Source organism: Streptomyces sp. NPDC038200 (genome assembly GCF_055600785.1).
In genome coordinates this window covers 458649-514161 of record NZ_JBVJYH010000002.1, presented here as the reverse complement: position 1 = coordinate 514161, position 55513 = coordinate 458649, and the positions used below count along the sequence as shown (strand labels likewise).

The window sequence follows — 55513 nt, the reverse complement described above, 5'->3', positions numbered from 1 at the left end:
GGCTGGACCCCCTGGCTCTACCTCGCTCCCGCCCTCGTCTGCCTCGGCGGACTGCTGGTCTACCCCGTCTACCAGCTCGGGTTGATCTCGTTCCTGGAGTACACGCAGGCCCAGGTCAGCGGTGGCGAACCGGCCCGTTTCCGGGGCCTGGCGAACTACACCGAGCTGTTCGCCGACGACCAGTTCTGGCACGTGCTGCTGGCGACGGTCGGCTTCGCGGCGGCCTGTGTGCTCTGCACGCTGGCGGTGGGTTGCGCGCTCGCGGTCCTGCTCACCCGGGTCCGTGCGATCCCGCGCCTCGCTCTGCTGCTGGCGGCGCTGGGGGCGTGGGCGACACCGTCGATCACCGGCTCGACGGTCTGGCTGTTCCTCTTCGACCCCGACTTCGGTCCGGTCAACCGCCTCCTGGGGATCGGCGACTTCTCCTGGACGTACGGCCGTTACAGCGCCTTCCTCCTGGTCCTGCTCGAAGTGGTGTGGTGCTCCTTCCCGTTCGTGATGGTCACCGTCTACGCCGGTATCCGCGCCGTGCCCGGCGAGATCCTGGAGGCCGCCGCCCTGGACGGCGCCTCGCAGTGGCGGATCTGGCGCTCGGTGCTGACGCCGGTCCTGCGGCCGATCCTCGTCATCGTCACCGTCCAGTCCGTGATCTGGGACTTCAAGGTCTTCACCCAGATCTACGTGATCACCAACGGCGGCGGCATCGCCGGCCAGAACCTGGTCCTGAACGTCTACGCCTACCAGAAGGCCTTCGCGTCCTCGCAGTACAGCCTCGGCTCGGCGATCGGCGTCGTGATGCTGCTGATCCTGCTCGCCGTCACGCTCGGGTATCTGCGGCTGCTGCGCCGCCGAGGGGAGGAACTGTGAGTTCCGTACGAGGTCCGGCGGTTCGGGGTGCGCGGGTACGTGGTGCGGGGGTACGTGGTCTGGTGCGGCGCCCCTGGCGGCTGGCCGCCGAGGTGACCGCGCTGCTGGTCGCCGCGGTCGTCGCCTTCCCCCTCTACTGGATGCTGCTGAGCGCCTTCAAACCGGCCGGGGAGATCGAGTCCACGGACCCGCGCCCCTGGACCTCCTCCCCCAGCCTGGACTCCTTCCGGCGCGTCCTCGAACAGCACGAATTCGGCCGGTACTTCGTCAACAGCCTGATCGTCGCGGTGAGTGTCGTGATCGCCTCCGCGCTGATCGCCTTTCTCGCCGCGACCGCCGTGACGCGCTTCCGGTTCCGCTTCCGGACCACCCTGCTGATCATGTTCCTGGTGGCCCAGATGGTGCCGGTGGAGGCGCTCACCATCCCCTTGTTCTTCCTCATGCGGGACTTCGGTCAGCTGAACACCCTGGGTTCACTGATCCTGCCGCACCTCGCCTTCTCGCTGCCGTTCGCGGTCTGGATGCTGCGGGGATTCGTGAAAGCCGTACCGGAGTCCCTGGAAGAGGCCGCCTATCTGGACGGGGCGAGCCGCGCTCGCTTCCTGTGGCAGATCCTCTTCCCGCTCGTCCTGCCGGGCCTGGTGGCCACGAGCGTGTTCTCCTTCATCTCGGCCTGGAACGACTTCCTGTTCGCCAAGTCCTTCATCATCAGCGACACCTCGCAGTCGACACTGCCGATGGCGTTGCTGGTCTTCTACAAGCCCGACGATCCGGACTGGGGAGGGGTCATGGCGGCGTCCACGGTGATGACGGTTCCGGTGCTGGTGTTCTTCGTGCTCGTCCAGCGGCGGCTGGTGTCCGGGCTGGGCGGCGCGGTGAAGGACTGACGTGCCGCGGACGCCGGCCCTCGGCGCGACGCGCACGCGGCCTCAGGTGTCGAACCGGCCGCGAGCGGTCTCGATGTGCCCGAGGTACCGGCGGGTCCACTCGCACATGCCGTTGACCGTCGCCTGCAGGGCTCGGCCCGGCTCGGTGAGGGTGTAGTCGACCCGGGGCGGCACGGTGGGGTGCACGTGCCGCTCGACCAGGCCGTTGCGCTCCAGCATGCGCAGGTTCTGGGTGAGCATCTTGTGGCTGATGCCGTCGATCTGTTTGCGCAGCTCCGTGAAGCGCCGGGTGTCCTCGCCCAAGGCTTCGATGATCAGGAGCGCCCACTTGTTGGCGACGTCCGAGAAGATCTCCCGCGCGAGCGAGTCCGCGCGGGTCAGGTCCGCTTCGTCCGTGGGCGATCCGTCGAACGGCTTGGTCACCATGAGGTCCCCCAGTCACCGGAAGGTGCGTTCTTCCGTGTCAGCGATCACTCTCCTACGGTTTCCCAGTAACCACAAGAGAGCACGGGCGGGCATGGAAGAGGCAGGCGGCGCGGCCGTCTGCTGGGTGGACCCGCAGAGGTTGCCCCGGCGCGACGTCTGTCGCCGGGGACGCTCGCGTCGGGGCCGTCTGCGACCATGGCCGTGTGAACGGGAATCCGGCTTACGGTGGGGCCGAACCGGTCGACGCGCTCGACGTGACGCCGACGCCCCGGACGGCGGTGGCCTGGCTGCCGCCTCGGGAACTCTGGCCGGCGATCCAGGACATCCGCTGGGAGCACGACCCGCAGGTGCGTCGATGGCCGCCGCATGTGAACCTGCTGTTCGGCTTCGTACCGGAGGAGGAGTTCGCGCGGGCGCTGCCGCTGCTCTCCGCCGGGGCGGCAGACACCCCGCCGTTCACCGCGCACCTGGCCGGGGTCCGCTATTTCCGGCACCGGCACCACGCCACCGTGTGGCTCGATCCCGCCGCGGCGGACCCTGCGCCATGGGCGCGTCTGCACGGGGAGCTGGCGCTGCGGTTTCCGCGCTGCCACGGTCGCGGCGGGCGCTTCACCCCTCATATGTCGCTCGGCCGCACCCAGGACCCGAAGCTGCTGACCGCCGAGTGTGCCGGGCGGCTCGGTGCGCTGTCGGCACCGGTCGAGGAGGTGGTCCTGCTCTCCCGGCGCGACGACGAGCCCATGCGGCCCCGGGCCTTGATCGCTCTGGGCACGGGCGAGGTCCGCCGGCTTCGGGACAGCTGAGAGCCCCCGGACGGGCGCCGGTGCACCGGACCGCCGGCCGGTCCGGTGCACCGCCGCACCTCACCCCGCGGCGCAGCACGCTCCCCGGCCCCAGCGGGCGCGGCGGGAAGGCGATGGGCGGGGCGGGAACGCGGTGGGTGCGGGGCGCCCCGGCGGGGGCGCCCCGCGCGTGATCCTCGCGGTCAGAACACTCCCTTGTAGCCGCCCCAGCCGGTGGCGATCTTCGTCCGGGCGCCGAACGAGCCCTTGCCGTTGCCGTTGCTGCGCCACAGCGCGCCGGAGCTGTCGCGCGCGACCAGGTCGGCCTTTCCGTCACCGGTGAGGTCCCCCGCGCCGACGACGACGTCGTAGGAGGACCCCCAGGCGGCGGCGACCTTCGCCCGGGCGGTGAAGGTGCCCGACCCGGTGCCGTTGTAGCGCCACAGGGTGTGGGACCGGTCCTGGACCAGCAGGTCGCCGCGGCCGTCGCCGTTCAGGTCTCCCGCGCCGACGACCTTCTTGTAGCCCCGCCAGTCCGCGTACAGCTTGACCCGCGCGGACAGCTTGCCCGCGCCGGTCGCCCTGTACAGGTACACCGTGCCGGTCCGGGCGTTCCGCGCGACCAGGTCGGGCCGCCCGTCGCCGGTGACGTCTCCCGGCGAGGTCAGGACGTCGTACTGGCCGAAGCCGGTGCCCAGCGCGGTGTACCGGGTCGACGGTGTGAGGGCCTTGCCGCAGCCGGGCCGGTACGCACGCAGGGTGCCGTCGGAGAAGCGGACCAGGACGTCGTTGCAGCGGTCCCCGTCGAAGTCGCCGACCGGGACGGCCTTGACGGAGGCCGGCCAGCCGGAGGCGGAGAGCTTGCCGGAGAGACCGCCCTTGCCGTCGCCCTTCTGGATGGCGAGGGTGCCGGAGGAGCCGAGGGTGAGCAGGTCACCGATGCCGTCGGAGCCCGCGTAGTCCCGGGGTACGGCCGCGGCGCCCGAGACACGGACGGTGCCGGAGACGGCCAGGGCGGAGCCGGTACCGTCGGCGGGGGTGGCGGTGAGGGTCCAGGTGTAGGCGCCGTTGGGCACCAGGGCACCGGTCTCGCTCCTGCCGTCCCAGGCGACCCCCACCGAGCTGCGGGTGGCGCCGCCCTGCCAGGTACGCTGCACGGCTCCGGTGGTGGCGGCCTTGAGCGTCAGCTTCCAGGAGGACGCGGGCTTGGACAGCCACCACCGGCCGTTCCAGCGGGCGCCGCCGCCGGCCGCCGTGAAGGAGGCGGGGGCGACGGAGTCGGGCACGGTGAGCCGGGCCGGCGCCCACGTGTCGTCGTAGGCACCGACGACGTGGACGGTGTCGTCCGCGTCCAGGTAGGCGATCTTGTTGGAGCGGCGGTCGACGGTCCAGGTCACTCCGCGGGTGTCGGCCGCCGTGGTGGCGGCGACGCCGCGGATCCGGTCGAGGTCGCCCGAGGCGTCGTCGTGCAGCCGCGTCAGCCGGATCAGCTTCGCCGCGGGGTCCCAGCGGCCGAAGAAGCCGTCGCCGAGGAGAATGTCGCCGACCGGGGTCGGGTAGCTGTAGCCCGGCTGGTCCGGCCTGACGATCGCGGCCTTCTGCTGGGCGGCGCAGCCCCAGTACAGCAGGGTGCCGTTGGTGCGCAGGTCGTCGGGGACGCAGTTGCCGTCCGTGGTGACGGTACGGACGGTCTTCCCGGTGCGCAGGCTGGTGCCGGTGATCCGGCCCGGCGTGGCGGACGGCGTCCACAGGGTGCTGTAGTCGAGCGCGGCGGCCTGCGGCTTCTGTTCGCGGACGATCTTGCCCGTGGTGATGTCCACGACGTACTGCCGGCCGGCGCCCTGGTACAGCACGTACTGCGGGGAGACGTCCAGGATCCGGCCGTCGGCGGCGGGCAGCGGGACGTTCCCGTCGGGGTCGTCGGCGGTGGTGAGGACGTCCTTGCCGGTGGCCGGGTCGGTGGTGAGCTGGGCCAGGCCCTCGTCACCGCCGTCCGCGAAGCGTCCCGGCCCGGTGCTGCCGGAGGTGACGGCCGGTGTCAGGGGCGCGCCGCCGGCCGGTGCCAGGGCGGTGCCGATGTCCTGGCTGTGCAGTGTGCCGGTGCCGCGCAGGGTGTTGAGGAGGCGGACGGTGCCGCGGTCCAGGGCGAGGGCGCCGACCGAGCCGTCGTGGTGGACGGGGGGCACGGTGTGCCGGGGCGTGGCCGCGACGTTGCCGTTGCCGTCGACCGAGACGAAGTACAGGGTGCGCGGGCCGTCGGGGGTGGCCCGGCCGAGCACGGTCAGCTCGTCGCCGAACTGCCAGGCCCGCTCGGCGTCGGCCAGCACCGGGGCCGCGTCCGGGCCGAGCGAGAGGTCGCGCAGCGGTCCGCCCGAGCCCTCGGACCACAGCAGGTGGTCGCCGACGAGGAAGGAGGTGACCTGGCTGTCCGGAGTCGATGTCGGCACGGTCCGGACGCCGGGAGCGCCGCCCGCGCTGCCGCGTGCCCTGATCCGGATTCCGGCCCCGTCCTCCCGGGTGTACCAGGACACCCAGGAGCGGTTGAGCCGGAAGCTGCTCGCCGGTCCGGTCACCTGAAGGGGCGTGACCTTGCCGGAGATCCCGTCGACGATGCCGTAGGCGGCACGGCCGTCCTGCTGGTAGCGGACGACGAAGTTCGTGCCCTCGCCCGCGAGGATCTCGGGTTCGGCCTCGGCCGTGGCACCCTCGGGAAGCTGCACCGGGACGTCGTGGACGGAACCGGAGTCCACTCCCCGGACGACCCGGTACTCCTGGGAGCCGTCGGCGAGTCGGTGGGACGCGAGCACGAAACCGTCGCTGACCTGGGGGTGCTGGTAGCCCTCGGGCAGCGTCAGCGTCAACGAGCTGTTGGTGTCGAGCTTGAACCGCACGATGCGGGTGCGGCCGTCGTCGGTGGTGGTGGAGTAGTAGACCCAGTTGTCGTAGTCGCTGGTGAAGAAGAAGGACTTCGCGGGCACACCGTTCAGCCCCGGGACCGCCTTGCCCGAGCCGACCCAGTAGTAGCCGTCGGCGCCTTCCTCCTGGTAGAGCGCGCCGAGGCGGGCGCTGGTGACGACGGTGAGCTGCCGGTCGACGTCGGCGTCGGGCGCGGCGACGGTGACCTCGGCGGTGACGGCGTACGCGGGCGCGAGCGCGGGCAGGACGAGGCCCGCCGTGACGACGAGCGCGGTGGTGACGGCGGCGGCTCTCCCCAGGCGCGCCGGCCGATGGTGCCGTTCTGGCACGGTTCCCCCCTGTATGCGGCTGTGTCTGTGCGGGGTAGTCGTCGCACGACGCCCCCGCACACGTGTTCGCGATCATATCGCCGCCCCGGTGGGGGAGTTGGGCTCCGTGCCGCTCTCGGCCCCCCGGCAGCACGGGAAAAACCATTGGCCCGCTGAGCGGTGGCGATGCTGCGATGGGGCGATGGAGATCGACGGTTCGACTGTCGTGGACCGCGGGCGGTACCAGGACGCGGTGACTCCCTGGGAGCGGGAGTCCTGGCGGGTCGCGGCCCTCGACTGGGTGGGCGGCCGGCTCGCCGCGCACGGACTGCGCGCGGACGGCGCGCTGGAGGTGCGGCTGCGGCCGTGGTCCGTGCTGGTCCGCGTACCCGTCGCGGGGCGGCCGGCCGTCTGGTTCAAGGCGAACCCGCGGGCGAGCGCCTTCGAGGGGCCGCTGACCGCCGCGCTGGCCCGCTGGGTGCCCGGACACGTGCTGCGGCCGCTGGCCGTCGACGCCACGCGCGGCTGGTCGCTGCTCCCCGACGGTGGCGACCTGTTCCGGGCCGTGCTCGCGCGGGAGTGGGCCGGACCGCGGGACTGGGAGGCACTGCTGCGCCAGTACGCGCGCATGCAGTACGACCTGGTGCCGCACGCGGAGGAGATCGTGCGGCTCGGTGTCCCCGCCGCCCGGACCCTCGACCTGCCCGAGGTGTTCGACGAGCTCCTCGCCGGGAACCGCGCGCTGGACGCGGACCGGCGCGCCCGGCTGGAGGGCCTGCGGCCGAGGCTCGCCGAGTGGTGTGCCGAACTCGCCTCCGCCGGCGTCCCGGACACGCTCGACCACGCCGATCTGCACGACGGCCAGCTGTTCCGGCCGGCGCCGGGCCGGTTCACCTTCTTCGACTGGGGCGACGCCGCCGTCTCCCACCCGTTCTGCAGTCTGCGCGTCCCCGCCGAACGGGCCCGCGACCGCCACGGGCCGCGGGTCCTGCCCCGGCTGCTCGACGCCTACCTGGAACCCTGGACGGGCAACGGCCGCACGACGGCGGAGCTACGACGCGCGGCGGCCCTCGCCTGGCGGCTGAGCGCCCTCGGCCGCGCCGCCTCCTGGGGCCGGATGTTCCCCGACACGTCCGGCACCCGGCCGGGGGCCGAGGAGAGCGCCGAGTGGCTGCTGGAACTCCTCGCCGAACCGCCGTTCGGGAGCGGCTGAGCACTCGCCGGACCGGCCGGACGCCGCGTGCGCGAGCGCGCCGGTCAGGGCAGCGGGGTGCCGCCGGTGGCGTTGAGGATCTCCGCGGTGACGAAGCTCGCCTCGGGCGAGGCGAGATAGACGTAGGCGGGAGCCAGTTCGGCGGGCTGGGCCGGGCGGCCGAGCGGGCTCTGCTTGCCGAACTCCGCCGTGTCGGGCAGGGTCGACGGGATGAGCGGGGTCCACACCGGGCCGGGCGCGACCGCGTTGACCCGGATGCCGCGCTCCGCCAGCATCTGGGCCAGCCCCTGGGTGAACGTGACGATCGCGCCCTTCGTCATCGCGTAGTCCAGCAGGTGCGGGCTGGGCTTGTACGCCTGCACGGACGTGGAGTTGACGACACAGCCTCCGGCCGGGATGTGCGGCAGGGCGAACTTGGTCAGCCAGAACATCCCGTACAGGTTCGTCCGCATCACCCGGTCGAACTGCTCGGTGCTGATCGCCTCGATGCCGTCCGGCTGGGACATCTGGTAGGCGGCGTTGTTCACGAGGACGTCGATCCGGCCGAACTCCGCGACCGCCCGCTCGACCAGAGACCGGCACTCGTCCTCGTCACGGATGTCGCAGGGCACGGCGACCGCCTTGCGCCCGGCATCCTCCACCAGCCGCGCCGTCTCCCGGGCGTCGGCCTCCTCCTCGGCGAGGTGGGTGAAGACGACGTCGGCTCCTTCACGGGCGAAGGCGAGCGCCACCGCCCGTCCGATACCGGAGTCCCCTCCCGTGATCACGGTCTTGAGGCCGTCGAGACGGCCGGTGCCGCGGTAGGACTCCTCACCGTGATCGGGTGGCGGGTCCATCGGGCCGGTCCAGCCCGGGTGCGGCTGGTCCTGGGAGGGGAATGTGGGGCGGGCGTGCTGTGTGACCGGGTTGGGCCGGTCGCCGTGCCGGTCCGTCACGGTGGCCTCCTGCGTCTCGGGGGGACGAACGGACGACCGGGTTCCCGTCACGGGGCAGGCCAAAAGAGCGTTCTGCTCGGCGGGCGCGAGGAGTCGCCGGCCGGTCAGGTCGTGGACGTGTTCGGCCCTGTGGCGCGCATGTGGTCCCTGCGGGCGAGGTTGTAGATCCGCAGGAGGTGCTTCGCCACGGCACAGGGCGCGGCGTCGACATGGCACTGGCGGCAGGTCCGCATGTGCTGCTCGTAGGTGAAGCGCGCGTTTTCCAACGCGTCGTTGACAGAAGACATGGACTTCTCCGGGCAGGGCGCGTCGGGGGAGCGACGCAGAGTTGACTGACTGGTACACCCAGAGCAAGGTGATCATGTTACTGGCGGTACTGGGAAACTCGTACTGTCGATGCCTGCACCTCCGGTACCGGGCGGGCCGGCCGGTGACGGTCGGGCCGTGCGTCCGACGGCCTCGGCCACCCGTCCGAGGGCGGGCCTTCGTCACCCGTTCGGCGGTCGCTCCCCGGGGCCGTCGGCTCCGCCGCGTCCCCGCCGCGTCCGCCCGGGGGGAACGGTGAGCAGCCCCCCTGTTCAGGGGCGGCCCGGCGCCTTGCGCGACACCGCTCGGAGGTGCATGAGCGCCCGTCGATCTATACCGTCGGACGCACGGACCAGCAGGCCCCAGAGGCCGCCCGGCGGTCGACGAAGGCCCGTTCGTTCACGGAGGGGGCACGGCTGCCCGGCCAGTCAGGGAGACAGGCATGAGCCGAGCCAAGCGCAGGCCCCGCGAGACCGCCCGCAGTCAGGCGGCAGCCGAGCAGGAGGACGGCTCCGGCCGCACGCGGAACGACGGACCCACCGAAGGCCGACGCACGGTGTCCGCCGGCGGGGCCAGGGCAGGAACGGCATCCGGGGACCGCCGCGCGGAGGAGCCCGGATCGCCGGAGGCGCGGTCCGGTGCGCGCGACCACGCCGAGTCCCCACCGACGCCCCCTCCCCCGACCGCCGCACCGATGGCCGCTCCCCCGCCCGTCGGGCCGACGCCCCCTCCCCCGTCCCTCGGGCCGAGGTCCGCTCCTCCGGCCATCGCGGGCGCGGCCCCCGTCCCGGCCGTCGCGGCCACGTCTCCTGCCCCGGCGGTCACCCTCACGTCTCCTGCCCCGGCCGTCTCACCGGTGCCTGCTGCCCCGGCCATGGCGCCGACCGCGCGCCCCGTGCGCCGGCCGAGGTGGACCCTGCCCGGCCGGTCCGGTCCGGCGCGCGACGCCTACGGGCTTCCGGAACCGCCCCAGGCTGCCCGGGCGTCGGCGCCGCGGCTGATACGGCTGCGCATATCCGAGGCGGATCCCTGGTCGGTGATGGTGACGAGCTTCCTGTTCCTGACCGGGCTCGGCGTGACCGTGCTCGGCGCCGCGGGCATGCTCTGGATCATGCTGGAGGCCATGACCCCGGACTCTTTGCCGACACCGGCCACCGTCCTGCTCATCGCGGTCGGCATCGTCGTCCTGGAAGTCGTCCTGGGCACCTGCCTGGCGACACTGGGGAGCTTCCTCTACAACCTGTCGGCGCGATTCAGCGGCGGTGTCGAAGTGGCCGTGACCGACGCCCCGCCCGAACCGCCCCCGACCCCCGCGCAGACCCTGCTGCTGACGGCCCGAGCCCATGCCCACCGCCAACTGCGCGCCCACGCCTCCGCCTGGGTCTCCGCCGCCCGGCACCGCCTGTCCGCCGTCGAACGGCGCCTCCCCGTGGGCCTGCGACGCCTGCCCGCCGCCCGCGACCTCCCGAACGCCGACGCCCGGCCCGTCCGGGCCGGACCGGAGACCGACGGGCCGACGGCGCCGTCGACGGCCACAGCCACAGCCACAGCCGAGGACGCGGCTGGGGACGCGGCCACGCCCGCAGCCGGAGCCACAACCGAGGACGCCCCCGAGGACGGTGAAGCACCCGAAACCGCCGCCGACGCGTCCCTCCTCCCACCCGGTCCGCCCCGGGCGGTCCACTCCGGCGAGGGCACCACGGACGACGGCCGGCACGCCTGATGACGGCCGGCCGGCACGCGGTGTCCCGGTCGGGCGAGGAACGGCGGCGCGGCGGGACGGCCGCGCTCGGCGGTACGAGGCGCCCGGCGGCGAATCCCGCACCGGCGGGCCGGGCAGACCGGGCGAGCGCGGGAGGCCGGGCAGACCAGGCGAGCATGGCAGGCCGGGCCCCGTCTACCGGTCGCGTTCCTCGCGGAGCGCCCGTGCGTGGTTGAGGAAGGCGGTCAGCCCGACCTCGAAGGCGCGGTCGGCGCGGCCGTCACCCACCGCGGCGAGCGCCTCCGCGAGGCGGGGGGTCGGGGTGCTGTCCGTCAGCTCCCACATGGTCTCGGGGGCGGCGAGGTCCAGGGCCGAGCCCAGCACCAGGTTCTCCAGGGCGATGACCATCGGCATGATCTCGGCCGGGGCGAAGCCGGCCGCCAGCAGCACGCTCACCGCGCGCTCGTACTGCTCCAGGACCCGGGGCGCACGGACGGGGGAGGTCATGAGCAGGGGGATCACCCGGGGGTGGGCGGCGAACGCGGCCCGGTAGGACCGCGCCCACGCCTCGACGGCCGCGTCCCACGGGGTGACGTCCAGGGTGGCCGGGTCCATCGCGGCGCAGACGCGCTCGCGCAGCAGTTCCAGGATGCCGTCGCGGCCCTCCACGTGGTGGTACACCGAACCGGTCTGCGCACCCAGCCGCCGGGCTATCTGCGGGACGCTGAAGTCACCGGTCTCGTCGACCAGTCGGAGCGCGGTGGTGGTGATGCGCTCGCGGTCGAGGAGCGGTGTGCGCGGCCGTCCCATGGTCAGTGGTCTCCCTCAGGTCTTCCCGGATGCCCAACGGCAGGCTACATTGCCGAAACCGAAAGCCTTTAGGTTTACGGCTCCGGGCGGCCGCCATCCCCTCGTGCTCCCGGCCACGCCGGTACGGACGGCCCACCCCGGCCCCTCCGCCCGTGCCCGCGAACCCGGCTGCCCCACCACCGGGACCCCCTCCCCTCCGCGCCAGAAGGGCTCCCCCCGTATGTCCGTGACCACCGCCGAACTCCCGGAGGAGGAAGCGTCGTCCGACGCGGCCGGTCTCCGGTCCGGCTCCCTCGGCACCGCCGACATCGCCTTCTTCGTCGTCTCCGCCGCCGCGCCCCTGACCGTCATGGCCGGGGTCGCCCCGCTCGCCATCCTGCTGGGCGGCGTCGGCGCGCCCGTCGGCTATCTCCTGGCCGGGGTGACCCTCGCCGTCTTCGCCGTCGGCTTCACCACCATGAGCCGCCATGTCACCAGCGGCGGCGCCTTCTACGCCTACATCACCCGCGGCCTCGGCCGGCCGGTCGGCATCGGCGCCGCCCTGCTCGCCCTGGTGGGTTACAACGGCATGGAGATCGGCGTCTACGGCCTCCTCGCCACCACCACCCGCGACACCGTGCACGCCCTCTTCGGCTCGGAGGTTCCGTGGCTGCCGGTGTCCCTGGCCGGCCTGGTGCTGATCGGCTACGGCGGCTATCGCTCGATCGACTTCGGTGCCAAGGTCCTCGGCGTGCTCCTGGTGGCCGAGACCGGCATACTCGTCCTGCTCGCCGGCGGGGTGCTGGTGCGGGGCGGCGCGCACGGCCTCTCCCTGGCCTCGCTCGCCCCGGCCCATGTCTTCGTGCCCGGCACGGCGGCCGTCCTCGCCTTCGCGTTCGCCGCGTTCACCGGTTTCGAGTCGACCGTCATCTACCGCCGCGAGGCCCGCGACCCCGAGCGCACGGTCCCGCGCGCCACGTACGCGGCCGTCGGATTCCTGGGCCTGTTCTACGCGTTCGTCGTCTGGATCGCCGTCCAGGCGTTCGGCGACGACCGGGTCGTCCAGGCGGCGGGCCAGGATCCGGCCGGACTGTTCTTCACCGCGATCACCACCTACGTCGGCGGCTGGGCCGCGGACCTGATGCACGTCTTCATCGTCACCAGCGTCATCGCCTCCCTGCTCGCCTTCCACAACGCCATCAACCGCTATGCGCTCGCCCTGGCCGAGGAGGGCGTGCTGCCGCGCCGGCTCGGCCGCATCCATCCCCGGCACCGCTCGCCGTACGTCGCCGGTCTCGCCCAGACCGTCCTCGGCGCCCTGGTCGTCCTCGCGTTTCGGGCCGCCGGTGCCGACCCCTACCAGCAGCTGCTGCTGTGGGTGAACACCCCGGGGATGATCGGTCTGCTGCTGCTCCAGCTGCTCGCCGCGATCGCGGTCGCCTGCTACTTCCGGCGGGTGCGGCACACGGAGGGTCCCGTGCGGACGCTGGTCGCGCCGGTCCTCGCCGCCGTCCTGCTGGCGACCGCGATCGGGCTGGTGGTGACCCACATCGACCTGTTCACCGCCGCCTCCCCCGCGGTGAACGTCCTGCTCGTCCTCGTGGCGCCCGCCGTGTTCGCCCTCGGCCTGCCGCTGGCGTGGTGGCTGCGCCGCAGCCGCCCCGCCGTCTACACCACGTTCGGCTCCGAACCCACCGAATGACCCTCTGACGCGAAGGAGTTCATGGCATGCCCGCTGCCGATCTGATTCTCGCCGGCGCTCACGTCCGCACCCTCGACCCGGGCCGTCCCGCCGCCACGGCGGTCGCCGTGCGCGGCGGGGTGATCACCGGGGTCGGGACGGCGGCCGACGCAGCGGACTGGCGCGGACCCGGCACCGAGGTCGTCGATCTGCACGGCGCACACCTCGTGCCGGGCCTGGTCGACGCCCACAGCCACCCGGTGTGGGGGCTCGACATGGCGACCGGCACCGATCTGTCGGCCGTGACGGACCTCGCCGGGCTGCGCGCCGCGCTCGCCGGAGCCGAGCGGACGGACGGCTGGGTGGTGGGCTTCGGCCTCGACCACAACGCGTTCGAGGGCCGCCCCGTGCACCACGAACCGGTGGCGGACGTCCTCGGGGACACCCCGGCCTTCCTCCGCCTGTACGACGGCCACTCCGCGCTCGCCAACGCGGCGGCGCTGGCCGCCGCCGGGGTGACCGGGCCACGCGCCTTCGACCAGCGTGCCGAGGTGGTGTGCGATACCACGGGCCGGCCCACCGGACACCTGGTCGAGCACGCGGCGATGGACCTGGTGACCCCCGTCGTGCCCCGGCCCTCGTACGCGCAACGGCGGACGCGGCTGGTGGAGTTGCTGTCCGCCATGGCCGCGACCGGGCTGACCGGCGCCCATGTGATGGACGGCGGGGACCTCGAACTGGTGGCGGCGGTGGCGCGGGAGACGGTACTGCCGGTACGCCTGCGGTTCGCCCCGTGGTGCATGCCGGGCGCGGACGCCGACACCCTGCGGGAGCTGATCGAGGCGCAGGGCAGGGGCGGCCGGCACTGGGTGGTCGGCGGGGTGAAGTTCTTCATGGACGGCACGGTGGAGGGCGGTACCGCCTGGCTGGAGCATCCCGACTGCCACGGTCAGGGCACCGAAGCGTTCTGGCCGGACCCGCACGCGTACGCCGGGGCCGTCCGCACCCTGCACACGGCCGGTGTCCGCACCGCCACGCACGCCATCGGGGACGCCGCCGTCCGGCACGTCCTGGACACCGTGGCCTCACTGGGACCCGGCGGGCACGGGGCACACCGGATCGAGCACATCGAGACATCCCCCGACGAACTCCTGCCGCGCTTCGCCGAGTTGGGGGTAGCGGCCTCCCTGCAGCCCCCGCACACCGGCTACACCCGCGACGACGGCACCGACGAGTGGTCCCGGCGGCTGGGCGGCGACCGGGCCGCCCGCGCCTGGCGGCTGCGGGACCTGCGGGAGGCCGGCGCCACGGTCGCCCTCGGTTCGGACTGGCCCATCGCGCACTACGACGTACGGGCCGTGCTGGCGACGGCCCGCAGCCCCAGGGGCGCCGCGGCGCACCGGCCGGGGCTCACACCGTTGCAGGCGCTGGAAGGGTGCACCAGCCATGCGGCGGCCGCCGCCGGTGAAGCCGCCGTCGCCGGCCGGATCGCACCGGGCCGCCGGGCCGACCTCACCGCGCTGTCCGTGGACCCGGTGCACGCCCCCGAAGACGAACTCGCCGACGCCGCCGTGGCGTTGACGGTCACCGGCGGACATGTCGTGCACCGTGGCGCCTTTTGACGGCACCGGCCGGCGGGGGCGGGAAGTAGAATGGTTCCACGGCATCGCGTGCCGGTCACCGGCCGGGTGAGGCATGGAGGTGCCCGTGAGATTGGCTTGCGGAGGCATTCCACCCATGTCAGTCGAGTTGAACCACACCATCGTCCACGCCCGGGACAAGCGGGAGTCCGCGGAGTTCCTGGCCGGCATCCTGGGCCTGGAGGCCGGACCGGACTGGGGCCCGTTCGTCCCCGTCGGCACGAGCAACGGGGTGACCCTGGACTTCGCCACCGTCCCGGCGGAGTCGATCGTCATGCAGCACTACGCCTTCCTCATCACCGAGGAGGAGTTCGACGCCGCCTTCGCCCGTATACGGGAGGCCGGAATCACCTACTACGCCGATCCACACGGAAAGCAGCCGGGCGAGATCAACCATTACTACGGCGGCCGGGGCCTGTACTTCACGGATCCGGCCGGACACGCGATGGAGATCATGACCCGCCCCTACGGCGAGCAGCCGGCGTAGGCCCGGGAAAGGGCAGGCCGGCGCCCTGGTCCCGGCCTGCCCCGGTCGGCGCCCGGCAGCGGGGCCACGGCACACTGTGGGCATGAACGACTTCCGCCGGGTCGACCAGGACCCCGCCCCGGAGTGGTACGGGCGGCTGCGGGTGCAGGCCGACGACGTCTCCCCCGCCGACTGGCTCGGCGTGGACGGGGTGGGACAGGCCCCCTTGGGCACGGTGGCGGGCGTCGCGGCACCGGGATTCCCCGCCTACGCACGGATCCTGCACCCGGCCCGGCTCGACGTACACCCGGTGCGCTGGTCCACGGTCGCCGCCGCCCACGCCAGGCGGGTCACTCCGCACACACGCTGGCACGAGATCATCGGAATGGGCCAGGAGTACGTCAACGCCTCCGACTACGGCCTGCCCGGTGTGTGGGACGAACACCCCGACGAGGGTCCGACCCCGCCGGACGTCGCCCGGGCGCTGCTGCCCGTGCTGACCCGGCACACCCGGACCCCGGAGCAGTGCTGGTTCGGGCTGTGGCAGGGATACGGCCGCTGGGACTTCGGCCGGTTCCCGGCCTTCGAGACGCCGGGACGGGAGGAGTCCCTGCTGGCCGGCCGGCTGGCCGACGTCGTCTCGCCGGTGACCCTGGACGACTTCGCCGAGCTGCCCGACCTGTGGTGGCCGCAGGACCGTGCCTGGATCCTGGGCGGTGACGTGGACCTGACCAGCACCTATGTCGGTGGTTCGCCGGAGCTGATCGCCGACCTGCTGGCCTCGGCGGACCTGGAGACGCACCCCGTGACCCCGAACGCCCCCGTCGGCTGAGCCCGCCGCGCAGCGTTCCGGCGGCTACGGCGGGCCGGCTGTGGCGGCTCGGCCCGCGCACCCGGGCCGACCGCGGCCGCCGACCGGCGCGAGCGGGGCGCCGCCCGGCGCGGCGCCCCGCCTTCGCCCGCCGTCGCGCACGGACTACGGCGTCACCACGCTGCCTCCGAAGGTCACCACGAGGCGGCCGTCGGAGGCGAAGGACCAGCCGAGGGCGCCCGAGTAGGAGGAGCAGCGCGAGCCGTTGGTGCCGGTCCAGAACTGGTCGGAGCTGTCGGCGTCGCCGACGGTCTTGTCGTTCGAGCCGCTGACGGCGAACCGGCACGAGGTGTCGGTGCGGAACACCGACGTGCCCTTGTCGAACGAGAAGTTGCGCTCCGCGTTGTCGACGCCCACGTTGTCGGAGATCGTCATGGTGCCGGGGTTGCTGTTGTAGGTGAACCCGTGGTGGCCGTTCCTGTAGGCGATGCTGTGCCGGACCACGTGGTTCACCGCGATGTCGTCACCGCCGAGCTTGTAGCCGTTGCGGTCGCCGTTGGAGTTGACGGTGCCGTCGCTCAGGGTGCCGTTGGCGTAGGACAGGGAGTACTCGATGGTCACCGGTCCGATGGCACCGGTGTCCGTCTTGGTGTACAGGTCCCAGCCGTCGTCGATGTTGTGGTGGGAGACGTCGTGGCGGAAGACGTTCCCGGTGCCGGTGGTGAGCTTGGCGGCGAAGCCGTCGGCGTCCTCGCCGTCGGAGTCGGCGTTGTCGTGCGACTCGGAACCGACGATCAGGTTGTTCGACGGCCACTGGGAGCTGGGGGTGCCGGAGGAGATCCGGCCTAGCTGGAGTCCGGTGTCCCGGTTGTAGGCGGTCACCACGCGCTCGACGACGTTGTCGCTGCCGCCGACGTAGATCCCGTTGTCCCCGGCGTGTTCGACGGTGAGGCCGTACAGCCGCCAGCGGTCGGCGTTCAGCTGGATGCCCCGGTTGGACGCGCTCTCGCTCTGCGCCGAGAAGTTCAGCACGGGCTTCTCGCCCGGGTAGGCGGAGAGGGTGGTACGGGCGCCGGACGTACCGTTGTTGCCGGCCGGAATGGTGACCGTGGACGAGTAGGCGTACGTCCCGCCGCGCAGATAGATCGTGCCGCCGGGGGTGATCCGGCTGATGGCCGAGGTGAGCGTGGTGGGGGCCGACTCCGTACCGGCCGCGCCGTCGGTGCCGGCGGGGGACACGTAGAGCACGGTGCCGGTCGCCGCCGCGGACACGTCCGCGTCGAGACGGTCGAGGTTGGGCAGGCCGTCGGCGGCGGTGGGGGTGAGGCGGACGGTGTTGCTGCCCGCCTTCACCGGGACGGTCAGCGTCTTGGTCGCCCAGGTGTCCCAGGCGCCGGTCGCCTCGAAGGACGCGGTGGTGGCCGTGGTGCCGTTCACCGCCACGGTGGCGGCCCGGGCGGCCGTCGTGCCGTTGGCGAAGCGGATGCCGAGGGTCGCGGTGCCCGCGGTGGCGGCGTTCACGGTGAACTGGGCATACGCGCCCGCGGCGTTGGTGCCGTTGCAGTATCCGCTGCCGGAGTATCCGGTCCAGTCGGAGTCGATCGTCCCGGTGCAGACCGTCGGGGAACTCTCGGCCTCGTAGCGTGTGCCGGCTGCCTGGGCCGTGGTGCCGGAGAGCGCGACGAGCGCGCCGGCGAGCAGACCGGCGCACGCGATGGCTGGTCTCAGTTGCATCGGCTTGTCTCCCTGCGGGTTGGCTCGGCTGTGCGGATGCGAGTGGTCCAGGGGGGTGAACCGGATGGCCGGCCGTGGCATGGTGACCGGTGACGGAAAGCGCTTTCCCCCTGGACCTTCCCGACGGTAAGGAGATGCCATGCACACGTCAATAGTCGCGTACATGATTCATATTCATATTCATGAATCCCGATGGGAACGGGAGTTATTCGCCGGGGGCGAGGGTGCGGGCCACGATGCGCGCCGCGTCCGCGATGAGCCCCTCGTCCACCGGGGCGTCCGCTGTGCTCCGGGTCGACAGGACGGCCAGCACGACGGGGGTCCGCCGGGTCGTCCAGGCGACGCCGATGTCGTTGGCGGTCGCGTAGGAGCCGGTGCCCGTCTTGTCCGCCACCGTCCAGTCCTGCGGCAACCCCTTGCGGAACCGCTCACCGCTGGTGGTGTTGCCCTTCAGCCAGCCCACGAACCGCTCGCGGTCGGCACCGGCCAGGGCCCTGCCCAGGGTGAGGCGTTCCAGGCTCGTGGCGATCGCCTCCGGGGTCGTGGTGTCGCGCGGATCCCCCGGGACGGCCGTGTTCAGCTCCGGCTCCCACCGGTCGAGCCGGCTCACCTCGTCGCCGAGCGACCGGTAGAAGCGGGTCAGGCCGGCCGGGCCGCCGATCTCGCGCAGCAGCAGGTTGCCGGCCGCGTTGTCGCTGTACTGGATCGCCGCCGCGCACAGGTCGGCGACGGTCATCCCGGTCGCCTGGTTCTCGTCGGTCCTCGGCGAGTTGGGCAGGCTGTCGTGCGGCGGATAGTGCACCACCCGGTCCAGCGGCGCACAGCCGGCGTGGTCACGCAGGACCGCCGCGGCGGCGAACGCCTTGAACGTCGAGCACATCGCGAACCGCTCCCCCGCCCGGTGGGACACGGTCCGCCCGGTGCGCACGTTGCGGGCGTACACGCCGAGCCGGGCGCCGTAGCGCTGCTCCAGCTCGGCCAGCTCGGCCTGTCCGGCGCGTGCTCCCGCGTCCGGGGCGGCGGACGCGGGCGGCGCGGAGAGGGCCGTGGTGGTCATGGCGGCACCCGTGAGCGCGAGGCCGGCCCTGAGCAGGCGGCGGCGCGGCAGCGGGGCGGGGTGGTCGGAACCGGTCATGGCGAAGCCCTCCGAGGTCGTCCGTCAGCGGCGTCGATCTTCGACGGGGACAGCGAAACAGCAGGAGCCCGTTCATGTCCAAGAGGGAACTTTGAAGGTCGCATGCCTTATTGATATGAGTGCGGGGTGGATCTCCTGGCACACCTAGAGGCGTACGTGGCGACGGCGGACGAGACGAGTTTCTCCAGGGCGGCCGACCGGCTCGGTATCGCCCAGCCGCTGCTCAGCCGCCGTATCAAGACACTGGAGGAGCACTTCGGCGGCCCGCTGTTCGACCGGTCCCGACGGCAGATCGCGACCACCGAGCTGGGAGTGCTGCTGCTCCCGTACGCGCGGGACGTACTGGACCGGGCCCAGCGGCTGCGGCAGGCCGCCCGCTCGGCCCGGCGGTCGCGGGTGTGCGCCGTCGGAGTGCCCGCGGACTGCGCGCCGGCCGCGCTGGCCCGGGCCATCCGCGCCGGCACCGAGCACGGGATCACCTTCGGCATGCGCGAACTGCCGCCGGTGGAGCGGGTCTCCGGGCTGGCCGACGGCACGCTCGGGTACGCGCTGGTGCGAGCCGCGCCGGAACAGGCCGCGTTCCGGGTGCCGTTGGGCCTGGCGTCCGCGCCGGAACCGGACGGCACCGGGAGCGGCACCCGGCGGCGTACGGTCCACCTCGAAGAGCTGCGGCCGCGCCGCCCCCGCGCCGCCGAATCCGCCGCCCCCTCTCCCCTGCTGCTCCTGACGGAGGATCACGTGCCCTACTTCGAGGACCGATTGGCTCGGGCTGCCGCTCGCGCCGGGCTGCCCGAGGCGCGGATACGGCCGGCCGGGCCGGCGGCCACCGCGCTCGCCGAGACCCTGGCCGGCCGGGCACTGCTGCTGTGCACCGAACCGTTCGCCCGGCAGCACGGGGCACACTGGGCACCGCTGGCCGATCGCGCCCTGCACCGGGGGTACGACGTGAGCGCCGCCCCGGACCGGAACGGCGCCGCAGTCCTGCCGGGCCGGCTGGCCGCGCTGCTGGCGGCGGTCGTGGGCGCCGTACCCGCCCGGCGCGGCGGGCCGGAGCCCGGGGCCGGGAACGAGGACGTCTCCGCGCGGCTGGCGGCACGCGGATGAGCGCGCCCGTCCCGCACCATCCGGTGTGCACCGGCGACGACAGCGCCCTCCTCGATGTCGCCGAGGCGATCGCCGCGGACTGGGCGGCGCTCGGCGTGCACGGCTCCTTCCTCGCCCGCAACATCGACACCGGCGAGCAACTCGGCTTCGGCATCGACGAGTCGACGCCTCTGGCCTCGGTGGTCAAGGTCCCGCTCGCCCTGGTCGTGCTGGACCGCGTCGCGGCCGGGGAACTCGACCCGGCGCGTCCGGTGCGGGTGGGCCCGGGTGCCAGCAGCGTCGGCCCCACCGGGCTCGCCGCCTTCCGGCACCCGGCCACCGTGGCCGTCGGCGACCTGCTCCTGCTGATGCTGTCGGTGAGCGACAACGCCGCCGCGGACGCGCTGCTGGACCTGGTGCCGGCGGCGGACGTCGACGCGCGCCTGCGGGCGTGGGGTTGCGACGGGATCCGGATGCGGCACCGGATGAACCATCTGTACGAATGCGCCGCCGGTGCCGCCGGCAACGACTTCTCCCTCGCGCTGGAGCTGGCCGTGCGGGACGAGCGGGCGGGGCGGCACACCATCGAGACCCTGGACCCGGCGCATGCCAACGCCGGGTCGGCGGCGGCGCTCGTGGGCCTGTTGCAGCGTGTGTGGTGCGACGAGATCGCGAGTCCCCCGGCGACGGCCGAACTGCGCCGGCTCATGGGGCTTCAGGTCTTCACCCACCGGCTGGCGAGCGAGCTGCGGACGGACACGCTGCGGTGGAGCGGCAAGACCGGCACCTTTCTGCACCTCCGGCACGAGATCGGGGTGGTCGAGGCGGATTCCGGGGACCGGGTGGCGATGGCGGCACTGACCCGGGCGGACCGCTGCGCGGGGCTGGCCGCGGATATCGATCTGGCGATCGGGGTTGCGGGGCGGGAGGCGTTCGAGGTGCTGCGGAGGTGAGGGCGCCGGTCGCGTCAGCGCCTTGGGGAGGGGGTCGCCAGGCGGGTGCGGGTGCGATGTGGTTCCTCGCGCAGTTCCCCGCGCCCCTTCGGGGCGCTGTCGTCGGGCGGTTCGATTGCCTCATCCGGCCGACGCCTTGACAAAGGGGTCGTCGCGCGGGTGCGGGTGTGATGCGGTTGCTCGCGCAGTTCCCCGCGCCCCTTCGGGGCGCTGTCGTCGGGCGGCTCGACTGCCTCATCCGGCCGGCACCTTGACAACGGGGTCGCCGCGCGGGTGCGGGTGCGATGTGGTTGCTCGCGCAGTTCCCCGCGCCTCTTCGGGGCGCTGTCGTGGGGCGGGGGGCGGTGGGTTTGCTACGGGAGCAGGCGTTGTTCCTTTGCCACCGCTACCGCGCCCGCGCGGGTGTCGACGCCCAGTTTGTCGTAGATGCGGCGGAGATGGGTTTTGACGGTGGCCTCGCTGATGTACAGGGCGCGGGCGATGGCGTGGTTGGGCAGGCCCTGGGAGAGGTGTGTGAGGATGTCCCGTTCCCGGGGGGTGAGGGCGGGCCGTGGGTTGCGGAGCCGGGACATGACACGGTCGGCGACCGGGGGCGAGAGCGCCGGGCGGCCCTGGGCGGCGGCGTGGATCGCGGTGAAGAGATCCTCGGCACGCTCGGCCTTGAGCAGATAGCCGGTGGCGCCCGCCTCGATGGCGCGGGTGACGTCGGCGTCGGTGTCGTACGTGGTCAGCACCAGGACGTGCGGGGCGTGCGGCGCGGCGCGCAGTCGGCGGGTGGTCTCGACGCCGTCGATGCCCTCGCCCAGTTGCAGATCCATCAGGACGACGTCCGGGGCGGTCTTGCGGGCGAGGGCGAGCGCCTCCTCGCCGCCGCCGGCCTCGCCGACGACCTCGATGTCCGGGGCACTGTGCAGGAGCGCCAGCAGTCCGGCGCGTACGACGGCGTGGTCGTCGCAGACGAGGATGCGCACCGGTGGGTGTGCGGTGTCGGGGGTGTGGGTCATCTCGGCTCCAGCGGGATCGACGCGGACAGCGCCGTGCCCTCGCCCGGCGCCGACTCGATGGTGAGGGTGCCGCCCAGCTGGCGCAGACGGGCGCGGATGGCGGGCAGTCCGTGACCGCGCCGCTCGTCCGCCGAAGCCTCCCCGGCCGCGGCGGCCCCGGGGGTGGCCGGAGTGAGCGGGTCGAAGCCGCGGCCGTCGTCCGTGACGTCCAGCACGATCTGGTCGTCCAGGCAGGTCAGGGTGAGGGTGGCGGTGCCGGCCGCCGCGTATTCGCGGACGTTGGCGAGGGCACCCTGGGCGATGCGCAGCAGGGCCGATTCCACGGGGGCGGGCAGCGGGTCGGGCGGGCTGCCCTCGGCGTGGACGCGGACGGTGAGCGCGGGTGTCGTCTCGCGCTCGGCGACGGCGCGCAGGGCCTGGAGCAGGCCGCCGCCCTCGGCCAGGTCGGCCGGGGTCAGGTCGTGGACGAAGAGGCGGGCCTCGGCGAGGCTGCGTTCGGCGATCGCCGCCGCCGTGCGTACGTGGTCCCGGGCCGTGCCGGGCGCGGTGTCCCACAGGCGGTCGGCCGCCTGGAGCAGCATCCGCTGGCTGGACAGCCCCTGGGCGAGGGTGTCGTGGATCTCCCGGGCGAGCCGTTCGCGTTCGGCGAGGGTGCCCTCGCGGCGCTCGGTGGCGGCGAGGTCGCGCCGGGTGCGGACCAGGTCGTCGATCAGCGCGTCCCGGCGGGCCGCCTGGCGTTGCATGACGACGAAGACGGTGGTGGCCACGGCGGCCACCGCGGGCGGCGCGAGCAGCACATTGGGGTCCGGCCAGCCGGCGAGGCTGAGCTGGGCGGCGACCGCGAGCGCCGTCAGCAGTGCGACCAGCGGGATCGCGGTGCGCGGCGGCAGCGTGCGCAGGCCGGTGTAGAAGAGCGGGACCGCGCACCAGGCGAAGCTCGGGGCCAGCACGACGAGGATCGCCCAGGCGGCCACGACCAGGCCGAGCCAGGTCAGGCGGCGCGGGGTGGGCCGGGTGCCCAGGGCGGGGCCGAGGACGTAGAGCACGGCGAGCAGTGCCGACAGGGCGATCACCCAGGGGGTGTGCGGTCCGTCGGCGTGCCGGGCCAGATAGCGGGCGACGGACGCGGACAGCAGCACGAAGAACGCCGTGTGCATGACGACGGTGAGGGCGCGAGCGTCGTCGCGCTCGGGTGCGGCCACCCCGGGCACCTCCTTCGACTCCGCGCTGAACTGGGCAAACACCCTCCATTGTGCCCAGGACCGGGACCGGCGGGGTCATCCGATCGGATGACCCCCGTGACGTCCGGTCCGGCGACGGGAGGCGGCCTCGTCCGGGCCGAGGATCGGTTCCGGGAGCGAGTCCGCTCCCCGCCCCGGCTCTACTGGAAGGTCCCCCAGCATGCCCAGCCGCAAGAAGCCGTCCGGCCGTACCCGTGTCCTCGTGGGCGGCGCCGCCCTGGCCGTCGTCGGCGCCGGTGTCGTCGGCACGGTCGCCGCCAACGCCGCCGACTCCACGGACGCCACGCCCGCCGCCGCACCCGTGGCCGCCCGGCACGGCGAACTGACGCAGAGCACCCACCTGACCCTGGACGCCGCCACCGAGGCGGCGCAGGCCGCGGTGGAGGCCGCCGAGAAGGACGGCCGGCAGGTGTCCGTGGCCGTCGTCGACCGCAACGGCAACACCCTGGTCACCCTGCGGGGTGACGGCGCGGGTCCGCAGTCGTACGAGTCCGCCGAGCGCAAGGCGTTCACCGCGGTGTCCTGGAACGCGCCGACCTCGGAGCTGGCCAAGCGGCTGGCGCAGGCGCCGAACCTGAAGGACATCCCGGGGACGCTGTTCCTCGCGGGCGGTACGCCGGTGACGGCCAAGGGTGCTCCGGTCGCGGGCATCGGTGTCGCGGGCGCTCCGTCGGGCGACCTGGACGAGAGTTACGCGAAGGCGGGCGCGGCGGTGCTCGGCCGCTGACCGTCGGCTCGCACGGTCCCGCGGCGGAGGCCGGTCCGCCCGTGAACGAGGACGTCCGGGTCCGCCCCGCTGGGCGGACCCGGACGTCCTGTCCGGTGGTTCGGGCGAGCCGGATCAGACGAGGTCGAACCGGTCCGCGTCCATGACCTTGTGCCACGCGGCGACGAAGTCCTTCACGAACTTCTCCTTCGCGTCGTCGCCGGCGTAGACCTCGGCGAGGGCGCGCAGCTCGGAGTTGGAGCCGAAGACCAGGTCGGCACGGCTGCCGGCCCACTTCACCTCGCCGGTGGCGGCGTCGCGGCCCTCGAACGTGGTCTGGTCCTCGGATGTCGCCTTCCACGTCGTCCCGAGGTCGAGCAGGTTGACGAAGAAGTCGTTGGTGAGGACGCCGGGCGTCTTGGTGAGGACGCCGAGCTGCGACCGCTGGTGGTTGGCGCCGAGGACGCGCAGGCCGCCGACCAGCACGGTCGTCTCGGGGGCGCTCAGGTTCAGCAGGTTCGCCCGGTCGAGCAGCAGGTACTCGGCCGGCAGGCGGTTGCCCTTGCCGAGGTAGTTGCGGAAGCCGTCCGCGGTCGGCTCCAGCGCCTCGAAGGACTCGGCGTCGGTGTGCTCCTCGCCGGCGTCCACGCGGCCCGGGGTGAAGGGCACCTCGACCTCGTAGCCACCTTCCTTGGCGGCCTTCTCCACCGCGGCGGCACCGCCGAGGACGATGAGGTCGGCCAGGGAGAGCTTCTTGGCGCCGGAGGAGGCGTTGAACTCCTGCTGGATGCCTTCCAGGGTGCGCAGCACCTGGGCCAGCTCGTCGGGCTCGTTGACCTCCCAGCCGCGCTGCGGGGCGAGGCGGATGCGGGCGCCGTTGGCGCCGCCGCGCCGGTCGCTGGCGCGGAACGTGGAGGCGGAGGCCCACGCGGTGGTGACCAGCTGGGACACGGACAGGCCCGAGTCGAGCAGCTTGGTCTTCAGCGTGGCGATGTCGGCGTCGTCGATCAGCTCGCCCTCACGCTCCGGCAGCGGGTCCTGCCACAGCAGGGTCTCCTCCGGGACCTCCGGGCCGAGGTAGAGCGACTTCGGGCCCATGTCACGGTGGGTGAGCTTGTACCAGGCGCGGGCGAAGGCGTCCGCGAAGGCGTCCGGGTTCTCGTAGAACCGGCGGGAGATCGGCTCGTAGATCGGGTCGAAGCGCAGCGACAGGTCGGTGGTGAGCATCGTCGGGCGGTGCTTCTTCGACGGGTCGTGCGCGTCGGGGACGATCTCCGGAGCGTCCTTCGCCACCCACTGGTGGGCGCCGGCCGGGCTCTGGGTCAGCTCGTACTCGTACTCGAAGAGGTTCTTGAAGAACCCGTTGCTCCACTGGGTCGGCGTGGTGGTCCAGGTGACCTCCAGGCCGGACGTGATGGCGTCCCCGCCCTTGCCGGTGCCGTAGGTGCTCTTCCAGCCGAGGCCCTGTTCCTCCAGGCCGGCGGCCTCCGGGTCGGGGCCGACGTGGTCGGCGGGGCCGGCGCCGTGGGTCTTGCCGAAGGTGTGGCCGCCGGCGATCAGGGCGACGGTCTCCTCGTCGTTCATCGCCATGCGGCGGAACGTCTCGCGGATGTCACGGGCCGCCGCGACCGGGTCCGGGTTGCCGTTCGGGCCCTCCGGGTTGACGTAGATCAGGCCCATCTGGACGGCGCCGAGCGGGTTCTCCAGCTCGCGGTCGCCGGTGTAGCGCTTGTCGTCCAGCCAGGTGGTCTCGGGACCCCAGTAGACGTCCTCCTCCGACTCCCAGACGTCCTCACGGCCGCCGCCGAAGCCGAACGTCTTGAAGCCCATCGTCTCCAGGGCGACGTTGCCGGTGAGGATCATGAGGTCGGCCCAGGAGATGCTCTGGCCGTACTTCTTCTTGACCGGCCAGAGCAGACGGCGGGCCTTGTCGAGGTTGCCGTTGTCCGGCCAGCTGTTCAGGGGGGCGAAGCGCTGCTGCCCGGCGCCGGCACCGCCGCGGCCGTCGCTGATGCGGTAAGTGCCCGCGCTGTGCCATGCCATACGGATCATCAGGGGGCCGTAGTTGCCGAAGTCGGCCGGCCACCAGTCCTGCGACGTGGTCAGCACCTCGGCGATGTCCCGCTTCACGGCCGCGAGGTCGAGGGCCTTGAAAGCCTCCGCGTAGTCGAAGTCCGCACCGAGCGGGTTCGCCTCGGCCGGGTTCTTGGCAAGGATCTTCAGATTGAGCCGCTCCGGCCACCACTGGCGGTTGCCGCCACCCTGGGTCGGGTGCAGGGCCCGGCCGTGCGCGACGGGGCAACCGCCGCTTCCCTCCTCCGACTTCGCGTCAGTGACGATCGCGTCGTGGTTCTCAGTCATGGCAATCCTTCCGAACTGTGCGGAACTCGGTGCTCAGGAACTGCGGCGTGTGGAACAGTCGGGGCACAGGCCCCAGAAGACGACCTCGGCCTCGTCGATGGCGAAGCCTCGGTCGTCGGAGGCGGTCAGGCAGGGTGCGTCGCCGACGGCGCAGTCGACGTCGGCCACGGCACCGCACGACCGGCACACGATGTGGTGGTGGTTGTCGCCCACGCGTCCCTCGAACCGGGCCGGGTGGCCGGCCGGCTCGATACGCCGCACGAGGCCCGCGGCGGTGAGTGCGTGAAGAGCCTCGTAGACGGCTTGCAGGGAGATGTGGCCTACGCGATCGCGGACTCCGGAGGCGATCGCCTCGACGCCGAGGTGGTCGCCGTCCCGGACGGTCTCCAGCAGCGCGACGCGGGCTGCCGTCACGCGCAGGCCGGCACCGCGCAGTTCCTCGGCGGTGGTCGGGGTCGGGGAGGCGGTCATGGGGGCGAACCTACCCTCATAAACACGAGCGGTTCAAGAAAACGAGTGATGCAATTTTGGCCGTATCCATCGCCCGCGGGCCGCCTCCGCCGCACTCCCGTCTCCGCCCGCGCACCCGGCCGTGCGTGCGCTTCGGCGGTTTCGTCCGCGCAGTGCGGACTCGGCGGGACGGGCCGGAGGAGGGGCCGAGACGCTCGGAGGATGGGCCGGGGGGGGGCTCGAGGATGGGGCGGGGGGCTCGAGGACGGGCCGGGGGGCTCGGTGGCCTGCCCCCGCATCATGTGGCCCCGGGTCGGCGACAGGCGCGCGCCTGGCCGGACCGTCCTCCGAACGGGTGAACCGGCGTGCCGGTGCACGCCGGTTCGGGCGACCGGTGGGGTAGCCCGTCATGCCGGCGGGCCGGGAGATCGCTTCCCCGTGTCCCGCCGGGCCGTGGCCGGATCAGTGGGCGTGCGGGCGGCCGGTGCGGGCGGACCGGTAGCGGCGGGCCAGGGCGTGGAAGGCCTCCTTCGGCTCCCAGTGCCAGCCGGACGCGGGGTCACCCGGGCGGTCCTCCAGGGGCTTGGTGACGGCGTAGCTCGCCATGTCCAGGTCGTGGCGCGGGTCGCCCGGCCGGTGCGGGGCGTCCGGGGTGACGAACTCGAAGGCCATCGCCGCGTACAGATCCATGGAGGAGAACGCGTCGAGGAGTTGGGTGAGATAGGTCGCCTGGGTGCGTTCGCTGCGGACCAGGTCACCCTTGATCTCGTTCTTGTCGCGGTCGACGACATCCCAGCCCATCCCCGCCGTCCGGGGTGCCCCGACGTAGGCGCAGGTACCGAACTCGGTGATGGCCACCGGCTTGCCCCACCGCAGAAAGCGGTTCAACTCCCGTACGTAGTCCGCCTTCTGCGGGAAGTACGCGTAGTAGTCGATGCCCACGATGTCGAAGAGGCTCCAGTCGACCTTGTCGTCCTGGGCGGCGGCATAGCTCAGCCGGCCGCGGAAGACGGACCGGCCGACGGCGGCGGCCTTCGCCGTGAAGCGGTCCAGGCGGTGCTGCATCGCGACGGGGTCCACCTTGCCGTCGAGCAGGTTCCGGATGCGTTCGAAGACATCGGCGCCCGGGACGATGCCGGGCACGAACAGCCAGAACTCGCAGCCCACGCTGAGATCCACGGCGGCACCCTGCCGGCGCAGCCGCTCCGCGAACCGGCCGGTCTCGGCCAGGTGTTCCAGGATGTCCCGCTCCGGGGCGTCGCCGAGGGTCGGCTGGAGCCAGACGCGCAGCCCCCGTTCGGCCACCTCGGCGGCGGTCGCCGTCAGGCGTTCCACCCCGTCCCCCGTCACATCGACGGTGTCGGCGTACAGCTCGTCACGGATGACCCGGACGTCCTCCCGCATCCGGGCCGCGTCGAAGGCCGTCCCCGGCCGCTCACCCTCACCCACGGTGTACACGATCCCGTGGTGGCGCAGTCCCCGTCGCGCCGCCCGGGCCGGGCCGGCCGGCAGTACGGCGGCGGCCAGCCCGGCGGACGCCGCACCGGCCAGGAACTGTGCGCGATCGATTCCCTTGGTCCTCTGCATACGGTCACCCTGCCGGGCCCGGCCGCACCGGCGCTGTCCGCCGACGGTAGGCGGAGCGCGGCCGAAAGGCGGGAAATCCGGCGCCGAAAGGCGAAGCGCCCGCGCCGAAGGTCACCGTCCACCGTCTCTCGCACATCACCACAAAGGACATACGAAGCCTTCGAGGTGAGAAACTCGGGCTCCGCCGTCGAGGGGGCCGTCGAGAGGGACGCTGGTGGACTGGGACGCCGTCGCCGACGAGCTGTACGGGCTGCGGCCGGAGGAATTCGTCGCCGCCCGCGACCGCCGCGCCCTGGAAGCACGCAGGGCCGGTGATCGGGCCCTGGCCGAGCAGATCGGCGCGCTGCGGCGGCCGAGCCCGGCACGGCGGGCCGACCGGGACGTCCGGGAGGCCCGGCGGCGGGCCGGGGCGGCCGCCGCACGGCTGGAGCGGACGGTCGCCGGTGCGGGATCTCACCGGCCGTGTCCTACGGCGACGCCGTGACGCGCGACGTCAGCCTGTGTCTCACTCCGAGTCCGAGCGGAGCAGTCTCACGAACGTGGCCTCTTCTGCGCCGACACCTGTGAGCCCGGGCCCGCCTCTCGTGCGATCACGATCCGGCGTTCTGGCCCGTGATCTCCCGCGCCGTGCGGGCTGCCTTCTTCTCGGCGTCCGTGAGGGCCGCGCTTCCCATGCCGAACAGTCCCTGCCTCAGGAACACGGCTAGGCCGTGTGCGGCGGCGGCGACCCGAAGCAGCAGGTCGAATGCGGCGTCCGGGGCCGGGGCGAGCCGTCGGGCCACCGGCAGCAGGAGGCCGGCTACCTCGTCGCCCGTCGAGGCCAGTTCGGCGAACCTGGACTTGTCGAGTCCCGCGTTGAAGGTGACATCGAACAGAGCGGGTTCCTCCGCAGCGAATCTGACGTATGCCGCCGCAAAGGATGCCAGTTGTTCGACGGGGTCGTCGCTGGCCTTCATGGCCGCCGCGAAACGATTCCGCTGCTCGCGGTAGCCCCGTGTGGCGAGTTCCGCCAGCAGCGCGTCCCGGTCGGCGAAGTGCTTGTACGGTGCCGCGACGCTCACTCCGGCCCGGCGGCTCGCCTCGGCCAGGGTGAATCCGTGAGGGCCTCGCTCGCCGACCAGTTCCAAGGAAGCCTGAAGGAGGGCGTTGCGCAGGTCGCCGTGATGGTGGCCGACCGGACGACGAGTCGCAGGAGGAGACATGCCCGTAGGTTAACATCGCTTACCAGGTAAATGGCATTAACCAGGGGAGTCGTCATGTCCGTTGCCCGGTTTCACCACGTCAGCCTCTCGGTCGCGGACCTCGCCGCACAGGAAGCCTGGTACGCCGACGCGTTCGGGCTCACGCAGGTGGAGGAGCGCCTGGAGATGCCCGAAGCCGGAGTGCGTACCGTCGTTCTGAGCGATGCGGCGGGCCTGCGGGTGGAGTTCGTCGAGCGGTCCGGCTCGCGCCCCGTCTCACACACCGACGCTTTCGCCGCCACTGCCGTGCAGACGTTCACCCACCTGGCCCTTCAAGTTCCGGACCTCGACGGCGCGTTCGCCCGTCTGACGCAGGACTGCGGTGCTGCTGCGGTGTCGCCGCCGGCGCCTGGCGCCAGTGAAGGCATGCGGTATGCGTACGTCGCCGACCCGGAGGGCAATCTGCTGGAGCTGATCGAGGCGGCATGAGCAGGGCGGGGGCGGGCGCCGCACCGCGGAGCTCATGCGGAGGGGCGAGGAGTGTGGGCGTCGAGTGCCGCCGCGCGGAGCACGGTGGCCACACGTGTCATGGCCGGGGAGGGCGGGGCCGGGAGGCGCCAGGAGGCAGGCACCGCGAGACGCAAGGGACGTTCGGTGAGGGTCTGCAGTGTCAGCGGGGGCGACTCGCGCAGCGCGGCCGGTGACACATCGGTGAAGTCCATGAGGTTTGCGCATACTGGCTGTGCCGAACTTTCGTTGGACTCATGGAGTGAGGGTTTCTAGCGTGGAGGCATGACCACTTCACGCATTGCTCTCGTCACGGGGGCCAACCAGGGGCTCGGCCGGGCCCTCGCCGAAGGACTGGCGGCCCGCATGGATCCGCGGGACCTGGTCCTGCTCACCGGCCGCAGCCGCCGGCGTGTGGCGGACGCCGCCCGGGAAGTCACCGAGTTGTCCGCCACCCGTGCCCGTGTCGAGGGCCGGGTCCTGGATGTCACGGACACCGACGCCATCGCCCGTCTCGCCGAGGACCTGCGCGCCCGGTACGGCGGGGTGGACGTCGTCATCTCCAACGCGGTCGCCCGGCTGCTGCCCGAGGAGTCACAGGCCGAGCGGGCCGACGAGTTCATCGACGTCTCCAACACCGCCACGCACGCGATCCTGCGCTCCTTCGGTCCCGTGCTGCGCCCGGGCGGCCGACTCCTCGTCGTGGCCAGCAGCCTGGGCACGCTCGGTCACCTCGACGGCCGACTTCACCACTTCTTCGACGGGGCGAGCCTGGACCAGGTCGAGTACGCGGTGGAGTCGTGGCGCAGTGCCATCCATCACAACACCGCGCACGAGGCGGGCTGGCCGCTGTGGCTGAACGTGCCCTCGAAGGTGGCCCAGGTCGCCGCCGTCCGTGCCGTCGCGGCCGAACGCCGTGCCCGTGACCTCGCCGACGGCACGCTCGTCGCCGCCGTGTGCCCCGGCATGGTCGACACCGCGACCTCGCGCCCGTGGTTCAGCGACTACAGCCAGGCCCAGCCTCCGGCCCGGGCCGCCGAGGCCGTCCTCGACCTGGTCTTCGCCGAGCACGTCGATCCCGTGCTCTACGGCGAGTTGGTGCGCTTCGGCAAGGTCCTGCCCTGGCGCGACGGCACGCCTCCCGTCGAACAGGACGGACTGCTCGTCCCCTGACCACACCGACCGACGTCCGTCCTCCGCGCCCGCGGGCGCGTCACGATCCAGTTTTCCGGCAAGCAGCCTTTCAGCAAGGAGCCTCTGATGAGTGCCCTCACCACCCCGTTCGATTTCGCCAGCACCGCCGACGAAGTCGTGGCAGGGATCGATCTCACCGGCCGTCGTGCGGTGGTCACCGGTGCCTCCTCGGGCATCGGGGCGGAGACGGCGCGCGCCCTGGCGGCCACCGGCGCGGCCGTCACCCTCGCCGTGCGGGACGTGGAGGCCGGCGAACGCGTCGCCAAGGACATCACCCGATCGACCGGCAACCAGGGCCTTCGGGCCGCGCACCTTGACCTGACCGATCCCGCGTCCATCGCGGCCTTCGTCACTGCCTGGCAGGGCCCGCTGCACATCCTGGTGAACAACGCGGGCGTCATGGCCTGCCCCGAGCAGTACACGAAAGAAGGCTGGGAGTGGCAGTTCGCCACCAACCACCTGGGCCACTTCGCCCTCGCCACCGGCCTGCACGACGCGCTGGCTGCCGATGGCAACGCCCGTGTCGTGGTGGTGAGTTCCACCGGTCACCAGCAGTCGCCGATCGTGTGGGACGACATCAACTTCGCCTTCCGCCCCTATGACCCGTGGTTGGCCTACGGTCAGTCCAAGACCGCGAACGTCCTGTTCGCGGTGGAGGCGACCCGCCGCTGGGCCGACGACAACATCACCGCCAACGCCCTGATGCCGGGCGCCATTTACACCAACCTGCAGCGGCACACCGGCGGCCGGGGCAGCGGCCGCGTTCCCGCCGAGCTGATCAAGACCGTCGAGCAGGGTGCCGCCACGTCGGCGCTCCTCGCCGTCTCGCCGCTGCTCGAAGGCGTCGGCGGCCGCTACTTCGTCGACTGCAGCGAGGCTGAGATCGTCGACCGGCGCTCCGGCACGCTGCACGGTGTCGCCCGCTACGCGCTCGACCCGCACGGCGCGCGGCGCCTCTGGGACCTGTCGCAGGATCTCCTGACCGGCGCCGCGTGATCACGGTGTGTCCCGGCTAGACGAGCTGCACCTGCCGGTCGAGGACCGCCGAATGGATGCCGGTCGACGCCTCCCGCATATAGGCGCCGCGCAGACCGTGCGCCCGCTGGTACTGCGGGGTCGCGAGCGCCTCGCGCATGGCGGACCGCGAGTCGAAGCTGATCCGCACGATGGCGTCGATGGGCTGCTCCACGCCGTCGTTCGCCGCGTCGGTCAGGTAGTACTGCACGTATTCCTTCACCTGGGGCAGCGCCGCGTAGGTCGGTCCGTATTCGTGTTCCATGAAATGGCGGAAGTCTTCCGTGGAGACCTCGGGCCGCTTTCGGATCACGGTCATGAGCGTGAGCATCGTCGTATCCACCTTCCTGAACACCTGTTCATTGCAGCTTACAATGAACAGGTGTTCAATGGTGGGGTGAGCAGATCCAGAGGAACCGACGCCACCAGAGACAGCCGCGACCTGCGGGCTGAGCTCGTCGCGGCCGCGGTGGCGATGCTGGCGCAGCCGCAGCCCGTCGCCGTGCCGTCCCTGCGCTCGATCGCGCGGGCCTGCCGGGTCGCTCCGTCGGCTGTCTACTGGCACTTCCCCTCCGAGGCCGATTTGCGGTCCGCCGTGCTCGACGCCGAGTACGGCTCCCTGATCAGTGCTGTCGAAGCGGCGCTGGACAGTGCACCCGAGGACGCCGACCGGCTGGTCCTCGCGGGTGACGCGTACATCGCCTGGGCCCTGGAACACCCCGGCGCCTACCAACTGCTGTTCGAGAGCGACGACGAGGTCCCGGCCACCCGCGCCGCACACGGGCCCCGGCTGCAGCGGCGCATCGTGGAGCTCGCCCGCCGCGTCGATCCGAAGGCCCCCTTCGCCGCGGCGCTCCTTCTGTGGTCGGCCTGGCACGGCGTGGTCTCGCTGCGCCTGCACAAGACCGAGTGGGACTGGGGTATGACACCCCACGAGGCCAATCGACGCCTGGTCGCGGCCCTCACACCCCACCCCTCCTCGCAGGACCATCCCACCGAGAACGGCTCCCCGCACCATGCCCCCTGACCCGCACCCCGCCGGCCCTTCGGCGCCGGTGTGCTCCATCAGCCGTGTCGAGCACGCCCTCCGGATCCTGCGGGGACGATGGAAACTGCTGATCGCCACCTCCTCGTCCGCCGGCCGCGCCGCTTCTCCGACCTCGAACGGGCCATCCCGGACGTGACGCAGAAGATGCTCATCCAGCAGCTACGCGCGCCGGAGAGCGACGGCGTCGTGCGGCGCATCGTCTACGACGAGGTGCCACCTCATGTGGAGTACGAACTGACCTTGGCCGGAGCCGAGTTGGCGACCGCCCTGTACGCCCTGCACGACTGGGCGGCGCGGTCGCACCTTGCAGCGGCCCCTGCCCGGGCGGACGAGGCCGTGGCGCCCGGCGAGGTGGGCTGAGGAGCACCGTCACACGGTGGGGAAGGTGTCCATCCAGATGATCTCCAAGGTGCGGTGTCTGATGCGCCATCCCTCCGGACGCCGCTCCAGCCGGTCGACGAAGAAGCCGGTCTGGATGAGGTTCCAGCCCTGTCCTTCGGTGCTGCCCTTGTGGGTGTGCAGGTGCTGGGTTCGGGCGACAGCGCGTCAAGGCGTGCAGGACGCGTGCGCAGTCGGGGCGGCCGGTGAGTTCGGCGAGCAGTGAGGACGCGTTGCGGCTGCTGACGGTGGTGCCGGTCAGTCGGGTGGCTGCCGGGATCGGGGGGTGTTGCCGACTAAGGGGTGTCCCGCAACTGATCTTGGCAGGAAGATGGTTGGGCAGGACTGGATCCTGGGAACCACTGGGGCGCTCCGCCGCCACGGTCGCGTCGTTCTCGTGGACGGTCAGGTTTGTCGCGGCGGCCCGGGATGCGACGGGTGGCGTGCGGATCCGCCTGTGGGAATGAGCGGCAGGCTCCCCCTGGTACGCGGTACGGTGCGCCGATGTCAGCGATCAAGAAGTTCCAAGTCACCTTTGACTGCGCAGACCCTGAGCGCCTCGCTCGCTTCTGGTGCGAAGTGTTGGGGTACGTCATACCGCCGCCACCGGAGGGGTTCGCCACCTGGGACGAATTCAACCGCACCCTGCCTCCTGAGAAGCAGGGATCATGGTTCGCCTGCAGTGATCCCTCAGGCGTGGGCCCGCGCCTGTACTTCCAGCGCGTCCCCGAAGGCAAGATCGTCAAGAATCGCGTGCATCTCGACGTCCGGGTCGGCACCGGGCTCGTGGGGGACGAGCGCCTCGCCACGCTCGAAGCCGAGTGCGCACGACTGGTCGCGCTCGGCGCCACCCACGTGCAAACGCTGTATGCCGATGAGGAAAACGAGTCGTGCATCCCGATGCTGGACATCGAGGGCAACGAATTCTGTCTCGACTGAGCACTCTCCGAGCCGGGGAGGCGGGGAGCCGCCTCCCTTGGGCCTCTCTGGTCGCGTACGGGGCGGCCGTCACCCCGTGAGGGCGAGGTTGTGCAGCCGGGCGATGCCGAGCAAGGCGACGGCGTGCACGCCGTCGCCTTTCAGACGGCAGTCGCGAAGGATCTTCCATGCCTTCGTCCGCGCGGCTGCTGCCCTGTCGGCCCGCCCCCCAACGGTTCCTGCGGGCTGCGCCGCGTCCTCGACCCGTCCGGCGCCCCGGCCCGCGTCCATCGGGACCTGGCCCGGGGGCGGGGCGAGGACGACGGGAACGCTTCCTCGGCACCCTGCGGGGGGCGGGAGCGGGTCGGCACCTCACACACCCGGACGGGCGCACCCGGGGTGCGCCCGTCCGGGTGTGTGAGGTGCACCCGTCACCCTGACGAGCGTCGTCACCCGTGCGGGTGCATCCGGTCCCGCCGTCCGTGGCACAGGCGGCGGTCCGTCGTTCGGCAGCCGTGTGATGTTTGCCCTGCGACGTGATGGACCCGGGGCGAACGGGCAACGTTCCCCGTCATGCCCCAAGCGACCCCACTGCGGCAGGTGATGTGATGACCACGGCGACGACCCGGGCGCTCCGGACGCCGCCCACCCGAAGCGGCGCGCCCGCCGCCGGGGTCTCCCCACGGGCCGCCCTGCCCTCCCTTCCTTCCCTGACCGGCCTGCGGTGGATGGCGGCGCTGCTGGTGTTCGGGTTGCACGTCCACAACTTCGGCTACTTCGGCGGCACGGGCGGCCGCCTCGTCTCCTGGGGTTTCGGCGCCGGCGCCACCGGAGTGTCCTTCTTCTTCGTGCTGTCCGGATTCGTGCTGACCTGGTCGGCGCGGCCCCGCGACCGCGCGCTCTCCTTCTGGTGGCGGCGCGTCGCCCGGATCTACCCGGTGCACCTGGTCACGCTCGCCGTCGCGTTCGTCCTGGCGTACACGACGGCGCACCAGCCGCGGCCGACACCGAAGCAGGCCGTGGCGAACGCGCTGCTCCTGCATTCCTGGTGGCGGCCGTGGTGGCAGACGCTGAACCCGGTGAGCTGGTCCCTGGCCTGCGAGGCGTTCTTCTACGCTGCCTTCCCGCTGCTCATCCTGGTGCTGCGCCGGCTCGGGGCGCGCGGCGCGACCGCGCTGGGCGGGCTGTCACTGGCCGCGGTACCGGTGCTGGCCTGGGCGGAGGCCCATCACTGGTGGAGCCAGTCCGTCTACTCCTTCCCCGCCGCACGGCTGCCCGAGTTCGTGCTCGGCGCCGTCACCGCGCGGCTGGTGCTGCTCGGCCGCTGGCGCGGGCCGGGACTGGAGGCGTCGCTCGCGTTGGCGATCATCGGCTACTTCCTGGTCCCGCAGGTCACGGCCGACTACTCCGCCACCGTGTGCACGATCATGGGATTCGCCCTGCTCATCCCCGCGGCGGCGGTCGCGGACCTGCACGCGCTGCCGTCCCTGTGGCGGCACCGGCGGATGGTGCGGCTCGGGGAGCTGTCGTTCGCCTTCTACATGATCCATCTGCTGGTGCTGCGCGCCGCCACGGGGCTGCTGGGCAGGAAACCGCACTTCGGTCTGCCGGTGGGCCTGGCCGTCACCGCGACCGCGTTCACGGTGTCGCTGGCCCTGTCCTGGGTGCTGTACGAGGGCGTGGAGCGCCCGGCGCGCCGGCTGCTGCTGCGCCGGCGCCGGCCCGCCCCCCGGGCCGAGCCGGTCGCGCCCCGCCGTACGGTCCCGGCGCGCGACTGATCACGGAATCCACCCGGGCGTCCGTCGCACGCGCGGGTGACGTCGGCAACAGTGAGGAGAGTCCTGCCGGTTTCGGGGTAGGCGGCTGACCGACACCGGCCCGGCGGCGCACATCGGCGGGCCGGCGCCACGTGAACGCACCGAACGAACCGGTCGATCGGCACGCCCGGTCGTGCGAGAGGAGAGGATGAGAGTGTCCGAGCAGGACGCGGCCGCATCGGCACCGCAGGTGGTGAGTTCCTTCCTGGAACAGCGCAAGGAGCAGATCGCGCAGCGCTGGGCCGATGCCGCCTTGTTCCGCTCGGTCTTCACCATCTCCCGCGACGAGGCGGTCGAGGCGTGCAAGGCCGTGGTGGACGCGCTGTCCGAAGTAGCCGTCAGCGGACAGCTGGAGAACGTCTCGGCGCCCGGCTTCACCGGCGTGCGCGACCAGCTGGGGCGCATGGCCGCGACCCGTACCCGCGCCGGGTCCACCCCGGCGCAGATCGCCGACGAGGTGGCCAGGCTGCGGGAGCCCGTGGTCGGCCTGCTCCGCGAGGAGTTCGCCGACCCCGCGGGCCCGCAGGCCCAGGAGAGCGCGCTGGCGCTGACCCTGCTGCTGGGCACGTTGCGTCTGGTGGTGATGGAGACGGCGCTGGACGCGAACGCGGAGCTGATCGAGCGGCAGCGGCAGCAGCTGCTCGAAGTGGCCACTCCCGTCATCAAGCTGTGGGAGGGCACGGTCGCCGTACCCCTGATCGGGACGCTGGACAGCGCGCGCAGCCAGGTGGTGATGGAGTCGCTGCTGGAGGCCATCGTCGACCAGCGGGCCCGGTACGCCATCCTGGACATCACCGGCGTGCCGACGGTCGACTCGCTGGTCGCGCAGCACCTGATGAAGACGGTGGCCGCGGCCCGTCTGATGGGTGCGGAGTGCATCGTGTCCGGCATCCGCCCGGCCATCGCGCAGACCATCGTGCAGCTCGGCATCGACCTGGGCACGGTGCTCACCCGGGCCTCGCTGGCCGACGCCCTGGCCTACGCGCTGAGCCGTCAGGGCATCGAGGTGTCGCGTGCGGAAGCGGGTGCGAGCGCCCGGTGAACCAGCCCACTCCCGGTCTGCCGGTCCAGATCCCGGTGCTCGCCCTGGGCGACGTCCTGCTCGTCTCCCTCCAGGGCGAGCTGCACGACGGCATGGCCGAGCAGCTGCAGCACGACATAACCAACCGCATCTCCATCAGCCGGGTGACCGGTGTCGTGATCGACATCTCCGGTGTGGACATGGTCGACTCCTTCCTGGGCCGGGTGCTGGCGGAGATCGCCTCCACGGCCCGGCTGCTGGCGGCCCGAACGATCGTGGCCGGTATGCGGCCCGCCGTGGCGATCACCCTGGTCGAACTGGGGCTCACGCTGCCCGGTCTGGTCACCGCGCTGGACGTCGACCGGGCCATGGAACTGCTGTCCCGGAGGGGGAGCTGATGCAGCCATCCGGTCAGGCGTCCGCGACGAGCCTGCCCATCGGCTCGGACGCGGATCTGGCCTGGGTGCGGCAACACGTGCGGCAGTGCGCGGCACAGCTCGGTTTCGGGCTGGTGCAGCAGACCAAGCTGGTCACGGCGGCGAGCGAGCTGGCCCGCAACACGCTGGTGTACGGCGGCGGCGGACACGTGGAGGTCACACCGCTGGACAACGGCCGCAGCCGGGGCCTGAGCATGTCCTTCATCGACACCGGTCCGGGCATCCGCGACCTGGAGCTGGCCATGACCGACGGGTACACCACCGGCGGCGGGCTGGGGCTCGGGCTGAGCGGCGCCAGACGGCTGGTGCACGAGTTCAGCGTCGACACCGAGCCCGGCCGGGGCACGACCGTCACGGCCGTCGCCTGGGTGGCGCAGGTGCCCGCGTCGCGTCCGGGGGTGGGATGAGCCGGGTGTGGGAGGTCCCGGTGCACGACTCCACGCGGGTCCGGGACGCCCGGATCGCGGCCCGGGAGGCGTGCGGCCGGGCGGGGCTGGCCCCGGCGCGGACGGCGACCGCGGAGCTGGTCGCCACCGAGCTGGCGACGAATCTGCTCAAGCACGCGGGCGGGGGCCTCATGGTGGTGAACCTCGTGGCGCCGCCGTCCGGTGGGGCGGCCACGGCGGTCCAGTTGTTCTCGCTCGACCACGGGCCGGGCATCGCCGACGTGGACGTCGCGCTGCGGGACGGCTACTCCACCGCCACCGACTCGCTCGGCGCGGGCCTGGGCAGCTGTCTGCGCAGCGCCGACGCCTTCCACCTGCACAGCGTGCCGGGCCGTGGCACGGTGGCGACGGCCCGGATCGACCCGGAGCCGGGCGGGCGCGGGGCACCCAGGACGCCGCCGCCCGCGGGCGGCATCACGGTCGCCTTCGGGCAGGCCGAGGAGTGCGGTGACGCCTGGGCCTGGGCACGGTCCGGAGGTCTGCTGACGCTGCTGCTCGCGGACGGCCTCGGGCACGGAGCGAAGGCCGCGCACGCCTCCGGCGCGGCGGTGGCGGAGCTGCGGGGCTGTGCGCATCTGCCGCCCGTGGAGATCCTGCGCCGGCTGCATGCGGCGCTGCGGCCCACCCGGGGCGCCGCGGTCACGGTGGCCCAGGTGGACACGGACCGGGACGAACTCTGCTTCGCCGGGGTCGGCAACGCCGGCGCCCGGGTGCGCACCAAGGGCTCCTGGACGTCCCTGGTCTCCCATCCGGGGATCGTCGGGGCGTACTTCCCGGCGCAGGTCCCCGTGCGGCGGGTGCCGTGGGGGCGGGACAGTCTGCTCGTCGTGCACAGTGACGGCCTGCCCAGCCGCTGGACGCCGCCGGAGGATCCTGAGCTGCTCGCCCACGACCCGTCGGTGGTGGCCGCGGCGATCCTGCGCGACGCGGGCAGCCCGGCCCGCCCCGTACGCGACGACACCAGCGTGGCCGTACTGGCCCCCGACCGCCGGACCAGCGCCCATGACAGCCGCCTCTGAGACCTGGACCATCGCCTCCGCCGCCGACGCGGTCCGCGCCCGTGCCCTGCTGGCGCGGCTCACCGCGGACGCCGGGGTGCCGGCGCTGGGCCGCGCCCGCTTCCTGGCCGCGTGCGGTGCCCGGCTGCGCCGTGGGCTCGACACGGACGGCGCGAAACTGACCGTGACCGCGGGCCCCGGCCGGGAGCTGCGGGTCGCCCTCGACGGGCCGGAGCCCTGGCGGCACTCGCTCGACTGTCCTTCGCCCGTGCGCGGCCCGCTGCCCGGCCTGGACGACGCCCCGCTCGACGAGGCGCTGCTGGCCGCCGACGAGGACGCGTCCGTCCTGCTGGCGAGCCTGGCGGAGACGGAGGAGCTGCTGCGGTTCCACCGGGAGGAACTGCACCAGACCAACCAGGGGGTGCTGGCGCTCCACACCGAGCTGGAGGCGGCGGCACGGGCGCAGCGCGAACTCCTCGACGCCGAGCGGACGGCACGCGCGGAGGCCGAGAACGCCCGCCGCCAGCTGACCTTCCTGGCGAACGCGAGCGCGGTCATCAACGCCTCGCTCGATCACGAGGACATCCTGCGCCGGCTGCCCGAGCTGCTGGTCCCGGAGTACGCCCGGCACGTCGACGTCTGGCTCGTGGACGACGAGCGGAACCCGCCGGGCGAGCGGGCGGCGGCCACGGTGACGGCGGCCCGCACCGGCCGCGCCCAGCACGCCGGCCCCCATCCCGGTGAGCTGCCGGGCGTGGACGACATGCCGCCCTCGGCGCTCTCCCCGGACCGGCCGCTGCTCTGCCTGCCGCTCGGCGCGCGCAGCATGCAGGGGGTGCTGACGCTGTCCGCGCCCGGCGACCGCTTCGACCCGGACACCACCGTGATGCTGCTGGAGCTGGCCCGGCGTGCGGGCATCGCCCTGGACAACGCCCGCCAGTACGCGCAGCACCGGGACGTCGCCCAGGCCCTCCAGCGGGCCCAGCTGACCGAGCTGCCCGCCACCCCGCGGCTCGCGCTGGCCGCGCGCTATCTGCCCGCGACGCACGGCCTGAACATCGGCGGCGACTGGTACGACGCCTTCCCGCAGCCGGACGGCAGCGTGCTGGCGGTGATAGGGGACGTCACGGGGCACGGGCTGCGCGCGGCGGTCATCATGGGCCAGCTGCGCACCGCGCTGCGCGCCTACGCCGTCGAGGGCAACGGCCCGGCGCGGATCCTCACCCTGCTGCACCGGATGCTGCGCCATCAGCAGCCGGAGCTGTACGCGACCTGTGCGATCGCCCGGTTCACGCCCGGGGAGCCCGGAGTGGTGTGGGCCGCCGCCGGGCATCCGCCGGCCGTCGCGCGCGGCCCCAAGGGGGAGGTGCGGGTGCTGGAGACCCGGCCGGGGATCATGCTGGGGGTCCCGGTGCCGTACGAGTACGAGGAGCACACGATCGAGTTGCCGGCGGGCTCCACTCTCGCGCTGTACACGGACGGGCTGGTGGAGCGGCGGTCCGCGGGGATCGACGCGGGGATCGACCGGCTCGCGCAGGCCATGGAGGCGCTCGGTCCGGCGGACCTGACGGATCTGGACGCGGCGGCCGACTCGCTGCTCAAGCCGATGCTGCACGACTCCGAGCACGACGACGACATCTGTCTGCTGCTGTGCCGCACCACGCGGCGGTGAACTGCCGTGCGCCGGCCCCCTTCCGCGGGGGCCGGCGCACGGTGGGCGTCAGTTCGCCACGCAGACGTTCCCCACGGTGAAATTCAGCAGCCCGAGAACGTTGATGCTGTTGCCGCACACGTTGAGGCCGAGATCGATCGGCACCTGGATCACGTTTCCGGAGAGGACACCCGGGCTGTTCGCGGCGGCTCCGGCCGTCGGGGCCGGGTCGGCCGCCGCGGCGTTCGCCGCCCCGGCCAGGGCGAGGACACTCGCGAGTACGGTCGTGGTGGCGAAGCTGCGAAGACGCATGATCTGCCTCACTGGTCGGCATCGGGACGCCTTCATCACAACCGGGGCGGGCGCCCCTCGCCTCTCCGGGTACGCCGATGGGGCCGCCCCGCCCCGATGTTCCCTCGACCGGCCGGTCAGGCGGCCGACGGGAAGCGTTCCCAGACCCGGTGGGCGCCGAGCAACCGGGTGAGCTGCTGCAGGACGGCGGTGGCGGTGTCGTCGGCGATCACCCCGGGTGCGTCCTGCGGGATCCCGGCCGCCTCCAGCGCGGCCTCTCCGCCCTTGGCGGCGCCGATGGCCTTCCCGTGCCGGAACGCCTCCGCGAGCAGCAGCCCCACGCGCGGGTCGGGGGTGGCCTGCTGGACGCTGGGCAGGGCCGCCTTGGCGTCGCGGGCGCCGTAGGCGTCGGTGCCCACCCCGGGGGTGCCGGCCACCAGCAGGGCGTCGAACTCCACGGAGCGTGCGGTGGCGTAGGTCCGCTGGACGGTCAGGGCGTCGGGGCCGTCGCCGAGGGTGCCGCCGGCCGGTGCGACGACCAGCGGGACCATGCCGCCGTCGAGCACCTCCTGGCGTACGGCGCGGACGCCGTCGAGGTCGCCGTCGGGGCCGGTGATGATGCCGATGATCCGGCCGTCGGTGGGCCAGGTCCGGCCGACCTGGGAGAGGGCGGGGCTGGGCTCGACGTCGGCGAGGGGCGTGGTGGGTTCGGGGGCGGGCAGGCCGAGGCCGTCGGCGACGCCCGCGCACAGCTCCGGGTCGATGTTCGCCAGGACCTGCAGCGCCCTTTCCCGGATGGCCTGTTCGTAGCACTTGGCGAGTTCGAAGGTGTAGGCGCCGATGATGTGCTCCCGCTCCACCGGGCTCATGCTGAGCCAGAACCGGCGGGGCTGGCTGAAGTGGTCGTCGAACGTCTCGGGTGCCTCGCGGACCTTGGTGGCCTCGGGGACGCGTACGGGCGTCTCGATGTACGCCCCGAGGTCCGCGCCCGCGGTGAAGGGGCAGCCGCCGTCCAGCGAGTTGGGCCGGTAGGGGGCCACGCCCCGGTGCACGGCCGTCTGGTGGAACCCGTCGCGCAGCATGTCGTTGACCGGCGCCTGCGGCCGGTTGATCGGGATCTGGGCGAAGTTGGGCCCGGCCAGACGGGTGATCTGGGTGTCCAGGTAGGAGAACAGGCGCCCGGCGAGCAGGGGGTCGTCGGTGATGTCGATACCGGGGACGAGGTGGCCGGGGTGGAAGGCGACCTGCTCGGTCTCGGCGAAGAAGTTCGAGGGGTTGCGGTTGAGGGTGAGCAGCCCGATCGGCTGCACGGGGGCCAGTTCCTCGGGGACGATGTTCGTCGGGTCCAGCAGGTCGATGCCCTCGAACATCTGCTCCGGGGTGTCGGGGAAGGTCTGGATGCCGAACTCCCACTCCGGGTAGGCGCCCGCCTCGATGGCGTCGGCGAGGTCCCGGCGGTGGAAGTCGGGGTCGACGCCGTTGACGATCTGCGCCTCTTCCCACACGAGGGAGTGCACGCCCAGCTTCGGCTTCCAGTGGAACTTCACCAGCGTCGTCTTCCCGGCGGCGTCGACCAGCCGGAAGGTGTGGACGCCGAATCCCTCCATCGTGCGGAACGAGCGCGGGATGGCCCGGTCCGACATGTTCCACAGAGTGTGATGGGTGGCCTCGGTGTGCAGGGTGACGAAGTCCCAGAAGGTGTCGTGGGCGCTCTGGGCCTGGGGGATCTCCCGGTCCGGGTGCGGCTTGCCGGCGTGGATGACGTCAGGGAACTTGATCGCGTCCTGGATGAAGAACACCGGGATGTTGTTGCCGACCAGGTCGAAGACGCCCTCGCTGGTGTAGAACTTCGTCGCGAAGCCCCGGGTGTCGCGGACCGTGTCGGCGGAGCCCCGGGAGCCGAGCACGGTGGAGAAGCGGACGAACACCGGTGTCTCGGCGTCCTCGGCGAGGAACGCCGCCTTCGTCACGTTCGCCGCGGTGCCGTAACTGCGGAAGACACCGTGTGCGCCGGCGCCGCGGGCGTGGACCACGCGCTCGGGGATGCGCTCGTGGTCGAAGTGCATCACCTTCTCCCGCAGGTGGTGGTCCTGGAGCAGCACCGGCCCGCGGGGTCCCGCCTTGAGGGAGTGATCGGTGTCGTACAGCCGGGTGCCCTGCGCGTTGGTCAGATAGCTGCCGCTCTGCGCCATCCGTGCCTGGTCGGCGCCGGTCGGCTGCCCGGTCGGCGAGACGGTGGCCGGGCCGGTCTGGTCGGGCTTCGCCGGATACGGCTCATGGGGATCGGTCGGCTCGGCGACCGGCGGCGACTTGGGCCCCGGCTTGCCGGGGATGCCGTCCTCCGGGCCCGCGGGCGCACCCTGGAGGGCGTCCGCCACCTTGTCCGCCGCACGCTTCAAGGGGTTCGTCTCGCTCATCAGTACCAATTCCTTCGCTGGTCACGGGGGCGGGTCCGGCGCGGTCGAGCGGGGCGTCGCGCAGCCCGGTGGCCACGCCGGGGCATGCGGCCGACGACATCGGTCACTTCGGGTGAAACCCAAAGGAAAGGGGTCGACGGCGGCCCTCGTACCGAGGTCCCCGGGCCGGGGCGTCCGAAACCGGGGATCGTGGTGAATTCCCGGTCGGGGTGAAGTCGGGCCGTCTCGAATCGAGTTGCCGGGAGGGCAGGCCCGCCGGACGCGCTGGTCCGGGCCCGGGGACCGCCGGCAGGGCCAAGTGCCTCCTGCCGAGGACGGCTTCATCAGCAGGGCCGGCTTCTTGACCCGGATCAGACGGGCACCCGGCCGCCCGCACAGGCCACCCTAGGCGCTGAGCGGGACCGGCGCAGTTCGGGCGGGGCCGGTCAGGGGCGGCACCGTTCACCCCGGCCGGCCGCAGCCGACCCGCCGCTCGTCCTGCCGGCCGACGGCGCCGGGGCGGGAGCGGGCGTGTTGCACGGCGGGGGGCAGCGCCCGGCGGATCACCTCGGGCAGCCGACGGCAGGCCGGCCACTCCACCAGGCAGCGCGCCACCTCCCGCATCTTGATGTTGGTGTGCTGCGAGATGTGTTTCAGAGCCTCCCAGCCCTGTTCGGTGGTCAGGCCGCCCACGGTGACGACCACGCCGATCGCCTGGTCGATCAGGGCATGGGAGATCAGCGCCTGACGCAGCTGGCCGACCTCCTCCTGCAATGCCCGCATCTGGTCCGCCTGGTCGTCACGTCCGATCATGCGCTCACCCTGCGCAGCCCGGCCGCCCGGCGACAGCCACCAGGCGAACAACTTGGCAGGCCGTCGTCCATAAAGCGAAAAACCGCTGGTCAGGGGATACATGGAAACGTCGTTCCAGGGCAAACGGGCACCCATGGACACCCTCACCTTCGACAGCGACGACCTGGAGGTCACGGAGGATTTCCTCAGCCGTGCCTACGCCAGGATGCGCATAGCCAGCGGTACTCCCGGCTCGACCCGCGCCCGGATACGCCGCGCCGGCATCGGCTCGGTGAGTGTCGACGACATCGCGCTGGACTTCGAGATGGCCTACTCGGTGACACCGCTGGGCCGGGTCTGTCTGTGCGTCGTGCACGAGGGCACCGTGCGGGACCACGGCTTCCAGGGCGTCGAGGACTCCTTCGGACCGGGTGACGTCGTGCTGTTCGCCCCGCCGGACCTGCCGTACGCGGGGCGGATCTGCAGTGCCCGGTACAACATCACCATGCTGGACCCGGCCCTGCTCGCCCAGGTGGCCTCGGGTCGGGACGGCTCGCAGCCGGTGCGGCTGACCGGCCACCGGCCGCGCTCCGCCGCGGCGGCCCGCCATCTGAGCCGGACGATCACCCATCTGCGGGACTCGGTGCTCGCCGATCCCGAGATCGCGGAGCAGCCGCTGGTCGCCGCCACGGCCGCCCAGCACCTGGCGGCGAGCGTCCTGGCCGCCTTCCCCAACACGGCCATGGACGAACCCGTCGGCGCCGACGGGAACGACCCCCGGCCGGCGGTGCTGCGCCGCGCGCTCGCCTACATCGACGACCACGCGGACCAACCCGTCACGGTCGCCGACATAGCCGCCGCGGCCCATGTGACGGTGCGCGCGCTGCAGTACGCCTTCCGCCGTCATCTGGACACCACCCCGCTCGCCCAGTTGCGCCGGGTACGCCTCGCGCACGCCCACCACGACCTGGCGGCCGCCGATCCCGGCACCGGGGTCACGGTCACGGAGGTCGCGGCCCGCTGGGGCTTCCACCATCCGGGCCGCTTCGCCTCCCTGTACCGGGGCACCTACCGCCGGGCCCCGCACGAGACCCTGTCCGACGGCTGACCGGCGTCCCGTACGGAGGCATGCTCCGTACGGGACGCCGGGGCGGCTCACGGGAAGGAGGTCACCTTGGACGGGACCGTGCTGGTGCCCGAGGTGGGTGCGCCGGTGCCGTTGACGACGTGTGCGTACTGGCCCTTGCCGCCGAGGGAGATCACGAGCAGGTCGTGCATCTTGATCCCCGGTGTCGTGGGCACCTGGAAGCCGTGTGCCTGCACGATCGACGGATCGGCGGTGTAGTTGCAGTAGCTGCCCAGGCCCCACGCCTCATGGGTGGTGACGGTGTCGGCGACCTTGTAGGCCGCGTAGCCGACGGTGCCGTCGTGGGTGACGGCGGCGGCGTTGGGGGCGTCGTACGCCTTCTCGTTCTGGAAGAAGACGGTCCGGCCGCGTTCTCCGCTCCAGTAGACGTCGTACTTGTTGAAGTGCTCGACGAACAGCCCGGTGGCCAGGACGTCGTCGCCGTTCACCCGCAGTCCGTAGTCGGCGCGGTTGGTGTCCCAGCCGACGCCGCTGCCGTGGTCGGCGCGCCAGATCCAGGTGTGGTCGATGACGACGTCGTCGCTGTCGACCACCACGGAGTTGGTGGCGAGGCCGGGCCCGGCACCGCCGACGCGGATGAACACGTCCTGCATGGTCGTGGGGTCGGCGGAGTGGTCGGCGGAGGAGCCGGGGGTGCCGATGCGCAGCAGCGTGTCCGAGTTGACCGGGCCCGCGTCGATCAGGAACCCGGCGAGCCGTACTCCGTCGACGTCGGCGACGTGCATGGCGTCGATCCCGTTGTCGGGGACGAGGGTGGCGAGGCCGAGGCCCAGGACGACGGTGTCGGGCCGGGTGACGTCGATCGTCCGGTCGAGGTGGTAGACGCCGGGTGTGAAGAGCAGGTTGAGCCCCTGGGCGAGGGCCGCGTTGATGGTGGCGGCCGTGGCGCCCGGCTTGACGACGTAGAACCGGTCGAGCGGGATCGACGTGCCCGCGTTCGCGGGCCAGCTGACGCCCCGGGCGTTGGTGCGCTTGGCGGGGACGAACACCTTGTAGGCGGAGCCGTCCAGGTAGAGGAACGGCTTCTCCCGGGAGACGGGGGTGGTGTCCAGGGTGGTGTAGGGGCCGCTGTCGAAGTCGGTCGCGGGCGCGCCCTGCACGCCGGAGAAGGTCATGTTCCACACGCCGTTGGTCCAGCCGCCGACCGAGCTGTCCCGGGTGTACCACTGCTGCTGGGAGTACGGGCCGACCGTGCCGTCGATCTTCGAGTCCGCGATGTAGCCGCCGGAGGCCCAGCCGTAGCCGTTGGGGGCGAGGTTGAGGCCGCCCTGGACGTGGATGCGGCGGAAGGGCGCGGCCTGGGCGACGGCCCAGCGGTCGGTGCCGTTGACCGGGTTGAGGGCGAGGTTCTCCGCCGAACGCCAGAAGTTCTGGGTGGCGTTGCCGTCGAACCAGCCCGCGTCCACGGTGACGTCCCCGTTGATCCGGGTGTCGTCGGGGTTCAGGCCGAGGCCGGAGATCGAGGTGTAGAAGCCGAGCTGGGCGTTGATGCCGTTGTAGGTGCCGGGCTTGAGCAGGAACTGGTAGCGGCCGGAGCCGAACTGGGCGGATTCCTGCCGGGCGAAGACATCGTCGAACTTCTGCTGGAGGCCGGGCGTGGAGGGGTCGACGACGATGACGTTGGGGCCGAGGTCGCCGCCGCCCTCGATCGGCGGGACGCCGGTGCCGCCGGTGTGGACGGCGACCTCCCACAGGGAGTAGCCGTAGCCGGTGCCGCGGGCGGTGCCGTTGATGCGGACGTACCGGCCGGAGCCGCTGACGTCGTACGACGCCGTGCCGCCGCTCGCCCCGGTGACGCTCTTGAGAGTGGTCCAGTTCTGGCCGTCGGAGGAGGCCTGGATCCGGAAGTCCTTGGCGTAGGCGGCCTCCCAGTTCAGGTCGACCTTGCACAGGTCCTTGACGGCGCCGAGGTCCACCTGCAGCCACTGCGGGTCGGTGGCCTGGCTGGACCAGCGGGTCGTGGTGCTGCCGTCGAAGGCGGCGGAGGCGGGTGTACCGGCGTTCTCGGTGGAGGAGGCCGTGGCGGGCCTGCCCTGGGCGGCGTTGCCGGTGCCGCAGCCCGCCTGGCCGCCGTCCGTGCTGCCGAACACCTGGAACTCCCAGAGGGAGTAGCCCCACTGGGTGGCCCGGTGCACGCCGAGCACACGGACGTAGCGGCCCTTGCCGGACACGTCGAGCGTGTCGACGCCGCCGTCCGAGCCGGTGACGGACTTCAGGTCGGTCCAGGTGGTGCCGTCCGCGGATATCTGGACCTTGTAGTCCTTGCCGTAGGCGGCCTCCCAGTCGAGGACCACCTGGTCGACGGTGGCGGTGGCCCCCAGGTCGACCTGGATCCACTGGTCGTCGCCGGCGGCCGAGGCCCAGCGGGTGCCGGTGTCGCCGTCGACGGCCTTGGCGGCGCCGGTACCGCCGTTCTCCTCGGACGACGCGGTGGCCGTCTTCCCCTGGGACAGGGGGGTTTCGGCCGCGGTGGCCGAGGGATGTGCGGTGGGCAGGGCGACCAGCGCGGCGGTGGCGGCCAGCGCGACGCCCAGGGATCTCAGTCTCATGCGGCGGCTCCAAAAGGACTGCGGAGGTCGAATCACCGACCCCACGGCTTAGTTCATGTTTTGATTTAAGTGATGAACCAAGCGCGCCACAAGTGTTCGGACAGCAGATCCTTCCCACCGCGGTGACGAACCGGCGACTTCGCCCGGAGGCGCGGACCGGGCCCGCGCCCCGGGACGAGATGCAGATCGTGCACGTCGGGCGGGCGGTCTCCGGCATGCGCGGCGACGGCCCCGGTCCTGGTCAACGCATCGGGGGATCCTGGCTCTTGACCAGCTCCACCAGGGCGGCGTGCGTCTCGGGGTCGGCCGCCGCGATCAGTCCGCCCGCGCCGGTGTGCAGCGGCTCGCCGTACAGGCCGGTCACCGTGCAGCCGGCGGCCCGGCACAGGGCGATGCCGGCGGCGAAGTGCACGCTGTCGGCGAGGTGGCCGTCGGTGACGTAGGCGGCCCGGCGCCCGGCGGCGACCCAGGCCACCGCGAGGGAGCTGGAGATCACCCGGGGCCGGAACCGCGCGGCGAAGCCCGGCTCGGCGAGCAGGCGGGCCGCCTGGAAACCGGGCGCGTTGGGGAACGGGGCGTCGAGGTTGACGTCCACCAGCGCGGACCCGGCGGTGGGCGTCAGCTCCACGTCGTGGCCGTCCCGGCGGACCCAGGCCCGCTCGCCGTCGGTCCAGAACACCTCACCGGCGAACGGATCGGCCGTCGCCGCCGCGGTCACCTCCGCGTCCGTCCGCAGCGCCACGTTCACGCCGACGAGCAGGGTCCGCACGGCGTAGTTGAGGGTGCCGCACAGCGGGTCGACCAGCCAGCGGCGGCGGGCGCCGGCGGCGCCGCTGCGTCCGCTCTCCTCCGCCGTGACCGCGTCCTCGGGGCGGGCTTCGCGCAGGACGTCGAGAATGGCCCGCTCGGCGGCGAGGTCCGCTTCCGTGGCGAAGTCGCCGGCTGACTTCTCGTAGCGGTCCAGCCGTCGGCCGTACAGGTCACGCACCACCACCGCGCCCGCCTGGGCCGCCGCTACGGCCAGTCGGGCGTCGGACTCCCCGTTGATGATCGACATGGTGTGCAGGATAGGCCGGTCATGACATCGGAGCCGGACCGGGCCCGCTCCGGCGGCGGGTGCCGGTGCGGGCCCGGTCGGTACGGTCAGGGCCCGGCCGGGGTGAAGGTCAGGGTCTGTTCGGCCGCGGTACGCCCGCCGCCGACGGCATCCCCGCCGGTGTCCGTCCAGGTGCGGGGCGGTGTGGTCTCGGCGAGCCGGCCGGAGGTCGCGGAGAGGGCGAGCGCGAGGCCGCTGTAGCGGTTGACCAGCCGACTGGTTCCGCCGGAGGCGCCCGGGATCACGAACCACTGCTGTCCGACGGCCGGTCCGCCGCCCCGGGCCACGGTGGCCGAGGGCCTGGCGCCCCAGGCACGGCCGGCCGTCCGCGCGGAGTCGACGCCCAGCAGCCGGCCGGTCGCCGCGTTGGTGAGGGTGAAGGCGCCGTCGCCCGTCGGTGTGAAGAGCCACGACGCGCGGGCGGAGCCGGTGGACCGCGCCACCGAGGTGACGGCGGAGCCGCCGGACGCCTGGGCGAGGATCCGGCCCGTGCCGGCGGCGATGCGGTAGCGGCGGCCGGTGTCCACAGGCGGGGCGGCGGGCGTGGCGGAGTCGACGGTGAGGTCGACGTACTCGCCGGAGGCGTCGTGGGAGCAGCCGAAGGAGCAGTAGGCGCGGAAGGTCCTGCCGACGACGGCGGAACCGGTTCGGCCGGCGCCGTCCAGGAACCAGCGGTACCAGGAGGCGGTGGTGTAGTCGCCGGTGTCGCCGATGCGTTCCCACTTCTGGGTGGCCAGGTCGTCCGTGGCGTACAGGTACTGGGGTGAGCCGCCGCTCTGGTCGACGGCCTGCGGTGTGCCGAGGTAACGGCCCAGGTGGGCGTCGTAGGCGATGTTCATGACGAACAGCGGAGAGGTCGGGGGCATCGTGCCGGCCGCGATCTGCTCGGCGGACGTCCCGGGGTTGGCCGGGTCGTACTCGGCGGAGGCGGGGGTGTAGCCGGTGGGGTGGCCGGCGTCGACCGGGACGATGTTGCTCTCCCGGCCGCCGGTGCCCGGCTGGGACCAGGCGCCGTCGTACCACTTGCGCCAGGAGCCGGGGGCCATCTTCGCGGCGATCGGGGCGCGGGCCACGTGCTCGTGGAACGCCTTCCAGCCGCCGTTCTTGTCGACGATGCGCGAGCCGTAATAGACGTAGAAGTAGCCGGAGGCGATGTCGACGAACAGGCGCTGGTCGCCGTCGCCGTAGGAGTACGTCTGCTGCGGGAAGGCCGTGGTGTCCCCGCGCTTCGTGCTGTACGGCGAGGTGAGCACATGGTCCCGGACGGTCCAGGTGCGGCCCTGGTCGGTGGAGACGGCGTAGTCGACGGCGTCGTAGTGGAGCCCGTCGCCGAAGGGCTGCGGGGTGAACTCGTTGTGCACCAGCCCGTACCAGTCACCGGTGTCGGGGTCGATCCACACCCCGGAGAGGTCGCAGTAGTTCTTCTGCGCGTAGCCCGAGCCGCTCGGCGCGTACGTCGCCTCCCGTCCGGTGGGGCTGTTGTTGCACCGCCAGGTGGTGTCGTCGTTGCGGTCGGCGGGATGCGCCGGGTTCACCGCCTCGCTGAGCGTGCGGTCGAAGGTGGCGGTGTCGAAGTCCTTGCCGGTGTAGAAGTCCCAGACCCGTGGGTCGTCGGCGCCGTAGAGCGCGGCGGACTGCTGGTAGTGGAAGGTGCCGTCCCGGTCGATGTACGGGGTGGCGGGGGTGTCCGTGGGGTGGGGGAACGGGACCGGGGTCCCCACGGACACGGTGTAGCCGGCATCGCCGGGGGGCGCGGCCTGCGCGGGGGACGCGGTGCCGCCGCCCAGGACCAGGGCGACGGCCGCGGCCACGGCGCCGCCTGCTCTGCTCAACGGTCGCACGGGTGCTCCTTGTTGCCGAAGGGCGGGTTCCACGGAACCATCCGGCTCCGGTGTCGCCCGCGGCAATGGACTCCCGTGCCCCGCCTCTTGCACTTTCGCGCGCGAACGAGGCCCCGCGCGATCACCTTCGCGCACCGGGGCCGGTACCGCGCCCGGGTCCCGGGTCAGTGCGGCGCGGCGGGCAGCGGGCTGTCCCAGGCGAGTTGGCGCAGGAGCCGCGCGTCCGGCTCGGCGGGGCGGGCCGCGACGGGTCCGGATGCCGGGCCGGAGGATGTGCGGGTGCCACGGGAGAGGCCGCCGCTGACGGTGATGTTGTGCTCCACCCGTGGCCGGCGGTGCCACTCATACGCGGCGAACGCGGCCTGCGGGCCGGGCAGGTCGCGCAGCGCCTTGGCCAGGACGACGGCGTCCTCCAGGGCCATCGAGGCGCCCTGGCCGGTCGCCGGGGAGGCGGCGTGGGCCGCGTCCCCGATCAGCAGCACCCGTCCGGTGTGCCAGGGGATGCCGAGCGGCAGCTCCGTGGCGTTGGTGACCAGGATGGTGTCGGAAGCCTCGACCAGGCCGGCGGCGGGGGTGGCGTCCTCGCGCAGCAGCGGCCGCAGTCGCGCGCGCAGCACCGCGGAGGGTTCGGCGGGTGCCCCGACGGGCAGCGGGTCGCCACCGGTGCGGGCGAACCAGTACGTCTCCCCCGTCGGTGACACCGCGTACCCGAAGGCGGTGGCGCCGCCCCGCACCATGGTGAGGGCGCCGTCGGGGCCGGACACGGGCGCGGTGCCGGTGTAGCCGTAGTAGACCCGCTGGCCGGCGTACCCGGGCCGCACCTCGGGCAGGAGCAGCCGGCGTACGGTCGAGTTCAGTCCGTCGGCGCCGACGAGCAGCTCTCCGGTGGCCGTGCCGCCGTCGGCGAAGCGGGCGGTGACGTCGTCCGGGCCGTTCGTCAGGGACACCAGCCGGGCGCCGTGGCGCAGCCGGATGCCACGCCGGACGGCCTCGGCCTGCAGGGCCGCGTTCAGTTCGCCGCGGCGCAGGCAGCGGTAGCGCAGGGCGGGGTCGGCCGCCTCGCCGAGCGGTCCGTGCGTCACCTCGGCGCCCTCGCTGTCGAGCAGCCGCAGCGAAGTCAGCGGAAAACCGACGGCGGTGACCGCGTCCGTGGTGTCCAGCTGGGCCAGTGCGCGCATGCCGTTGCTCGCCAGGGTCAGGAAGGCACCGATGTCCTCTGCCGTGTCCGGGTGCGCCTCCCACACGGTGACGTCGAAACCGGCCTTGTGCAGCCCCAGGGCGGTCGCGGTCCCCGCGATGCCGCCGCCGATCACCAGTACCCTCATCGCATCCGCTCCGGTCGCCTGCCGCCTCTCCCCGCCGGCAGTGGTCCCGACCATCTAAGAGCAGCGGTGGCCACGCCAGGGCGCTCGGGACCGAGATCCGGACATCGCCGGCCGAGCGCAGCGGGCGAGGAGCCGGCATCCGGACACGGCCGGCCGGGCGCAGCGGGCGAGGAGCCGGACACGGCCGGCCAGGCACCGCGGGCGAGGAGCCGCGTCGGGACACGACCGGCCAACCGCGGGCGCGGGCGACGGTCTGGTCCCGGGCCGTCGTCAGTGGCCGGCGGGCAGGACCTGGACGGTGTCGCCGACCGCGCGTTCTCCGGCGGCGTCGGACGGCTGGTTGACCAGCGTGCCGTCGACGGCCATCGCGGTGGAGCCGCCGCCGTCGAGGTTCATCGCCTGCACGGCGCCGAGCGACTTCATGAATGCGGCGGCCTCGTAGAGGGTGAACCCTTCGCTGCCGTTCTTCAGCCGCCCGTCCACCGTCGCCAGGATCAGCCGTCCCCGCCGGTCGATGCCCGCCAGGGTGCGCGGCTGACGGACGTCGGCCCAGGCGTATCCGAAGGAGGTGTACGCGGGGTCGACCACGCCTTCGGCGGCGGCGTCGATGTCGACGCGGCCGTCCTGGACCAGCGTCGGGGCCGCGCTGACGAGGGAGTCGTCGGCGTCGAGCGTGACGCGCCCGCCCTCGGCCGTCCGGACGGCTTCGCCGACCCGGACGCGGCTGTGCGGCCGGGCGTGTGCGGTCAGCCAGTCGGCCGCCCGGCCGATGCCCTGCAGCACGTGCCCGCCCTCGGGTACCCGGCCGCCGCGCGCGCCGACGGAGACGACCCGGCCGGATGCGTTCAGCACGGCCTGCGCGCCGGATCCGGTGGGCAGGTCGGCCTGGAAGGAGGGGGTGAACAGGACCATGTCGTCGGCGAGTTGACACGTCACGTCCTGCCAGGGCAGCTCGCTGGGCGTGCTGCCGGGACGACCGCAGTCCCGGACCGTGCCGGGCAGCCGGTTGATGCCCTGGACCCGGTAGGCGGCGCGGCCGGCCCGGGCGGTGACGGTGCTCGTCAGGTCCGCGATCCGCAGGCGGTGGCCGCCGTCCTGGACGAGCAGCGCGGAGCGGGAGCCGGCCGCCATCGACTCCAGCTCGCCCCGGTAGGCGCCGATCCCGGACATGGTGCCCGGCACACCGTCGCCCGGGGACAGCACGAAGAAGCCGCCGTTGACCCCGACCAGCGAGTTCAGCTTGCGGGCCACCGCCGAGGTGGTCTCACGCCGTGTCACGTCGCCGTCGTGCGTGGCTTCGATCCTTCCCTTGAAGATCTTCGGGTCGATCACCGCCACATGGATGTTCTCCTGGTCGGCCGGCTCCTGGACGTCGTAGCCCGTCCAGGAGAGAGCCGGGTGGAACCCGGCCGCGGTGACCGCCGACGCGGCGGTCCTCGCCTCCTCCTGAGTGGCGAAACGGCCGACGCGGACCCGGAGCCCCATCACGCCGCGGGGCGTGTCGGCGTAGTCGGGCCACCGCACGCTCTCCACCCGGGGCCGCAGGCCCGCCCGGGTCAGTTCGCCCGCCGTGTCCTCGGCCCAGGCGCGGGTGGAGACCTCGGCCCAGCTCAGGGGGGCGTCCGGGTCGTTGGAGGTCCACCGGGTCCGGCTCGGGGCCTGAACGGTGACCGTCCACGAGTGCCGGATGCCGGGGTGCTTGACGACACCGGTGCGGACCGTGACGCCGGGAGCGAGCGTCTCGGTCGTCCACCGCTCGGTCACCGCGGGAGGCGCCGTCCTCCGTTCGGCCGCTGCGGGAGGCGCCGTCCCCCGCTCGATCGCCGCGGGAGGGACGGAGCGCGCCTGCGCCGCACCGGACAGCAGGGCCGGGGCCGCCAGAGCGAGTACGGCGGTCGTCGCGACCCGCGCACGGACGCGGGCGGAGCTCCGTGCGGCGCAACGGACTCGGGGATGACGCATGCGCATGCACCTCACCTACGGTTCGGAGGGGACCCACCTCGGCAACGACGGTCCACTGAACCGGCCCCGGGTGACAACCACCCCCTGTCGGACCGAAGTCGTCGCTACGGCCGTCTGAACTCGGCGGCGGCGCCTCGCCCGGCACCTCGCGGCCGGCTCGGCGCCCCGAACCGGCCGAGACGCGCCGGCAGTTGCCCCCGGGGGCCGGCGGACGGTGCGCGCACACCACCGCCGGGTGGGCGCACGCCGCCGGCGGGCCGTGCGCCTCCCGCCACCGGTCCGCGTCGAGCGGCCGCGCGAGCCGGTCCTCAGGCGCGTACCGGGCTCGGTGTGCACCGGCACGCCCCCGCCGTCGAAGCGTCGTCGCCGGTGAAGTGGGTACGTCCCGGCCATGCGGGTGAGTGTGGTGGATGCGGGGTCGAACACGGTCCGGTTGGTGATCGCAGACGTGGAGGGCGGTGTTCCGCTGCCGGTGCACACCGTCAAGTGGAAGCTGCGCCTGTCCGAACAGGTCGGCGTCGACGGCACCATCGCCGACGAGGCGGTGGAACAACTGGTCAAGGCGGTGGCCGCGGCGGGTGCCACGGCCCGAAGATGGCATGCGCCGGGTCCGCTGGCCTTCGCCACGGCGGTGATCCGCGGCGCTCCGAACCGCCACGAGGTGCTGCAGCGGGTGGCGTCCGGGACCGGGATCCGCATGTGCACGCTGCCCGGGGAGACGGAGGCCGAGCTGACCTTCCTGGCGGCCCGCCGCTGGCTGGGCTGGAAGGCGGGGCCGCTGGCGCTGCTGGACATCGGCGGCGGCTCGCTGGAGGTGGCCTTCGGCCGGGGCCGGCTGCCCGACTTCGCCGCGTCGCTGCCGCTCGGTGCGCGCCGGCTGACCCGGGAGCACCTGGGTGTCCAGGATCCGCCCGGGGCGGCCGAGCTGAAGGAGCTGCGCCGCCGCATCCGCCATGAGCTGCGGGACGTCGCCTTCCGGATCCGCTGGGAGCGTCCGCGCACCGCGGCCGTCACCTCCCGGACGTTCCAGCAGCTGGCCCGGTTGTGCGGGGCCGCGCCGGGACGGTACGGACCGTTCGCGGAGCGGGAGCTGGTCTGCCGGGACCTGCGCAAGGCGGTGCACGCCCTCGCCGCGCTGCCCGCCGCCGAGCGCGCCCAGCTGCCCGGGATCACCGCCCCGCGCGCCGCCCAGAGCCTGGCCGGCGCGGTCGTGGGGCACACGGCGCTGAAGCTCATGGGACTGCCCCGGGCCGTCGTCTGCCCCTGGGCGATCCGCGAGGGCGTGCTGCTGCGCTACGTCGAGGACGGCGCCGACTGGTGGACGGAGGCCAGCGGCGAGACCGCCGGCACCGCACCGGTCCCCACGGCGACCCTGCGCATCGCCGGCCCGTCCGCCTGACCGGCCGGGCGGGCGGGCCGTCCGGGCCCTGTCCCGTGACGGCGCTCCCTGCGAGGGCAGGGGGCCGACGGAGCCGGGGGGGCGCGCCGTCGTCCGCCCACGCTCCCGCCAGCACCGGCACC

General features: G+C 72.9%; 49 protein-coding genes and 1 pseudogene (1 of these 50 running past the window's edge). 27 read left to right on the top strand and 23 right to left on the bottom strand.

The genetic code is table 11. The annotated features are described in order from the left end of the window. Together ACZ7KF_RS07270 and ACZ7KF_RS07265 are read left to right on the top strand one after the other, a co-directional pair. Positions 1–867, top strand: partial view of a carbohydrate ABC transporter permease gene (locus tag ACZ7KF_RS07270; RefSeq protein ID WP_471069963.1) — the 3' portion only. It extends 171 nt beyond the left edge of the window; 867 of the gene's 1038 nt are visible here — the last part of the coding sequence; its start codon lies off the left edge, out of view; the stop codon is at positions 865–867. Continuing rightward, complete coding sequence (locus tag ACZ7KF_RS07265; protein ID WP_471069962.1) at positions 864–1754, top strand: carbohydrate ABC transporter permease; 891 nt, start codon at positions 864–866, stop codon at positions 1752–1754. Before ACZ7KF_RS07270 ends, ACZ7KF_RS07265 begins: the two co-directional genes overlap by 4 nt. Before the next feature lie 42 nt (positions 1755–1796). On the opposite strand, the gene ACZ7KF_RS07260 is transcribed toward ACZ7KF_RS07265, so the two are convergent. After that, positions 1797–2180 (bottom strand): winged helix-turn-helix transcriptional regulator, encoded by a 384-nt coding sequence (locus ACZ7KF_RS07260; RefSeq protein ID WP_471069961.1) that lies wholly within the window; start codon positions 2178–2180, stop codon positions 1797–1799. A 203-nt stretch (positions 2181–2383) separates the two neighbouring features. Between ACZ7KF_RS07260 and ACZ7KF_RS07255 the strand changes: the two genes are divergently transcribed. After that, positions 2384–2983, top strand: a complete 600-nt coding sequence (locus ACZ7KF_RS07255) for a 2'-5' RNA ligase family protein (RefSeq protein ID WP_471069960.1) — start codon at positions 2384–2386, stop codon at positions 2981–2983. A gap of 182 nt (positions 2984–3165) precedes the next feature. Here the strand turns inward: ACZ7KF_RS07255 and ACZ7KF_RS07250 are convergent, their stop codons facing one another. Beyond that, positions 3166–6207 (bottom strand): FG-GAP-like repeat-containing protein, encoded by a 3042-nt coding sequence (locus ACZ7KF_RS07250; protein WP_471069959.1) that lies wholly within the window; start codon positions 6205–6207, stop codon positions 3166–3168. A 181-nt stretch (positions 6208–6388) separates the two neighbouring features. Between ACZ7KF_RS07250 and ACZ7KF_RS07245 the strand changes: the two genes are divergently transcribed. Beyond that, positions 6389–7399, top strand: coding sequence for an aminoglycoside phosphotransferase family protein (locus tag ACZ7KF_RS07245; protein WP_471069958.1), 1011 nt, complete (start codon positions 6389–6391; stop codon positions 7397–7399). Positions 7400–7443: 44 nt separating this feature from the next. Here the strand turns inward: ACZ7KF_RS07245 and ACZ7KF_RS07240 are convergent, their stop codons facing one another. Beyond that, positions 7444–8334 carry an SDR family oxidoreductase gene (locus ACZ7KF_RS07240; RefSeq protein ID WP_471069957.1) on the bottom strand — a complete coding sequence of 297 codons (891 nt, stop codon included), beginning with the start codon at positions 8332–8334 and terminating at the stop codon, positions 7444–7446. 104 nt (positions 8335–8438) lie between these two features. Then, entirely contained in the window at positions 8439–8621 is a 183-nt protein-coding gene (locus ACZ7KF_RS07235) for a hypothetical protein (protein WP_471069956.1), read from the bottom strand. A gap of 914 nt (positions 8622–9535) precedes the next feature. On the opposite strand from ACZ7KF_RS07235, the gene ACZ7KF_RS07230 reads away from it, so the two are divergent. Next, positions 9536–10363 carry a DUF3566 domain-containing protein gene (locus ACZ7KF_RS07230; protein ID WP_471069955.1) on the top strand — a complete coding sequence of 276 codons (828 nt, stop codon included), beginning with the start codon at positions 9536–9538 and terminating at the stop codon, positions 10361–10363. Between the two features lie 174 nt (positions 10364–10537). Here the strand turns inward: ACZ7KF_RS07230 and ACZ7KF_RS07225 are convergent, their stop codons facing one another. Next, positions 10538–11152 (bottom strand): TetR/AcrR family transcriptional regulator, encoded by a 615-nt coding sequence (locus ACZ7KF_RS07225; RefSeq protein WP_471069954.1) that lies wholly within the window; start codon positions 11150–11152, stop codon positions 10538–10540. Between the two features lie 220 nt (positions 11153–11372). Between ACZ7KF_RS07225 and ACZ7KF_RS07220 the strand changes: the two genes are divergently transcribed. From ACZ7KF_RS07220 to ACZ7KF_RS07205, 4 genes are all read left to right on the top strand, one after another. Then, a complete protein-coding gene (locus ACZ7KF_RS07220; protein WP_471069953.1) occupies positions 11373–12833 on the top strand; it encodes an APC family permease in 1461 nt (486 codons plus the stop codon). A 26-nt stretch (positions 12834–12859) separates the two neighbouring features. Then, on the top strand, positions 12860–14434 hold the full coding sequence (locus tag ACZ7KF_RS07215; RefSeq protein WP_471069952.1) for an amidohydrolase: 1575 nt from the start codon (positions 12860–12862) through the stop codon (positions 14432–14434). A 115-nt stretch (positions 14435–14549) separates the two neighbouring features. Next, a complete protein-coding gene (locus tag ACZ7KF_RS07210) occupies positions 14550–14939 on the top strand; it encodes a VOC family protein (RefSeq protein ID WP_471069951.1) in 390 nt (129 codons plus the stop codon). Between the two features lie 82 nt (positions 14940–15021). Next, positions 15022–15750, top strand: a complete 729-nt coding sequence (locus tag ACZ7KF_RS07205; protein WP_471069950.1) for a hypothetical protein — start codon at positions 15022–15024, stop codon at positions 15748–15750. A gap of 144 nt (positions 15751–15894) precedes the next feature. Here the strand turns inward: ACZ7KF_RS07205 and ACZ7KF_RS07200 are convergent, their stop codons facing one another. Together ACZ7KF_RS07200 and bla are read right to left on the bottom strand one after the other, a co-directional pair. Next, positions 15895–17463, bottom strand: a complete 1569-nt coding sequence (locus ACZ7KF_RS07200) for a carbohydrate-binding protein (RefSeq protein ID WP_471069949.1) — start codon at positions 17461–17463, stop codon at positions 15895–15897. Positions 17464–17668: 205 nt separating this feature from the next. After that, positions 17669–18520 carry a class A beta-lactamase gene (bla, locus tag ACZ7KF_RS07195; RefSeq protein ID WP_471070034.1) on the bottom strand — a complete coding sequence of 284 codons (852 nt, stop codon included), beginning with the start codon at positions 18518–18520 and terminating at the stop codon, positions 17669–17671. 204 nt (positions 18521–18724) lie between these two features. Here bla and ACZ7KF_RS07190 point away from each other — a divergent pair, with 204 nt between their 5' ends. Further along, entirely contained in the window at positions 18725–19702 is a 978-nt protein-coding gene (locus tag ACZ7KF_RS07190) for a LysR family transcriptional regulator (protein ID WP_471069948.1), read from the top strand. Continuing rightward, complete coding sequence (locus tag ACZ7KF_RS07185; RefSeq protein WP_471069947.1) at positions 19699–20634, top strand: serine hydrolase; 936 nt, start codon at positions 19699–19701, stop codon at positions 20632–20634. The genes ACZ7KF_RS07190 and ACZ7KF_RS07185 overlap by 4 nt, the downstream gene beginning before the upstream one ends. Positions 20635–20987: 353 nt before the next feature. Here the strand turns inward: ACZ7KF_RS07185 and ACZ7KF_RS07180 are convergent, their stop codons facing one another. Beyond that, positions 20988–21638 (bottom strand): response regulator, encoded by a 651-nt coding sequence (locus ACZ7KF_RS07180; RefSeq protein WP_471069946.1) that lies wholly within the window; start codon positions 21636–21638, stop codon positions 20988–20990. Further along, positions 21635–22849 (bottom strand): sensor histidine kinase, encoded by a 1215-nt coding sequence (locus tag ACZ7KF_RS07175; protein ID WP_471070032.1) that lies wholly within the window; start codon positions 22847–22849, stop codon positions 21635–21637. The genes ACZ7KF_RS07180 and ACZ7KF_RS07175 overlap by 4 nt, the downstream gene beginning before the upstream one ends. Before the next feature lie 190 nt (positions 22850–23039). Here ACZ7KF_RS07175 and ACZ7KF_RS07170 point away from each other — a divergent pair, with 190 nt between their 5' ends. Continuing rightward, a complete protein-coding gene (locus tag ACZ7KF_RS07170) occupies positions 23040–23606 on the top strand; it encodes a GlcG/HbpS family heme-binding protein (RefSeq protein ID WP_471069945.1) in 567 nt (188 codons plus the stop codon). Between the two features lie 114 nt (positions 23607–23720). Here ACZ7KF_RS07170 and katG read toward each other — a convergent pair whose 3' ends face one another. The 3 genes from katG to ACZ7KF_RS07155 form a co-directional block, all read right to left on the bottom strand. Continuing rightward, positions 23721–25946, bottom strand: coding sequence for a catalase/peroxidase HPI (gene katG / locus ACZ7KF_RS07165; RefSeq protein ID WP_471069944.1), 2226 nt, complete (start codon positions 25944–25946; stop codon positions 23721–23723). A 33-nt stretch (positions 25947–25979) separates the two neighbouring features. Next, positions 25980–26417 carry a Fur family transcriptional regulator gene (locus tag ACZ7KF_RS07160; RefSeq protein ID WP_471069943.1) on the bottom strand — a complete coding sequence of 146 codons (438 nt, stop codon included), beginning with the start codon at positions 26415–26417 and terminating at the stop codon, positions 25980–25982. A 441-nt stretch (positions 26418–26858) separates the two neighbouring features. Then, complete coding sequence (locus ACZ7KF_RS07155; protein ID WP_471069942.1) at positions 26859–27983, bottom strand: abortive phage infection protein; 1125 nt, start codon at positions 27981–27983, stop codon at positions 26859–26861. A gap of 214 nt (positions 27984–28197) precedes the next feature. Here ACZ7KF_RS07155 and ACZ7KF_RS07150 point away from each other — a divergent pair, with 214 nt between their 5' ends. Further along, positions 28198–28467 (top strand): hypothetical protein, encoded by a 270-nt coding sequence (locus ACZ7KF_RS07150; protein ID WP_471069941.1) that lies wholly within the window; start codon positions 28198–28200, stop codon positions 28465–28467. Positions 28468–28573: 106 nt separating this feature from the next. On the opposite strand, the gene ACZ7KF_RS07145 is transcribed toward ACZ7KF_RS07150, so the two are convergent. Continuing rightward, on the bottom strand, positions 28574–29185 hold the full coding sequence (locus tag ACZ7KF_RS07145; protein ID WP_471069940.1) for a TetR/AcrR family transcriptional regulator: 612 nt from the start codon (positions 29183–29185) through the stop codon (positions 28574–28576). 54 nt (positions 29186–29239) lie between these two features. Between ACZ7KF_RS07145 and ACZ7KF_RS07140 the strand changes: the two genes are divergently transcribed. From ACZ7KF_RS07140 to ACZ7KF_RS07130, 3 genes are all read left to right on the top strand, one after another. Further along, positions 29240–29653 (top strand): VOC family protein, encoded by a 414-nt coding sequence (locus ACZ7KF_RS07140; RefSeq protein ID WP_471069939.1) that lies wholly within the window; start codon positions 29240–29242, stop codon positions 29651–29653. Positions 29654–29956: 303 nt separating this feature from the next. Next, positions 29957–30844 carry an SDR family NAD(P)-dependent oxidoreductase gene (locus ACZ7KF_RS07135; protein WP_471069938.1) on the top strand — a complete coding sequence of 296 codons (888 nt, stop codon included), beginning with the start codon at positions 29957–29959 and terminating at the stop codon, positions 30842–30844. A gap of 87 nt (positions 30845–30931) precedes the next feature. After that, a complete protein-coding gene (locus ACZ7KF_RS07130) occupies positions 30932–31861 on the top strand; it encodes an SDR family NAD(P)-dependent oxidoreductase (protein WP_471069937.1) in 930 nt (309 codons plus the stop codon). 16 nt (positions 31862–31877) lie between these two features. On the opposite strand, the gene ACZ7KF_RS07125 is transcribed toward ACZ7KF_RS07130, so the two are convergent. Further along, entirely contained in the window at positions 31878–32198 is a 321-nt protein-coding gene (locus tag ACZ7KF_RS07125; RefSeq protein ID WP_471069936.1) for an EthD domain-containing protein, read from the bottom strand. Between the two features lie 78 nt (positions 32199–32276). Between ACZ7KF_RS07125 and ACZ7KF_RS07120 the strand changes: the two genes are divergently transcribed. From ACZ7KF_RS07120 to ACZ7KF_RS07110, 3 genes are all read left to right on the top strand, one after another. Next, a complete protein-coding gene (locus ACZ7KF_RS07120; protein ID WP_471069935.1) occupies positions 32277–32906 on the top strand; it encodes a TetR/AcrR family transcriptional regulator in 630 nt (209 codons plus the stop codon). Between the two features lie 78 nt (positions 32907–32984). Next, complete coding sequence (locus tag ACZ7KF_RS07115) at positions 32985–33287, top strand: winged helix-turn-helix transcriptional regulator (protein WP_471069934.1); 303 nt, start codon at positions 32985–32987, stop codon at positions 33285–33287. A 522-nt stretch (positions 33288–33809) separates the two neighbouring features. Continuing rightward, positions 33810–34244 (top strand): VOC family protein, encoded by a 435-nt coding sequence (locus tag ACZ7KF_RS07110; protein WP_471069933.1) that lies wholly within the window; start codon positions 33810–33812, stop codon positions 34242–34244. Positions 34245–34313: 69 nt separating this feature from the next. Here ACZ7KF_RS07110 and ACZ7KF_RS07105 read toward each other — a convergent pair. Next, a pseudogene (locus ACZ7KF_RS07105) lies at positions 34314–34427 on the bottom strand (IS5/IS1182 family transposase); the annotation flags it as partial. Positions 34428–34831: 404 nt separating this feature from the next. On the opposite strand from ACZ7KF_RS07105, the gene ACZ7KF_RS07100 reads away from it, so the two are divergent. The 6 genes from ACZ7KF_RS07100 to ACZ7KF_RS07075 all read left to right on the top strand — a co-directional run bounded on the left by ACZ7KF_RS07100 (position 34832) and on the right by ACZ7KF_RS07075 (position 40614). Further along, positions 34832–36001 carry an acyltransferase family protein gene (locus ACZ7KF_RS07100; protein ID WP_471069932.1) on the top strand — a complete coding sequence of 390 codons (1170 nt, stop codon included), beginning with the start codon at positions 34832–34834 and terminating at the stop codon, positions 35999–36001. 187 nt (positions 36002–36188) lie between these two features. Further along, complete coding sequence (locus ACZ7KF_RS07095; protein WP_471069931.1) at positions 36189–37082, top strand: STAS domain-containing protein; 894 nt, start codon at positions 36189–36191, stop codon at positions 37080–37082. Further along, on the top strand, positions 37079–37459 hold the full coding sequence (locus ACZ7KF_RS07090; protein ID WP_471069930.1) for an STAS domain-containing protein: 381 nt from the start codon (positions 37079–37081) through the stop codon (positions 37457–37459). Before ACZ7KF_RS07095 ends, ACZ7KF_RS07090 begins: the two co-directional genes overlap by 4 nt. Then, the gene (locus tag ACZ7KF_RS07085; protein ID WP_471069929.1) at positions 37459–37905 is read left to right on the top strand and encodes an ATP-binding protein; all 447 of its coding nucleotides are present in this window, start codon (positions 37459–37461) and stop codon (positions 37903–37905) included. The genes ACZ7KF_RS07090 and ACZ7KF_RS07085 overlap by 1 nt, the downstream gene beginning before the upstream one ends. Continuing rightward, complete coding sequence (locus tag ACZ7KF_RS07080; RefSeq protein WP_471069928.1) at positions 37902–38963, top strand: SpoIIE family protein phosphatase; 1062 nt, start codon at positions 37902–37904, stop codon at positions 38961–38963. The genes ACZ7KF_RS07085 and ACZ7KF_RS07080 overlap by 4 nt, the downstream gene beginning before the upstream one ends. Then, positions 38947–40614 carry a PP2C family protein-serine/threonine phosphatase gene (locus ACZ7KF_RS07075; protein WP_471069927.1) on the top strand — a complete coding sequence of 556 codons (1668 nt, stop codon included), beginning with the start codon at positions 38947–38949 and terminating at the stop codon, positions 40612–40614. The genes ACZ7KF_RS07080 and ACZ7KF_RS07075 overlap by 17 nt, the downstream gene beginning before the upstream one ends. A 48-nt stretch (positions 40615–40662) precedes the next feature. On the opposite strand, the gene ACZ7KF_RS07070 is transcribed toward ACZ7KF_RS07075, so the two are convergent. The 3 genes from ACZ7KF_RS07070 to ACZ7KF_RS07060 all read right to left on the bottom strand — a co-directional run bounded on the left by ACZ7KF_RS07070 (position 40663) and on the right by ACZ7KF_RS07060 (position 44093). Further along, on the bottom strand, positions 40663–40905 hold the full coding sequence (locus ACZ7KF_RS07070; protein ID WP_471069926.1) for a chaplin: 243 nt from the start codon (positions 40903–40905) through the stop codon (positions 40663–40665). A gap of 116 nt (positions 40906–41021) precedes the next feature. After that, a complete protein-coding gene (locus tag ACZ7KF_RS07065) occupies positions 41022–43301 on the bottom strand; it encodes a catalase (protein ID WP_471069925.1) in 2280 nt (759 codons plus the stop codon). A gap of 441 nt (positions 43302–43742) precedes the next feature. Then, positions 43743–44093, bottom strand: a complete 351-nt coding sequence (locus ACZ7KF_RS07060) for an ANTAR domain-containing protein (protein ID WP_471069924.1) — start codon at positions 44091–44093, stop codon at positions 43743–43745. Between the two features lie 100 nt (positions 44094–44193). Here ACZ7KF_RS07060 and ACZ7KF_RS07055 point away from each other — a divergent pair, with 100 nt between their 5' ends. Then, on the top strand, positions 44194–45180 hold the full coding sequence (locus ACZ7KF_RS07055) for a helix-turn-helix transcriptional regulator (RefSeq protein WP_471069923.1): 987 nt from the start codon (positions 44194–44196) through the stop codon (positions 45178–45180). Between the two features lie 47 nt (positions 45181–45227). On the opposite strand, the gene ACZ7KF_RS07050 is transcribed toward ACZ7KF_RS07055, so the two are convergent. The 5 genes from ACZ7KF_RS07050 to ACZ7KF_RS07030 all read right to left on the bottom strand — a co-directional run bounded on the left by ACZ7KF_RS07050 (position 45228) and on the right by ACZ7KF_RS07030 (position 53992). Beyond that, entirely contained in the window at positions 45228–47768 is a 2541-nt protein-coding gene (locus ACZ7KF_RS07050) for a discoidin domain-containing protein (RefSeq protein WP_471069922.1), read from the bottom strand. A 241-nt stretch (positions 47769–48009) separates the two neighbouring features. Beyond that, entirely contained in the window at positions 48010–48825 is an 816-nt protein-coding gene (locus tag ACZ7KF_RS07045; protein ID WP_471069921.1) for an inositol monophosphatase family protein, read from the bottom strand. Between the two features lie 86 nt (positions 48826–48911). Continuing rightward, a complete protein-coding gene (locus tag ACZ7KF_RS07040; protein WP_471069920.1) occupies positions 48912–50696 on the bottom strand; it encodes an RICIN domain-containing protein in 1785 nt (594 codons plus the stop codon). Positions 50697–50869: 173 nt separating this feature from the next. Then, complete coding sequence (locus tag ACZ7KF_RS07035) at positions 50870–52030, bottom strand: FAD-dependent oxidoreductase (RefSeq protein WP_471069919.1); 1161 nt, start codon at positions 52028–52030, stop codon at positions 50870–50872. Between the two features lie 270 nt (positions 52031–52300). Continuing rightward, positions 52301–53992 carry a phosphodiester glycosidase family protein gene (locus ACZ7KF_RS07030; protein ID WP_471069918.1) on the bottom strand — a complete coding sequence of 564 codons (1692 nt, stop codon included), beginning with the start codon at positions 53990–53992 and terminating at the stop codon, positions 52301–52303. Between the two features lie 391 nt (positions 53993–54383). Here ACZ7KF_RS07030 and ACZ7KF_RS07025 point away from each other — a divergent pair, with 391 nt between their 5' ends. Then, complete coding sequence (locus ACZ7KF_RS07025) at positions 54384–55391, top strand: Ppx/GppA family phosphatase (RefSeq protein ID WP_471069917.1); 1008 nt, start codon at positions 54384–54386, stop codon at positions 55389–55391. The last annotated feature ends 122 nt before the right edge of the window (positions 55392–55513 follow it).

Excerpts from the sequence above, each read along its gene's own strand:
- ACZ7KF_RS07260 (WP_471069961.1), bottom strand. The coding sequence starts at position 2,180 with ATGGTGACCAAGCCGTTCGACGGATCGCCCACGGACGAAGCGGACCTG.
- ACZ7KF_RS07245 (WP_471069958.1), top strand. The coding sequence starts at position 6,389 with ATGGAGATCGACGGTTCGACTGTCGTGGACCGCGGGCGGTACCAGGAC.
- ACZ7KF_RS07235 (WP_471069956.1), bottom strand. The coding sequence starts at position 8,621 with ATGTCTTCTGTCAACGACGCGTTGGAAAACGCGCGCTTCACCTACGAG.
- ACZ7KF_RS07225 (WP_471069954.1), bottom strand. The coding sequence starts at position 11,152 with ATGGGACGGCCGCGCACACCGCTCCTCGACCGCGAGCGCATCACCACC.
- ACZ7KF_RS07220 (WP_471069953.1), top strand. The coding sequence starts at position 11,373 with ATGTCCGTGACCACCGCCGAACTCCCGGAGGAGGAAGCGTCGTCCGAC.
- ACZ7KF_RS07215 (WP_471069952.1), top strand. The coding sequence starts at position 12,860 with ATGCCCGCTGCCGATCTGATTCTCGCCGGCGCTCACGTCCGCACCCTC.
- ACZ7KF_RS07210 (WP_471069951.1), top strand. The coding sequence starts at position 14,550 with ATGTCAGTCGAGTTGAACCACACCATCGTCCACGCCCGGGACAAGCGG.
- ACZ7KF_RS07205 (WP_471069950.1), top strand. The coding sequence starts at position 15,022 with ATGAACGACTTCCGCCGGGTCGACCAGGACCCCGCCCCGGAGTGGTAC.
- ACZ7KF_RS07200 (WP_471069949.1), bottom strand. The coding sequence starts at position 17,463 with ATGCAACTGAGACCAGCCATCGCGTGCGCCGGTCTGCTCGCCGGCGCG.
- bla (WP_471070034.1), bottom strand. The coding sequence starts at position 18,520 with ATGACCACCACGGCCCTCTCCGCGCCGCCCGCGTCCGCCGCCCCGGAC.
- ACZ7KF_RS07185 (WP_471069947.1), top strand. The coding sequence starts at position 19,699 with ATGAGCGCGCCCGTCCCGCACCATCCGGTGTGCACCGGCGACGACAGC.
- ACZ7KF_RS07180 (WP_471069946.1), bottom strand. The coding sequence starts at position 21,638 with ATGACCCACACCCCCGACACCGCACACCCACCGGTGCGCATCCTCGTC.
- ACZ7KF_RS07170 (WP_471069945.1), top strand. The coding sequence starts at position 23,040 with ATGCCCAGCCGCAAGAAGCCGTCCGGCCGTACCCGTGTCCTCGTGGGC.
- katG (WP_471069944.1), bottom strand. The coding sequence starts at position 25,946 with ATGACTGAGAACCACGACGCGATCGTCACTGACGCGAAGTCGGAGGAG.
- ACZ7KF_RS07160 (WP_471069943.1), bottom strand. The coding sequence starts at position 26,417 with ATGACCGCCTCCCCGACCCCGACCACCGCCGAGGAACTGCGCGGTGCC.
- ACZ7KF_RS07155 (WP_471069942.1), bottom strand. The coding sequence starts at position 27,983 with ATGCAGAGGACCAAGGGAATCGATCGCGCACAGTTCCTGGCCGGTGCG.
- ACZ7KF_RS07145 (WP_471069940.1), bottom strand. The coding sequence starts at position 29,185 with ATGTCTCCTCCTGCGACTCGTCGTCCGGTCGGCCACCATCACGGCGAC.
- ACZ7KF_RS07140 (WP_471069939.1), top strand. The coding sequence starts at position 29,240 with ATGTCCGTTGCCCGGTTTCACCACGTCAGCCTCTCGGTCGCGGACCTC.
- ACZ7KF_RS07135 (WP_471069938.1), top strand. The coding sequence starts at position 29,957 with ATGACCACTTCACGCATTGCTCTCGTCACGGGGGCCAACCAGGGGCTC.
- ACZ7KF_RS07130 (WP_471069937.1), top strand. The coding sequence starts at position 30,932 with ATGAGTGCCCTCACCACCCCGTTCGATTTCGCCAGCACCGCCGACGAA.
- ACZ7KF_RS07125 (WP_471069936.1), bottom strand. The coding sequence starts at position 32,198 with ATGACCGTGATCCGAAAGCGGCCCGAGGTCTCCACGGAAGACTTCCGC.
- ACZ7KF_RS07115 (WP_471069934.1), top strand. The coding sequence starts at position 32,985 with ATGGAAACTGCTGATCGCCACCTCCTCGTCCGCCGGCCGCGCCGCTTC.
- ACZ7KF_RS07110 (WP_471069933.1), top strand. The coding sequence starts at position 33,810 with ATGTCAGCGATCAAGAAGTTCCAAGTCACCTTTGACTGCGCAGACCCT.
- ACZ7KF_RS07100 (WP_471069932.1), top strand. The coding sequence starts at position 34,832 with ATGACCACGGCGACGACCCGGGCGCTCCGGACGCCGCCCACCCGAAGC.
- ACZ7KF_RS07095 (WP_471069931.1), top strand. The coding sequence starts at position 36,189 with ATGAGAGTGTCCGAGCAGGACGCGGCCGCATCGGCACCGCAGGTGGTG.
- ACZ7KF_RS07085 (WP_471069929.1), top strand. The coding sequence starts at position 37,459 with ATGCAGCCATCCGGTCAGGCGTCCGCGACGAGCCTGCCCATCGGCTCG.
- ACZ7KF_RS07080 (WP_471069928.1), top strand. The coding sequence starts at position 37,902 with ATGAGCCGGGTGTGGGAGGTCCCGGTGCACGACTCCACGCGGGTCCGG.
- ACZ7KF_RS07075 (WP_471069927.1), top strand. The coding sequence starts at position 38,947 with ATGACAGCCGCCTCTGAGACCTGGACCATCGCCTCCGCCGCCGACGCG.
- ACZ7KF_RS07070 (WP_471069926.1), bottom strand. The coding sequence starts at position 40,905 with ATGCGTCTTCGCAGCTTCGCCACCACGACCGTACTCGCGAGTGTCCTC.
- ACZ7KF_RS07065 (WP_471069925.1), bottom strand. The coding sequence starts at position 43,301 with ATGAGCGAGACGAACCCCTTGAAGCGTGCGGCGGACAAGGTGGCGGAC.
- ACZ7KF_RS07060 (WP_471069924.1), bottom strand. The coding sequence starts at position 44,093 with ATGATCGGACGTGACGACCAGGCGGACCAGATGCGGGCATTGCAGGAG.
- ACZ7KF_RS07055 (WP_471069923.1), top strand. The coding sequence starts at position 44,194 with ATGGAAACGTCGTTCCAGGGCAAACGGGCACCCATGGACACCCTCACC.
- ACZ7KF_RS07050 (WP_471069922.1), bottom strand. The coding sequence starts at position 47,768 with ATGAGACTGAGATCCCTGGGCGTCGCGCTGGCCGCCACCGCCGCGCTG.
- ACZ7KF_RS07045 (WP_471069921.1), bottom strand. The coding sequence starts at position 48,825 with ATGTCGATCATCAACGGGGAGTCCGACGCCCGACTGGCCGTAGCGGCG.
- ACZ7KF_RS07035 (WP_471069919.1), bottom strand. The coding sequence starts at position 52,030 with ATGAGGGTACTGGTGATCGGCGGCGGCATCGCGGGGACCGCGACCGCC.
- ACZ7KF_RS07030 (WP_471069918.1), bottom strand. The coding sequence starts at position 53,992 with ATGCGTCATCCCCGAGTCCGTTGCGCCGCACGGAGCTCCGCCCGCGTC.
- ACZ7KF_RS07025 (WP_471069917.1), top strand. The coding sequence starts at position 54,384 with ATGCGGGTGAGTGTGGTGGATGCGGGGTCGAACACGGTCCGGTTGGTG.